This window comes from Bhargavaea beijingensis, assembly GCF_900101985.1.
In the GTDB taxonomy this organism is placed as follows: domain Bacteria; phylum Bacillota; class Bacilli; order Bacillales_A; family Planococcaceae; genus Bhargavaea; species Bhargavaea beijingensis.
In genome coordinates, this window is record NZ_FNAR01000008.1 from 55963 (window position 1) to 113180 (window position 57218).

Here is a 57218-nt window from a genome sequence, read left to right on the forward strand (position 1 = left end):
TATTGATTGAGGCGGGATTTGACGTCTGTTCGGTCACTGCTGACTGGACCGGCAATCCGCCTGCAGAAAACAGTGAACGGATCTTTTTCTCCGCTGAAAAATGAAGCTTTCCAAATAGTCGGATATCATGTATAGTAAAAGTGTCTCCATGATCCGCCATCCGGGAGGGAACGCTTTCTTGGAATGGCTGAAGATGAACTGGAGGAAGCTGATCCCCCCGATCGCAGCTTCCGTCCTGATCCTGACGTTTATCCTGTATACGAAGAGCCATACCGCGGGTGTGCCCGCGGATTCATTCATACCAGTTTCTGACGGGTTGGACCCGATCAGTGCCGATGACCGTGCGGATCCGTCCGCAGCGGTCATTTTTGTAGATGTAAAGGGAGCTGTGGAAAAGCCGGGTGTGTATAAGGCGGAGGAAGGGGACCGTGTGATCGATGCTGTCGCCAGGGCCGGCGGTTTTCTTCGGGATGCGATGCCGGATGCGATCAACCATGCGGAACGCGTTCGGGATGAGATGGTCATCTACGTGCCGTACATCACAAACGAGGACGGCGGGGAGGACGGCGTCATCCCTCCGCCTGTCTACGGAGCGGATGAAGGCAAAGTGAATCTCAATACCGCCGAGGCGGAAGAACTCATGACCCTTCCGGGAATCGGCCCTGCAAAAGCCGAAGCAATCATCGCCCACCGGACCGAGCACGGGCCGTTCGCCGAGCCGGCTGGCATGATGGAAGTGAGCGGGATCGGCGAAAAGACCTTCGCGGCACTTGAAGAGCTGGTCACCGCAAAATGACATTGAATCCAGGCGCGCACACCGATAAACTGATGATAGTGATTTGCAAAGTTACAGGAGGCGGACTTCATGGAGCGGATTAGTTGGGATCAATTTTTCATGGCGCAAAGCCATTTGCTGGCACTTCGGAGTACCTGCACGAGACTGTCTGTCGGTGCGACGATTGTCCGCGACAACCGGATTGTCGCCGGCGGCTACAACGGGTCGATATCCGGAGGTGACCACTGCATCGACAAAGGGTGCTATGTCGTCGACGGTCATTGCATCAGGACTATCCATGCCGAGATGAACGCGCTTTTGCAGTGCGCAAAATACGGGGCACCGGTTGCGGGTGCCGAAATTTATGTCACCCATTTCCCGTGTCTTCAGTGTACGAAAGCCATCATTCAGGGCGGGATCTCCAAGATTGTCTATGCGTCGGATTATAAAAATAACGAGTATGCCCAGGAACTTCTCCGGCAGGCCGGTGTCCAGGTGCTTAAAGTTCCATTCGAGGAGCGTGAAGTCGATTTTCTCGCAGAAGAGAAGCTCGGGCTCTACGAAGAATTGCTGGTCAGGCTAAAGGAAGCCGGAGCACCCCAGGATGAACTTGAGGAATACGGCAGGAAGGTGAGCGCGTTATTCGGCTGAGGCTGATTGAGAATCCTATTATGTATCTGGCGTTACCTGTACTTGCGGCAGCTGCCGCAAGTACAGTCTCCACTCTGTTTATGGCCCTGCTGCTTCCTTCCGTTGCGGCTGCAGCCGTGAAGAGGGAACCTCCGCCGGTCTGGATGGCAGTGATTGGCATTGCTGCTGCGTCATTTGCCTGGTTCAGCTCAGGTGAAAACCCGGATCCTTTTCTGTCCGTGCCCGAAGAAATTATCTGGACGGACAAGGTATCTGCATCCGGTGGCCTGCTGAGGGGATTTGCAGAAGATCCGTCAGGCAACAGATGGTATGTCAATTACCGGTTCCGCTCTGTAACAGAACGGGACCGGTTTTTTCGGGAGGGCATTGCCGGCCACCGGTTCCTCATCCGGGCAGAGAGGGAAGAACCGGATCCTGCCGCCCATTCTTATGCTTTCGACATGGCTAAGTGGCTGCGATCGGAAGGGGCAGCAGGCATTTTGAAACTCCGGGATGCCGAGCCGGCGGGGGAGGCCCCCGGAATGGCCGCTGCGCTCAGAAGGTGGAGAGCGGCTCTCGGCAGCCATATCCGGGCGCACTTCCCGGAATCGGTCGCCGCGGAGGCGGAAGCGCTCGTCATCGGCGAGCGCTCAGCCACCGCGCCGGATGATGAGCGGGCCTACAAAAGACTCGGGATCACCCATCTGTTTGCCATTTCAGGGCTCCATGTCGGCATCCTGATTTATCTTCTTCGCGAGGTCCTGCTCAGAGTCGGTGTCAGGACCCATATCGTTAGGACGGGACTGATGCTTTTCCTGCCCGTCTATGCCATGCTTGCCGGCGGCGCACCGCCCGTCTGGCGGGCTGTCCTCATTTCGGTTATGCTGCTCGTTCCGGAATCCAAATCCGGGAAACGGAGGCTGGATCTCCTTCTTGCCGCCGGCATGATTTTGTTTTTGCTCGTCCACCCCCAATCCGTTTCTAAGCCCGGATTCCAGATGAGCTACCTTGCAGCGTTTGCGCTGATCCATTCTTCTGCCATTCTTTCAACAGCACGCAGCGGGCTTCATCAGGCATGGCTGGTCACGGTCATCTGCCAGGTGGCAGTCACCCCGGTGCTCCTCTTTCATTTCTTCGAGACATCCCTTTCTTCTTTTGTTGCCAATTTGCTGTTCGTCCCGCTTTTTTCGGTTCTCATCCTTCCTGCCAACCTGGTTTTGCTTGCGCTGTCTTTTATCCTGCCTCAAGCAGCCGGTTTATTGTTTACCGTATATGTGCCGCTCCGCGAAGCTCTGGCACGGTTTATTCTGGTGTGCGGGGAACTGCCGCTCAGTGTCTGGACACCGGGGAGGCCTGATTTGCCTTTACTTTTGTTGCTGATCACTGCTGTTTTCCTGTTCTTTTTGCTTTTGGAAAGACGAAAAGGACTGGCAGCTGGTACTGTTCTCGGTGTTGTATGCTGCATTGTCCATGCCGTCCCCTATACCGAACCATCGGTTCGTGTCACATTCATCGATGTTGGACAAGGCGATTCGGCATTGGTGGAACTTCCGTACAGGCGTGGCATTATCCTCATTGATACCGGCGGCAGGCTCTTGTTTGATGGGACGAAAGAGGAAGGAAGAGGCGGGTACGGAGTCGGAGAACGGGTGGTCGTGCCATTTTTGAAAGGACGGGGAATCACAAAGGTGGACAAACTGATTTTGTCGCATCCGGATGCCGATCACGCAGAAGCGGCGGACGAGGTATTAAGGGAGATCCGGGCAGGAGAAATTCATATCGGTCCCGGGACTATCGGAAATGCGGGATATGCGGATGTAATGGAAACGGCCAAGGTAAAAGGCATCCCGGTAAAAGAGAGGGTTTCGGGGATGGGTTGGCAGGAGGGCGAGACGCTTTTCAGGTACTTAAGCCCGGCTGACACAGAATACCGGGGAAACAACGATTCGCTTGTGCTCCATATGGAACACGGAGAGCTGCGCGCGCTATTCACCGGTGACCTGGAGGAAGAAGGGGAAAAACGGGTCATCCGGGAATACGGAAACCTCTTTCCGGTGACGATTCTCAAGGCGGGCCACCATGGCAGCAAGACTTCCAGCAGTGCACCTTTCTTGGATGCGGCCAGCCCTTCGATTACGATCTTCTCCGCCGGCCGGAATAACCGGTATGGCCATCCCCATCCGGACGTCACCGGGCGGCTCATGGAAGCGGGTCTGCCCGCCGTTTCCACTGCAGACTACGGGACGATGACGTATTCGTTCCGCATAGGGCAAAGCATGATGATCACCCATAGCCGGACAAATGGAGAATAAAAAACGGAGGCTCCGGTTACCGGAAGCCTCCGCCCTGATCAGCGTGCAACGAGTTCAATAACTGTCGCAATGACGAAGATCAGTGAAAAGAATACAAAGGATACGATGAAGCCCACGCCCGAGTCGATGACGTCGTTGCGCTTCGTCTGCGGGTTCTGTTCAAATTCGTTCATTGCTACCCCTCCTATGGTTCCCCCATATTATAAGGGATGATGCAGAAAAAAGCTATAACGCATGGGCCGAACCGTTTGCGAACCCAAGAGGTTCATGAAACGTTCACAAACGGCGGCACGGCCGGGCTTCATGTATAATGGATGAACAGGCTCAAGTGAAACGGAGTGTTCAAGATGTTTACGGATAGTTGGAGAAACATGGCCAAAGGGAATATCGCCCCGGTTTACCTGGTCAGCGGCCCAGAAATGTATTTTTTCGATGAAACAGAAAAGAGGCTGAAGGACGCCATGCCCGATGCGGCGGCATCGGAACTGACCACGTTCGACTTGGATGAAACTCCGGTAGAAGCGGTGATTGAGGAAGCGGATACGTTCCCTTTTTTCTGTGACCGGAAGCTGATCATCGCAAGAAATGCATCGTTTCTGAAAGCTGCCGACAAGGGAAAGGATAAAGTGGAGCATGACTTGGACAAGCTGATGGACTGGCTTGCCCATCCGCCGGAAAGCGCGGTCGTCCTGTTTCTCGCACCATACGAAAAGCTGGATGCCCGGAAAAAGGTGGTCAAGGCATTCCGCAAGCATGCGGTCTGCCTGGAAGCGGAATCCCTCAAAACCCATGATGTCGAAACGTGGATCAAGCAGGAAGCGGCCCGTCTTGGGAGCAGCGTATCGGACAGCGCCGCGCGTCTGCTGATTGAAACAGCAGGGGAGGACCTGGTCCGTCTCCGGTCGGAGCTGGAGAAGCTGTCGCTTTATACCGGGGAAGGCAAAGAAGTCGGCGAAGACGCCGTCAGCCTGCTCGTGGCTAAAACGCCTGAAGACGATGCCTTTAAGTTGCTTGACGCCTATATGCAGGGAGACTCAGCCAGGGCACTTCAGATCTACAGGGATCTCCTGCACAACAAAGAAGAGCCGATCCGCCTGAATGCCCTTCTGGCAAACCAGGTCAGGCTCATCATACAAGTAAACGCCCTGAAGAAGAAAGGGTACCAGCAGCACCAGATCGCCAAGCAGCTTAGAGTCCACCCGTACCGGATCAAGCTGATTATGGAAAACCGGAAACTGGCAGACGACGCCCGTCTGCTCGGAACCCTGGCGCGTCTTGCGGATGCCGATCTCCGGCTCAAAACCGTGTCCGGCAACAGGGAACGCGTCCTCGAGCTGGTCCTGATGCAAAAAGTAAGTGGGATAAAATGAATCAAACTGCAGCACTGTGCTTAAAGCTTAAGACATGGTGCCGCAGTTTTTTGTGGTTAAGTCACGGTTGAACCAAAACCACTTCCAAGCTTCCCCGACAACTTCACATGAGGTGATCGAAGGATGGATGACGGATTCACGGCTTGCTCAGGAGAGAATACAAATGTCCAGTCACGCCACCGTTGCTGTTTGCACGGACGAACCCGAAAAAGTCAGCTATTGTCGTGAACTCTTTCAAACAGAAAAAATCAGATGCCATTCAACCGGGTTCTGTAAATCTTATATTCAAGTCAGAAAAGGACCGGAGTGCAAAACTGAAGGATGAAGAGAAAACTTTGAAATGCAAAAAAACCGCCCTTTGTCCGGATGGCCGGATTGGGGCGGTCGGAAAGCCGAGTAGGATTACTGGGCTTTTTTCGTGAGGCGGGATTTCTGGCGGGCAGCCGTGTTCTTGTGGATCAGCCCTTTGTTCGCCGCTTTGTCGAGTTTTTGGATCGCGTCTTTCAGAAGCGCGTTTGCATTCTCGTCGTTGTTGGCAATCGCCGTTTCTGCTTTTTTCATCGCCGTACGCATCGCAGATTTCTGCGTGACGTTTTGTGCGCTGACTGCTTCATTCTGGCGGATTCGTTTAATCGCTTGTTTGCTGTTTGCCAATGGATTCACCTCCATTCAGGGTCGGATCAGGAAGCGGCCCGCTTGCCGGACCTGCCTTTATGCAACAGACAATATTCTATCAAAACTGAAGGTTGATTGCAATCATGAAACGCAAAGAATATTCCCTTGACACCCGGGCATACTGATCTGGAGGTGAGCGACATGATGCAATTCGGCAGAACGGACCTGCTTGATGAAACGGAAGAGATGGTCAGGCACCGGAGCGAAAAGGACAAAGAAACGTTAAAAGAATCCAGCGGCATCGATTTTCGTGAAAAGCGAAAAGGACGCTTTATCGTGACGGAAATCCGGGTGGACGAAAAAGGCGCCGAGAACATCGGCAGAAAACCCGGGACATACATCACCCTTACCGCGCCGGGCCTGACTGCAGATGATTCGCAGGGCTTCGTGGAACTGGAACAGCTCCTTGCCGACAAACTTAGAGAAATGCATGCACCGCTCGGACTGCCGGAAACCCCGAAAGTCCTTGTCGTCGGACTCGGCAACCGCTCGGTCACGCCGGACGCTGTCGGCCCGTATGCCATCGACCGCCTTCAGGAAGCCGTCCCGGCATTTTACTCGGAGGACCCCGGACTCATCGCCTATGCAGCAGGTGTGACCGGCCAGACAGGTTTCGAGACCAGTGATTTTGTGCATGCGCTGGCGGACAAAGTCAGTCCGGACCTGATCATTGTCATCGACGCCCTGGCTGCAAGGGACAGTACGAGGCTGTGCCGGACCATCCAGCTGACGGATACGGGCATCCATCCGGGGTCGGGCGTCGGCAACGAACGGAAAGAAATCTCCAAGGAAGTGCTCGGAATCCCGGTGACCGCTATCGGCATTCCGACAGTTGTCGACGGGCCGGTCATGGTATCGGATGCCATTGAATCCGTGTTCAACTATATCGCAGCAAAGATTGAAGAGAAAAATTCACCTTCGTCGGCGCTGGCCGTCACGCCCTGGCTTCATGACAAAACAAAAGGAACCGACAAAAAGGTGTTAAAACCGATTTTCGGCGAATGGTCACAGTGGTCAAAGGAAGACAAGCAGCGGTTGTTCGAGGAGGTTCTTTCGTCCGACGAGCAAAGCATGTTCGTCACACCAAAGGAGACCGATACGTGGATTCTGCAGTATGCAACGCTCGTATCATCAGGCGTGGTGAAGTGGCTGTCACCCGCAACGCCCGGTTCTGAATCCCCTGCTTCCGCCATATAGTGCGGGAGGGGGGATTCTTTTTATGAAGAAAAAGTGGCAGTTCTATACATGGCTGATCCTATTCTTGTTCTTGATGCCGTTCATCACGGTCAAGATCCCCGGCCTGAACCCGGAAGTGCGGGAGGCCGTCCCTGAATCGGGCAGGCTCGTCTATGCCGCCAACCTGTTCGACTTCGAGGTGGAAGAGGACGGGGAGCCTGCTGAACCGGGCGGGACCGGACGGGCTCTGATGTACTTTACCCATTCCCACGAAGCGTTTGCGCCGATTCTGCAGGCAAAGGGAGGCAAGGCCGCCGTCTCGCACAGCAAGGAGAATATCATGAACCTCGGTGAGGCGTTTAATTCCCACTTTGGCATGAATGGGATTGAGCTTGACGTCCTGAACTATGACAATGCGGGCCAGATGAGCCAAAAAGGCGTCCCGCACAGCCGTGCCTATAAGGCGATCCGGCCCCAAGTGGCAAAGCAGATGGAGGCAGAAAAGTATGACCTTGTCCTGGATGTCCACCGGGATTCTCTCGGCAGAAACAAAACCACCCTGGATTATAAAGGCGGGCCGTATGCCAAAGTATATTTTGTCATAGGCGAGGATCATCGGGGCCACAAGGCCAATCGGCAGCTGGCAGAGAAGATCTCAGCGAGGATGAACGAACTGGTGCCCGGGATTTCCAAGGGGATCTTCAGAAAAAGCGGCCATGGCGTCGACGGCATTTATAACCAGGATCTCGGCCCGCATGTGTTGCTGATCGAGATGGGCGGGACGGAAAATACGGAAGAAGAGCTTAACCGAACTGCGGCGATTGTCGCAAAAGCTTCGGCAGAAGTGCTTGCAGGAAGATAACGGTCCGCAAAAACAATGATTTTCCCATAGGGCCCTAATTGAATCATGTTTTGTCCACTGTTATAATTCAAACTAGTTTACAGAGGAGTGGACAACATGAATCGCGAAGAACGACTTGCACGTCGGGACCACATCCGGAATTTCTCGATCATCGCCCATATCGATCACGGAAAATCCACGCTGGCCGACCGGATATTGGAGAAAACGGAAACCCTGACATCACGGGAAATGAAAGAACAGCTCCTTGACTCGATGGATCTCGAGCGTGAGCGGGGCATTACGATCAAACTGAATGCCATCCAGCTGAAATACAAGGCAAAAGACGGTGAAGAATATATCCTTCACCTGATCGATACACCCGGACACGTCGATTTCACTTACGAAGTTTCACGGAGCCTTGCTGCGTGTGAGGGAGCCATCCTCGTCGTGGACGCGGCGCAGGGGATCGAAGCACAGACACTTGCGAACGTATACCTGGCACTCGACAATGACCTGGAGATTCTTCCTGTCATCAACAAAATCGACCTTCCGGCTGCCGACCCTGACCGGGTCAAACAGGAAATCGAGGATGTCATCGGACTGGACGCTTCCGAAGCTGTCCACGCTTCGGCCAAGGCCGGAATCGGAATCGAGGATATTCTCGAGCAGGTCGTGGAAAAAGTGCCTGCGCCGACCGGCGATCCGGATGCACCCCTGAAGGCCCTCATTTTCGACTCGCTTTATGACCAGTATCGCGGTGTCGTGACTTACATCAGGATCGTTGAAGGGACAGTCAGGCCCGGAGACAAGATCCGCATGATGGCGACCGGGAAGGAATTTGAAGTGGTCGAGGCTGGTGTGTTCACACCGGCTGCCACAAAACGCAATGAACTGACTGTCGGCGATGTCGGCTACCTCACTGCGTCTATTAAGAATGTAGCGGATACACGAGTGGGCGACACCATTACCAGCGCCGCCAATCCGACGGATACGCCGCTATCCGGATACCGGAAACTCAACCCGATGGTATTTTGCGGTCTCTACCCGATTGATACAGCCAAGTACAACGACTTGCGCGAAGCACTTGAAAAGCTGGAACTGAATGACTCCGCTCTGACTTATGAGGCTGAAACGTCCCAGGCGCTCGGCTTCGGTTTCCGCTGCGGATTCCTCGGACTGCTTCATATGGAGATTATCCAGGAGCGGATTGAGCGCGAGTTCAAAATCGATCTCATCACCACTGCGCCAAGCGTGATTTATGATGTCATCCTGACCGATGGGACCGTTCTGAAGGTGGACAACCCATCCCTGATGCCGGACCCACAGAAAATCGAAGAAGTTCAGGAGCCGTATGTCAAGGCATCGATCATGGTGCCGAACGACTATGTCGGGGCTGTCATGGAACTTTGCCAGCGGAAGCGCGGCCACTTTATCACGATGGATTATCTGGATTCCACAAGAGTCAACATCATCTATGAGATCCCGCTGTCCGAAATTGTCTATGACTTCTTTGATCAGCTCAAGTCCCATACGAAAGGGTATGCTTCGTTTGACTACGAACTGATCGGATACCGCACGAGCAAACTCGTGAAAATGGATATTCTTCTGAACGCAGAGAAAGTGGATGCGCTCAGCTTTATCGTCCACCGCGATTTTTCATACGAGCGGGGCAAAGCGATTGTCGAAAAGCTGAAGGAACTCATCCCGAGACAACAGTTTGAAGTGCCTGTCCAGGCGGCTATCGGAAACAAAATCGTCGCCCGCTCCACAATCAAGTCCATGGGCAAGAACGTACTTGCCAAATGTTACGGCGGCGACATCTCCCGGAAACGAAAGCTTTTGGAAAAGCAGAAAGCCGGGAAAAAGCGGATGAAGCAGGTCGGCTCCGTCGAAGTGCCGCAGGAAGCATTCATGGCCGTCCTCAGCATGGACGAGGACAAATCCTAACACCGGAAAAGGAGGCGGCCGCCTCCTTTTTTCGCATGAAAGAAGGAAACACACAATGACAGACGGTCTTTATATCCATATTCCCTTCTGCCACCAGATCTGCTTTTACTGTGACTTCAATAAAGTGTTTTTTAAAAACCAGCCGGTTGATGAATACATCGACTGCCTGGGAGAAGAACTAAGGATGATGCGCGGGGAAGGGCTGTTCGATGGCGGCGGGCCGCTTACGATCTTTATCGGCGGCGGAACACCGACCGCCCTTGAAGACAGGCAACTGGAAAAGTTATTCGCCCATATCCGCACTGCCGTGCCGACCGACCGCCTGATTGAGTTCTCCACCGAGGCCAATCCGGACGAGCTCACCCCGGACAAGCTGGCCATTCTTTGGGGAAATGGAGTCCGGCGGCTGAGCATCGGGGTCCAGTCCTTTGACGCCGGGCTCCTGGAACGGCTTGGCCGCACTCACAGCCCGGATGACGCGGAACGGGTCGTGCGCCAAGCCCGTGATACAGGATTTGAAAATATCAGCATCGATCTGATGTACGGACTTCCCGAACAGACGATGCACCAATGGGAAACCACGCTCGACCGGGCACTATCATTCAGGCTTCCGCACTATTCCGCCTATTCTCTGATTGTCGAGCCGAAAACCATCTTCTATAACCTGATGAACAAAAATCAGTTGCCGCTCCCGGGAGAAGATCTGGAAGCGGGCATGTTCAACCGTCTGATGGAACGGATGGAGGAATCGGGGCTATGGCAATACGAGATCAGCAATTTTGCCACAGAAGGCTTTGAATCGGTCCATAACAAGCTCTATTGGCAAAATCGTTCTTACGCGGGTGCAGGTGCTGGAGCGCATGGTTATACAAGAGGCATCCGCTACTCCAATCATGGACCGCTGAAAAAATACATGAGTGCGGTCAGCGAGGGACGCCGGCCGATTTTCGAGGAACACCGCGTGACTGCCGGTGAAGAGATGGAAGAGGAAATGTTTCTCGGGCTGCGAATGACGGAAGGAGTCCGTTTCGACAGATTCAGGAAGCGGTTCGGCCTGGAGCTGAAAGAAGTCTATGGCACCCGGATCAGGGAGCTTTCAGAGAAGGGTTTGCTGGCATCGGACGGGGAATCGGTACGTCTTACCCAAAAAGGCATTTTCCTCGGCAATGAAGTATTTCAGGAGTTCCTGGTATAGCGGACAGTTTGATTGACGGGCGGAACGGCTTTTGATAAATTGGGTATAGATATTAGCACTCATTCTAAAGGAGTGCTAACAGAGGTGATGATCATGCTGACAGAGCGTCAATTGCATATATTGCAAGCGATCGTCGACGGGTTTATCCGGTCGGCCCAGCCTGTCGGATCGCGCCAACTATCCAAACATGAAGCGGTTCCGTTTAGCGCGGCAACCATCCGGAACGACATGGCGGACCTGGAAGAAATGGGTCTTCTTGAAAAGACACATACTTCTTCGGGGAGGGTGCCTTCCGAAAAAGGCTACCGTTTTTATGTGGACCATCTGCTGAGGACCAAAAGCCTGGAAAGAAATGATCTTGAAAGGATTCGGTCAATATTCGGGGATCGGCTTCTGGAGACCGAACTGATCATCCGGAAAACAGCGGATATTCTGTCCGAGTTGACCAGCTATACATCGATCCTGTTAGGACCGGATGTCGGCCAGCATAAGGTGAAGAGGTTCCAGATTATCCCGCTGAGCGACGATTATGCGGTTGCCATCATTGTCACCGACGGTGGCCATGTCGAACACCGGAACTTCCATATTCCGGAGGATATCCATCCGTCCGACATCGAACGGATGGTGAACATCCTCAATGAGCATCTGGTCGGCGTTTCGCTCCACGAAATCGACAGGCGGATGCAGACCGAAATCTCAGGCATCCTCAGCCGCCATGTCGGCCGTTACGGTGACTTGTTCAGGTCATTCCGTGAGTCGCTCAGTGCCGGCAATGAGGAAGATCGCCTGTTTTTCGGCGGTCGCATGAATATGCTGACTCAGCCGGAATTCAACGACCCGGAAAAAGCGCGCCAGGTCATGCACTACATGGAGGACGCGCCGCTCGCGGCGCTTCTCTTCGGTCTTGGCGATGACGGGATCCATATCCGGATCGGATCGGAAAACGGCCACTTTGCCATGGAAGATTGCAGTGTGATCACTGCTTCTTATACAGCGGGAGAGGGAAGAAAGGGTGCGATCGCCATCGTCGGTCCGACCCGGATGGACTATGCGAGGGTCGTGTCCGTGCTTGACTACATGAGCCGCGGCCTCTCCCGTGAACTGGGCCGGCATCTCAAGTGATGCCTGCCCGGTCAAAATCACAACGGATAGTTAGTATGAAAGTTTGGAGGAGAATGACTCGTGTCCAAGGATGAAAACAAAGAGTTGAATGAGGAAACCGTCAAGACGGCGGCGGTCGAAGGGGACAACCAGACCGAAGAAGCGAGCACTTCGGCGTCCGCTGCTGATGAAGCAGCAGAAAACACGGACAGCGGGGAAGCCGAGACCGATTCCTGCGGCACCCGCATTGCCGAATTGGAAGAGGAACTGGAGCGTAAAGAAGACAAGTATCTTCGCCTGCTATCGGATTTCGAGAATTTCAAACGCCGGTCGGCTGCGGATATGCAGGCTGCCGAGAAGTACCGTTCGCAGCGGCTGATGCTCGAACTGCTTCCTGTCCTGGACAACTTCGGACGCGCGTTTGATGCGGAAGTAACCTCCGAAGATGCGCTTGCCCTCAAAAAAGGCATGGAGATGATCTACCAGTCATTCCGTTCCGCCATGGAAAAGGAAGGGCTCGAAGAAATCGGGGCGGAGGGCAAGGAGTTCGACCCGAACTACCACCATGCCGTCATGCAGGGCCAGGACGACTCCAAGCCGTCCAATACCGTTTTGGAGGAGCTCCAGAAGGGGTATATGCTGAAGGATCGGATTCTGCGTCCTTCAATGGTGAAAGTCAACGAATAAACAACTTGCATAATGCTTCATGATGCATTGATTTTAGGAGGAATGGACAATGAGCAAAATTATCGGGATCGACCTTGGAACAACCAACTCTGTAGTAGCGGTACTGGAAGGCGGCGAGCCGAAAGTCGTGCCGAACCCGGAAGGCAACCGGACGACTCCTTCCGTCGTATCGTTCAAGAACGGCGAACGCCAGGTCGGTGAAGTGGCGAAACGCCAGTCGATCACCAATCCGAATACAATCATGTCGGTCAAGCGCCTGATGGGCACGAATGAAAAAGTTTCCGCCGAAGACCGTGACTACTCTCCGCAAGAAGTTTCTGCGATGATTCTCCAGTATCTGAAAGGATATGCGGAAGATTATCTCGGGGAAAAGGTAAGCAAAGCGGTCATCACGGTGCCGGCTTACTTCAATGATGCCGCGCGCCAGGCAACGAAAGATGCCGGCCGAATCGCCGGACTTGAAGTTGAGCGGATCATCAACGAGCCGACGGCTGCTGCACTCGCATACGGACTTGATAAAACGGACAGCGAGCAGACCATCCTCGTTTATGACCTTGGCGGCGGTACATTCGATGTTTCGATTCTCGAACTCGGTGACGGTGTATTCGAAGTTCGTGCGACTGCAGGGGACAACCAGCTGGGCGGCGACGACTTCGACCAGGCGGTCATGGATTGGCTCGTGGAAGAGTTCAGGAAAGAAAACGGCATCGATCTGTCAAAGGACAAAATGGCGATGCAGCGCCTGAAAGATGCTGCTGAAAAAGCGAAGAAAGATCTGTCGGGCGTCACGTCGGCACAGATTTCCCTGCCGTTCATCACAGCCGGGGAAGCAGGCCCGCTGCACCTCGAGACCACGCTTACCCGCGCGAAATTCGACGAGCTCACAGCAACCCTTGTTGAGCGGACGATGGTACCTACACGCCAGGCACTCAAAGACGCAGGCCTTTCTGCAAGCGAGCTTGACCAGGTCATTCTCGTTGGCGGTTCCACCCGGATTCCGGCCGTGCAGGAAGCGATCAAGAAAGCGACCGGCAAAGAGCCTCACCGCGGCGTCAATCCGGACGAAGTGGTTGCGATGGGTGCGGCCATCCAGGGCGGCGTCCTCTCCGGCGATGTCCAGGATGTCGTTCTTCTTGATGTAACACCTCTTTCGCTCGGAATCGAAACAATGGGCGGCGTGATGACAAAACTGATCGACCGCAACACGACGATCCCGACGTCCAAGTCACAGGTGTTCTCTACCGCCGCTGACAACCAGCCGGCCGTTGACATCCATGTTCTCCAAGGGGAGCGCCCGATGGCTGCCGACAACAAGACGCTCGGACGCTTCCAGCTGACCGATATTCCTCCGGCACCGCGCGGCATCCCTCAGATCGAAGTCACTTTCGACATCGACAAAAACGGGATTGTCAACGTCAAGGCGAAGGATCTGGGCACGAACAAGGAACAGCGCATCACGATCCAGTCCGACAATACCTTGTCTGACGAGGAGATCGAGCGCATGATCAAGGACGCCGAAGCGAACGCCGAAGCCGACAAGAAGCGCCAGGAAGAAGCTGAACTCCGAAATGAAGCGGACCAGGCTGTATTCATGACTGAGAAGACCATTTCCGATCTCGGCGACAACGTCTCCGAAGAAGAAAAGAAGCAGGCTGAAGAAGCGAAGGAAGAGCTGAAAGCCGCACTTGAAAAAGACGACATTGAAGACATCCGCACCAAGAAGGACAAGCTCATGGAGATTGTCCAGCAAATGTCGGTGAAGATGTATGAACAGGCTGCCCAGCAGGCCCAGGCCGAGCAGGCACAGCAAGACGGCGGATCTTCCGATGACGGCGTCGTCGACGCAGACTTCGAAGAAGTCGACGATGACAAGAATAATAAATAATCCGCCCTCGGAAAAGCCAAAGTCGGTGTTTCGGCTTTGGCTTTTCTACTGTTTAAAAGCGGGCAGCCGATTCTTGCGTGGCATGAATGCAAGCTCCCGCCGTGTTTTTGAAAGACCTTTTACCGCATGGTACAATGATTCTCATGCAAGCGAGTCAGGAGTCGGGCTTCTCCTGAACTTGCGACTGCGGAGAGCGCCGACAACCTATGCAGGGGTTCTGCGAATCAGGAATAATCCAGCGTAGACATCTATTTCTACGTTTGTCTATGTTTAAAGGCTATGTTTAAAGGAGCAGTGAGACTATGAGCAAGCGTGATTACTATGACGTACTTGGTGTCACGAAATCTGCAAGCAAAGATGAAATCAAGAAAGCGTACAGGAAACTGTCGAAGCAATATCACCCGGACCTGAACAAAGAGGAAGGGTCTGACGAGAAATTCAAAGAAATCGCTGAAGCTTATGAAATTCTGAGTGACGATGCCAAGCGGGCCCGCTATGACCAGTTCGGCCATGCCGATGCGGCAGGCGGATTTGGCGGGGGAGGATTCGGCGGCGGTGCTGCAGGATTCGACTTTGACGATATTCTGAACACCTTCTTTGGAGGAGGCGGCAGGCGGCGCGATCCGAATGCGCCTCGCCAGGGGGCGGACCTTTCGTATACGATGACCATTGATTTTATGGATGCCGTTTTCGGCAAAGAAACAGAAATTGATGTCAACAAAGAAGAAACCTGCGATACATGCGGCGGTGATGGAGCCAAGCCGGGAACGAGCGTAAACACCTGCGCGGAGTGCGGAGGATCGGGACAGGTAAGCGTTGCTCAGACCACGCCGTTCGGTCAGATGGTCAACCGCCGCCCTTGTCCGACCTGCCAGGGAACAGGCAAGATCATTCCGGAGAAATGTTCCGAATGCCACGGGGCGGGACGCGTCACCAAACGCAAACGTATCAAAATCACCATTCCTGCAGGCGTTGAGGACGGACAGCAGCTCCGTGTTGCCGGACAAGGCGAACCCGGTGCAAACGGCGGTCCTCCGGGAGACCTGTATGTGGAATTCCGTGTACGGCCGCATGAGCGCTTTATCCGTGAAGAGGACGATATCATCCTGGAGCTGCGTGTCAACTTTGCACAGGCGGCCCTTGGAGACGAAGTGGAGGTCCCGACTGTTCACGGAAAGGTCAAGCTGAAGATACCGGCGGGAACACAGACGGGTACAACATTCCGCCTGAAGGGCAAAGGGGTGCCGAACGTACATGGTTACGGCACGGGCGACCAGCACGTCGTCATCAAGCTCGTCACACCGACGAAGATGACAGAAAAGCAGAAGCAGCTGATGCGGGACTTTGCCGCTGTCAGCGGAGACGTTCCGGACGAATACCAGAGTTCGCTGTTTGATCGTCTGAAGCGGACATTCAAGGGCGACTGAAAGGGCTGATTGTTACATGAAATGGGCGGAAATCGCGGTGCACACTTCGAACGAGGCAGTTGATGCCGTATCGAATCTCCTTTATGAGGCAGGTGCGAGCGGAGTCGTGATCGAAGACTCCCGTGAACCTGATCTCGAGCATGACACACGGTTCGGAGAACTGTATGAACTGGATAGGGCAGACTATCCGTCTGAAGGGGCCATCGTAAAGGCGTACCTGCCGGTGAACAGCTTCCTCCCCGAAACGGTGAACGAGCTGAAAAACGAAATTTCCAATCTGGTGTCTTTCGGTCTCGATATCGGACCCAACTCCGTTACCCAGTCAGAAGTGGATGAAGAGGACTGGTCGACCGCCTGGAAGGACTACTACCACCCGGTCAAAATCTCAAAACGGTTCACGATCGTGCCGACTTGGGAAGACTATGAGCGGCTGAGCACCGATGAGCTGATCATCGAACTGGACCCGGGCATGGCATTCGGCACAGGCACACACCCCACGACGGTCATGTGCCTGCAGGCGCTTGAAAAGACGGTTAATAATGGGGATGAAGTCGTTGATATCGGCACCGGTTCTGGCGTCCTGTCGATCGGAGCTGCGCTGCTCGGAGCCGGCCGGGTCACAGCGCTTGACTTGGACGAAGTGGCCGTAGAGTCAGCCCGCCAGAATGCTGAGCTTAACGGGCTGGCCGGACAGATCAATGTCCGTCAGGGAAATCTGCTGGATGTTTATGACGGTATACCTGATGTGGCGGTTGCGAATATCCTTGCGGAAGTGATTGTCACTTTCACGGATGAAGCGTACCGTGTGCTGAAACCGGGAGGCCTGTTCATCACCTCCGGTATCATCGCCCAGAAAAAGGACGAAGTGAAGGATGCGCTGGCAGCTTCCGGCTTCCGTATTGAGGAAGTGATGGTGATGGAAGACTGGACCGCCATCATCGCACGCAAACCGGAAGCGGGTGGGACGGATGCAGAGATACTTTCTAAATGATCCGTTCGATGGGGACAGCCTGGCGATCATCTCCGGTGAAGACGCCAGGCACATTATGAAAGTGATGCGGATGTCCGAAGGCGCAAAAATCATCGCGGTTTCAGGCGGAGAGGCTTTCGAGTCAGAAATCACTGCACTGGCTGATGGTGAGGTCGAGATCCGCAGGCTCGGTGATGCACTGCCTTCCAATGAGATGCCGGTACATGTGACGGTCGCGGCGGGTCTTCCGAAAGGGGATAAGCTGGACCTCGTCGTCCAGAAAGGCACCGAGCTGGGGATGTCCGGACTGGTTCCTTTTGAAGCGGAGCGGTCAATCGTGAAGTGGGACAACAAAAAAAGCGGCAAGAAAATCGAGCGGCTAAGGAAAATTGCAAAGGAAGCAGCGGAGCAGTCGCACCGGAACATCATTCCCGGAATTTCGGAAGTGACAGGCCTGGATGGCCTGGTCCGGCTTGCGGAGTCGTTTGATCTGCTGCTTATCGCCGATGAGGAAGCCGCCAAAGACCGGAGCGGAGGCTCGATTGCCGCCCATCTTGAAAACGTGTATCATGGACAGAAGGTGCTGGCCGTCTTCGGTCCGGAAGGCGGCATCAGCCGCAAGGAAGCGGATCGGTTCCGTGAAGCAGGATTCAGTCCCATTGCACTCGGGCCGCGAATCCTCAGGGCCGAGACGGCACCGCTATATGCGCTGTCCGCCATTTCAAGCGAAATAGAAGGAAAGAGGTGAGCCCATGTCGACAGTTGCCTTTCATACATTGGGCTGTAAAGTGAACCATTATGAGACGGAGGCCATCTGGCAGCTCTTCAAAGACGCAGGCTATGAGCGTGCGGAGTTTGATGGCCGTGCGGATGTCTACGTCATCAATACATGCACCGTCACGAATACCAGTGACAAAAAAAGCCGGCAGGTGATCCGGCGTGCCATCCGGACGAACCCGGATGCCGTCGTCTGTGTAACGGGCTGCTATGCCCAGACATCTTCGGCCGAAATCATGGAGATTCCCGGCGTCGACATCGTGGTCGGCACCCAGGACCGGACGAAGCTGCTCGGCTACATCGAACAGTACCGCAGCGAACGCCAGCCGATCAACGCGGTCGGAAACATCATGAAAAACCGGGTTTATGAAGAGCTGGATGTCCCTTCGTTCACCGACAGGACACGGGCATCCCTGAAAATCCAGGAAGGATGCAATAATTTCTGCACGTTCTGCATCATCCCGTGGGCCCGCGGCCTGATGCGTTCCCGTGACCCGGAAGAAGTCATTGCACAGGCCCGCCAGCTTGTCGAGGCCGGCTACAAGGAGATTGTGCTGACCGGCATCCACACAGGCGGTTACGGCGAGGACCTGAAGGACTACAACCTCGCGCAGCTGCTGCGTGACATCGAGGCGAAGGTCCCGGGGCTCAAGCGGCTCAGGATTTCTTCGATCGAAGCAAGCCAACTGACGGATGAAGTGATCGGCGTGCTGAAGGAGTCCAATATCGTCGTGCGCCATCTCCATATTCCAATCCAGTCCGGTTCGGACACCGTTCTGAAACGGATGCGCAGGAAGTATACGATGGCCTTTTTCGCGGACCGGCTGGAGCGGCTTCGTGAAGCGTTGCCGGACTTCGCACTCACATCGGACGTCATTGTCGGTTTCCCGGGCGAGACAGAAGAAGAGTTTATGGAGACCTACACATTCATCCGTGATCACCGCTTTGCAGAGCTGCACGTATTCCCGTATTCCATGAGGATCGGCACGCCTGCAGCCCGGATGGATAACCAGATCGATGAAGAAGTGAAGAACGAACGCGTTCACCGTCTTCTTGAACTGAACGATCAGTTGGCGAAGGAATATGCCTCCGCCTATGAGGGCCAAGTGCTTGAAATGATTCCTGAAGAGCCTTTCAAGGAAGATCCGGGCAGCGGGCTTTACGAAGGTTATACAGACAATTACATGAAAGTCGTCATACCTGCCGACGAATCGATGGTCGGCAAAATCGTCCGCGTCAAAATTACAAAGGCCGGCTATCCTTACAACGAAGGCGCCTTTGTCCGCGTGATCGAGGACAGGCCGGAACCGGTCGCCTGATTCGGCGCATCGCCCGGAGCCGCACCACGGCTTCCGGGCATCTTGCGTCGGAGCAGAAAGATCCGGGACATTTCAGTTAACAGACCCGAGGGTCATTTTAGGAGGATTTGACATGAGCATCTACGTTGCATCAATGATCGACCATACGCTTCTGAAACCGGAAGTGACCAAAGAGCAAATTGAAGAACTGTGCAAAGAGGCAAAAGAGTACAAGTTCGCTTCGGTTTGCGTCAATCCGTACTGGGTGGAAACAGCTGCATCCGAACTGTCGGGCACTGAAGTGAAAGTCTGCACAGTCATCGGCTTCCCGCTCGGCGCCAGCACCAAAGAAACAAAAGCGTTCGAAACAAAGGATGCCATCGGAAAAGGCGCGCAGGAAATCGACATGGTGCTCAACATCGGTGCCCTAAAAAGCGGTGATGAAGAAGCGGTTGAAGCGGACATCCGCGCGGTTGTCGAAGCGGCCGCCGGAAAGGCCATCGTCAAAGTAATCATCGAGGCCTGCCTCCTCACCGATGATGAAAAAATCATCGCATGCCGCCTGTCCAAACAGGCAGGCGCAGATTTCGTAAAAACATCGACCGGGTTCTCGACGGGAGGCGCGACGATTGAAGATGTCGCACTGATGCGCCTGACAGTCGGCGATGAAATGGGCGTGAAGGCTTCCGGCGGCGTCCGCAGCCTGGAGGACCTGCAGGCGATGGTCGAGGCTGGCGCAACAAGGATCGGTGCCAGCTCCGGTGTCAAGATCATGCAGGGTCTTACGTCGTCCGAAGATTACTGATCATCAATAAAATGATGCGTTCCGAAATAGAAGATATATATTGACGGGCACGAGTATGTAGGCTATAATTTTTGAGTACATGACATCGGTTCATGTATGGAAGTGCGTACGGAGGGAGGGGAAAAGACATGACAAAAACTGTCGTTCGTAAAAACGAATCGCTTGAAGATGCTCTTCGCCGCTTCAAACGTACTGTTTCCAAATCGGGCACGATCCAAGAGGTCCGTAAGCGTGAGTACTATGAGAAGCCAAGCATCAAACGGAAGAAAAAGTCCGAAGCTGCCCGCAAGCGCAAATACTGATCCCCCTCACCATCCCTGCGTCCATAACAGGAATGGCACGAATCAGATAATGTATGTAAAACCGGAAAGTCCCTCGGGATTTTCCGGTTTATTTCATTTAAATGAAACTTATTGCTTTGTTCATCCGTAGAATCACCTATAATGGACAGAGAGATGAATGGGGGTGAAGAATTGAAAGGAATCCGCTTGATCCGCGGCCTCCTTCTGTTTGCTGCCCTGTTCCTCTTGGCGATACCTCATGCCGGAGCGGATGGCGGAAAAGTTTACCACGTGCCATTGGAAAACGAAGTCGAGCGGGGACTGTATGAGTTTTTGAACCGTTCGTTCAGTGAAGCAGAAAAGGCGGGTGCGGAAACGATCATCCTGGAGATCAACACACCGGGAGGATTTGTGGATGCCGCCGGCCGGATCGCCAAACTGATGGACGAAACGAAGCTCGATACAATTGCGTATATCAATCGTGATGCCCTGTCTGCGGGAGCATTCCTCGCGCTGCACGCAGACGAAATCTATATGCACCCGAACGGCCGGATCGGCGCGGCGCAGGTGATCGACCAGTCGGGAAATGCCGCTGACGACAAAGCCAACAGTGCCTGGCTCGCTTCGATGAAGGCGGCGGCAGAATCGTCCGACCGGAATCCTGAGTATGCATTGGCCATGGCTGATGCGGACATCGACTTGCCGCAGTACCGGGCGAAAAAAGGAAAACTTCTGACGCTTTCCGCCGATGAGGCACTGAAAGTCGGGTACAGCGAAGGAACCGTGGCGTCATTTGGCGAACTGCTTGAAACCGCAGGGCTCGAAGGTACCGAAGTCATCAAGATAAACGAGACTTTCAGTGAAAAACTGGCTCGCTTCATCACAAATCCGGTCGTCGTGCCGATCCTTCTGTCCATCGCGGGACTCGGACTGGTGGTGGAATTGTATTCCCCCGGCTTCGGGATTCCGGGTTCTATGGGCGCCGGGGCATTGTTGCTGTTTTTCTACGGACATCTCGTAGCGGGGCTTGCCGGCTATGAATCTTTGCTGCTGTTCCTCGCGGGAGTCGGATTGCTCATTGCCGAACTGTTCGTACCGGGGGGCATCCTTGGCATCCTCGGCGGTGTGGCGATGGTGGCGGGAATCATCCTGGCGGGGGCCGACCCGGCCTGGATGGCCGTTTCTGTCATCACGGCGCTGGTCATCACGATATTGGGGATGGTGATCATGATGAAATTCTTTGGCAAACGTCTCCATCTGCTTAACCGTATCGTCCTGAGGGACGCCACCGACAGCGAAAGCGGCTATGTTTCCAGTCCAAGCCGTCTTGAACTGATCGGGCGGACGGCAAGGACGGTGACACCGCTGCGGCCTTCCGGCACGGCGGAACTGGACGGTGAGTATCTCGATGTCGTCTCGGAAGGCAGGTTCATCGGGAAAGACCAGAACGTCAAGATTACGAAAGTGGAAGGCTCCAGGATTGTTGTCCGGGAAGCCTCCGACAAATAGGAGGAAACAGAATGCTTGGATTAGGAACAATCGGGCTGATTATCGTCGCTTTTCTGGTGATAGTCGCCCTGTCCGTCTTCTTTACATTCGTGCCGGTCACGCTGTGGATTTCCGCATTGGCAGCCGGCGTGAAGGTCAGCATCTTCACATTGATCGGGATGCGTCTGCGCCGGGTGATCCCGAGCCGGATCGTCAACCCGCTCATCAAGTCCCATAAGGCCGGACTTGATGTGGCCATTAACCAGCTGGAGAGCCACTATCTCGCCGGCGGTAACGTTGACCGTGTCGTCAACGCCCTGATTGCGGCGCACCGGGCGAATATCCCGCTGACTTTCGAACGTGCGGCCGCGATCGACCTGGCAGGCCGTGACGTGCTGGAAGCCGTCAGCATGTCCGTCAACCCGAAAGTCATCGAAACGCCGTTTATTGCCGGTGTCGCCATGAACGGGATCGAGGTCAAGGCAAAATCCCGCATCACGGTCCGCGCCAATATCGACCGCCTCGTCGGGGGAGCCGGTGAAGAGACGATTATCGCCCGTGTCGGCGAAGGGATCGTTTCGACGATCGGTTCCGCAAAACATCACACTGTCGTTCTCGAAAACCCGGATAAGATTTCACAGACGGTTCTCTCGAAGGGTCTGGACTCCGGAACCGCGTTTGAAATTCTGTCAATCGATATCGCGGATGTTGATATCGGCAAAAACATCGGAGCCGAGCTCCAGACCGAACAGGCAGAAGCAGACAAAAATATTGCCCAGGCAAAAGCGGAAGAGCGCCGTGCAATGGCTGTTGCGAGCGAACAGGAAATGCGCGCGAAAGTCGGCGAAATGCGCGCCAAAGTCGTCGAGGCGGAGGCGGAAGTTCCGCTCGCCATGGCAGAAGCGCTCCGTTCCGGCAACATCGGCATCATGGATTACGTGAACTACAAAAACATCCAGGCAGACACCTCCATGCGTGAAACCCTCGGCAAAATGGGCAAGGAGCAGGATAAGCGCTCCGACGGCCAAAAATGATCCGCGGTCTGACGGAAAGGGGATGAGCTGATGGAACCGATCATCCTGCTGATCATCTCACTGATAGTCGGCTCCCTGTTCAAGGGAAAGGACAACCAGAAACCGCCGGCGCAAAAGCCGAACCAGCACCCGCGTCCCGAATCGCCCAAGCCGCCCGCCCAACATGGCGGAAATCTCAAGAATCTGACCAGGCAGCTGTATGAAGATCTCCAGAAAGAGATCCAGAATGAATCCGGTGAATTCCGGACGGATCCCCGCACTGGGGGAACAGCGCCCAGGCCAAATCGTGAGCGGCCGGGTGCGGACCGGGCAAAGCCGGCTGCCGATCGTACGACGGGAAGAATGGGAGACACGGTTGCCCAAACGGCGATTGACGCTCCTCCGGCGCCGAGCCGGCCCGAGCGGAAAGAGCGGATCCGGAAAACGGCACAGGATCCCGGAAAAGCGGACTATGCAGACCCGGAATCCTTATTTCCGGAAAACGAAGAAGATCTGGCACGTGCCATCGTGTTTGCTGAAATTCTTGGCCCGCCAAAAGCAAAGAGAAGATAAGCCGGTTGAACCCGGTGTGAATGCCCCTCCTCGGCTTGTCATAAACTGAAGGCCAAGGGGGGTTTTTGTATGCGCAGATTTTTCAGGATGGTCCCTTTTCTTGAAATCGAGGATCATCAGACGCTGCGGCTCAACGGGAAATTCACTATCGGAAAGATCGGGGAGCGTGCAGTCAGTCTCCGCCTTGCACCCTATGCGATGACACTTGAAGGGGAAGCGGTGAAAGTGGAGGAAATCGGAGACGAAGCGGCACTCATCACTTTTGAACGGCTGGACCGGCTGACGCTGATCCGGACAAGAGACCATGCGGACAGGTAAGCGGATCGGCGGACGGGATACCGTCCGGCTCGCGGTGACGGGAAGCCGGACCGATGCCTTTTTCTCGGCATGTGCCGCTTCCGGCATCCGCATGAGGGATGTCGTGAGGGACGGAGAACGGCTCCGGTTTTCCGTGAGGCGCAAGGACATGCCCGCGCTGCGGAAGCTCAGGAGAACATACCGGGTGCGGATCGCACTGCAGGCTGGACGATACGGAGTGATCTTGGATCTTACCCCTGTCCGCATCATAGCCGTTTTACTTTTCCTGTTCGCACCCCTTGCCTGTTCAGGAATGATCTGGTCGGTTGGTGTGGAAGGCGGCAAGCCGGAACGCCAAGAGCGGATCAGTGCTTATCTTGAGAAAAATGGAATCAGGCCGTTTATCCCGATCGGATCCGTTCCGGACGAGTCCGAAATCAGGAATGACCTGATGGTCGCTGACCCGGGCCTCAGCTGGGTGCGCGTGAGCCGTCAGGGCGGCCGCCTGACCATCCATCCGATCGAGGCTCCGGAAACAGGCGAGAGTGCAGAGGAAAAGTTGCCTCCTGCCCATCTGGCGGCTTCAAAGCGGGCAGTCATCACCCGGTTTGAACTGTCAAGCGGAGTCCGGAATGTTCTGCCGAACACGACAGTGGAAAAAGGGGATATTGTCGCTTCCGGAATTGTTACGCAGCGGGAAGACAGCCATGTGACCGGCGCGGCAGGCAAAGTATACGGGAATTACTACGTCGAGACCCGATTCGAGATGCCCGCAGTTATCCGTTACTCCGCACCGGGTGAACGGGCGTACCGGCTATCGGTCGGCAGTGATGCCGCTGGTGGGGATTCCTGGCGCGAGATTCCGCTTCCCTCTTTCCTCGCCCCTTTCCTGTCGGTGTCAGAAAGCCGTGACGGCTCGGCGAGAGAGGTGAAAATCACGGAGGAAAACGGAGAGCGGATCATCCTTTCCGTCTTGAAGGAAAAGCTGCTGGGGACACTTGATCCTGACGCGACTGTAAAGGATGAAAAAGTTTTGCGAGTGCATTATGATAATGATAAAGTAAAGGGGACCGTATTATTTCTCATAAATGAAAATATTGCCGTAAGAAAACAGATTCCCCAAGGAGATTGATCGATTGGAAGAAAACAACACGGTACAACTGCATGTAGAAGATCCAAATGAAGCGGTGATGCTTCTCGGCATCTCCGACCAGAACATGAAGCTGATCGAGGAAGAGATCGGCGTACGGGTGCTGACCCGGGGAGGCGTCATCGCGATAAAAGGTGAAGAAGAGCCCCGTGGAACCGCTCAGGAGCTTCTCAGCCAACTTCTGCGGGTCATTCGCAAAGGCATCAATATCAACCTCCGTGACGTGTCCACCGCGCTAGAGATGGCGAAGAACGGGACGATCGAGTACTTTGCGGAACTTTACGACGAAGAAATCGCCAGAAACTCCAAAGGCAAGGCAATCCGCGCAAAGACAATCGGGCAGCGTGAATATGTCCATGCCATCCGCGCGGAGGACATGGTGTTCGGCATAGGGCCTGCCGGAACCGGCAAAACCTATCTGGCTGTCGTAATGGCCGTCCAAGCATTGAAAAACGGACAGGTTAAACGGATTATTCTGACACGTCCTGCCGTAGAAGCGGGAGAAAATCTCGGCTTTCTTCCGGGTGACCTGAAGGAAAAGGTCGATCCCTACCTCCGGCCGTTGTATGATTCCCTTCATGATGTGCTCGGACCTGAACAGACAGAACGGCTGATCGAGCGGGGAACGATTGAAATTGCGCCGCTCGCGTATATGCGCGGACGGACTCTGGATGATGCGTTTGTCATCCTGGACGAGGCGCAGAATACAACGAAGGCTCAGATGAAAATGTTCATGACCCGGCTTGGCTTCGGTTCCAAGATGGTCATCACAGGCGACCAGACACAGATTGACCTGCCGCGGGGAACGGAATCAGGGCTCATTGTCGCCCAGCGGATCTTGAAAGAGGTTCAAGGAATCCGTTTTCAGCACTTTGAGCAGGCAGATGTCGTCCGCCATCCACTCGTGGCGAGAATCATTGAAGCATACGAAGCGAGCAGTCACCGGGAGTGAGCGAAACGGTTCACCGGCCGAGTACTCCTGCCTCAGCTGGAGTCCGGCCGGTTTTGTCGTCCTTCGGGCTGGAATCGTCCGGCTGAAGAAGGGGAAATACTGCGGTCATGAACCGTTGGTTACAGTTGCGAAAATGCGTGATGCGGTCCCAAAATCGGGGGTTGCGTTCGCGAAATCACGTTTTGGCCCGTCGCTAGGGGGAAGCTGTTATGTTCAAGGCGTTGCAAACGTTCATTGAAAAAATTTCGTTTTCCATTTTCTCCATCATTCTTCTCGGACTTTCCGCCATCCTGGCATTTACGATTATGCTGGGAAGCGTTAAGGACGAAACGTTTGATATCCGGATGTTCCATCTTGCCAATGAAACCATCCGGGCGACCAAGACGGTGGAAGATCCGGTCAAGACGGAGCAGGAAAGACAGCGCGCCGCGTCCGAGGTCACGCCGGTTTATGATTATGATGAAGAGGCTCCGGCAAACAGTGCGGCCATCGTGCGGTCTGTTTTCGACTATGCCTTGGATGCCAAAGCGGAAGCAGCGGAAGGCGATCAGAAAGAACCTCCGGATACAGAGCGTCAGATAGGGGATCTTCGAAAAAAGCTTGAAGATCTCGAGGAGTCGGGGGGCGGTTTCCGACTGAGCGACGACTTGCTCGGGATGCTTGTGCGCTCGGGCAATGACGAACTGGAAAAAGCCCGCGATACCGTCAGTTCGATAGTTTCCGGGGCCATGGAGCAGCCAATCCGGGATACGGAACTTGCGGACGCAAGGAATGACACGGAAGACCGGATCCGCACTGCTGCCATCCCGCATGGACTGATGCCGGCAGCGGTGGAGATCGGCCGCTCGAGCATCAAAATCAACGAGAAAGTGGATGAACAGCAGACCGAAGCAAGAATGGAACAGGCAAGGGCAGAGGTAGAACCTACACGGATCCTTCAAGGTCAGGTGATTGTCCAGGAAGGACAGATCATCGATAGGGAAGTTCACCGCCAGCTTGAGCTTGCGGGGCTTCTGAACGAAAACACTTCGCTCAGGCCGGTGCTGGCTCTGGGACTTTTCACGCTGTTGACTTTCTGGTTCATCTATCGCCATTTCAGGCAGCTGGAGCACCCGGGATACTTGAAAAAGAAATGGCTTTCTATCACACTGGTTGTCTATTTCCTCGCCATTGTCGCGATGAAGCTGCTTGCCGCGACGGAAATCGATTTTAATATGGCGCTGGCCTATGTTTATCCGACCGCGCTTGTGCCGTTTCTTCTCCGGCTTCTGACGGACGGAAGGGTGGCGCTTCTCCTGACTGTGCTGACCGCTGCAACCGGCGGGCTTTTGCTGCAGGAAGGGTATTCGCCGGTCGCCAATATGGAGATTGTGCTGTATCTTCTGTTCGGCGGTTTTGCCGGGCATTACCTGATCCAGGGTGATGGCCGCAGATCGTCGATCCTGACGGCCAGCTTTGGCGTTGCGCTTGTGAATGCGCTTTTTATCACATTCTATCTGCTCATGAACCAATCCCACTTTGGTTTGCAGGAGTGGTCGCTATTCATGATGGCGGCACTTGGTTCCGGCCTGTTGTCAGGCGCGCTCACTATTGGCCTGATGCCGTTTTTTGAAACAGTGTTCGGCATCTTGTCCGATCTGAAACTGGTCGAGCTGTCCAATCCGAATCATCCTCTTCTGAAGAGGATCCTCACAGAGACGCCGGGTACATACCACCACAGTGTCATGGTCGCCAATCTGTCCGATGCGGCATGCGAGGCGATTGGCGCAAATGGGCTCCTTGCCCGGGTAGGAAGCTATTATCATGATATCGGAAAGACCCGGAGACCGGCATTTTTCATAGAAAACCAGATGGCCGGCCCCAACCCGCATGATTCGCTGCCGCCCGACAAAAGCAGGGACATCATCATCGCCCATGCCACCGAGGGGGCAGAAATCCTGAAAAAGCACGGGATACCGAGAGAGCTTGTGGATATTGCACAGCAGCACCACGGAACGTCACTGCTCAAGTTCTTCTTCGTAAAAGCCGGGGAGTCCGGGGAAGTGGCGGACGAGGAGGCATTCCGTTATCCGGGTCCCAAGCCGCAGACAAAGGAAATCGCGGTCATCTCGATTGCAGACAGTTGTGAGGCGGCCGTACGATCGATGAAAGAGCCGACTCCCGAGAAGATCGAGCAGCTTGTCCGTTCCATCATCAAAGAAAAGATGAATGACGGTCAATTTTCGGAATGTGACCTCAGTTTCAGGGAACTGACTATTGTGGGGGAAGTGATCTGTACAACACTTAACGGGGTATTCCACAACCGGATCGAATATCCGAAGTGACCGACTGGAGGGCTTGAAATGAAATTGACAATCGATATGAGGGACGAAACCGGCACAGTCGGAGCAAAGGATCAGCAACTGGTCCTGCGGCTTCTGGAACACGCGGCCGAGATGGAGAACGTCGGCAATGCGGAAGTGTCCCTCACATTCATGGATGATGAATCCATCAGGGCAATCAACAGGGATTACCGGGAAAAGGACCGGGCGACCGATGTGATCTCATTCGCTCTTGAAGAAACGGTCGAAGGAGAGATGGCCCTGAGCACACCGGACGGCATGCCCCGTCTTCTCGGCGATATCCTCATTTCCTCGGAGACCGCTGACCGGCAGGCCGGAGAATATGGCCACAGCAGGGAACGGGAAATCGGTTTTCTGGCGCTGCATGGCTTTCTCCATCTGCTCGGCTACGACCATATGAATGAAGAAGACGAAAAAAAGATGTTCGGCCGACAGGAAGAAATTTTGGAGTCGTTCGGCCTGGGACGGGACACGGATGAACGTCCGTAAACTTTTCCGTTCCTTCCGGTATGCTTGGCGGGGAGTTGCAGAAGGGCTTCAAACTGAGCAGAATTTCAGGTTCCATCTCTTTGCGGCACTGCTCGTGACAATCCTTGGATGGCTGAGCGGATTATCCGGCTCTGAATGGCTGATCGTCATCCTGCTGTTCGGTGGGATGTTTGCATTGGAACTGGTGAACACAGCCATTGAGCGGGTTGTAGACCTCGTGTCTCCCGAACATCATCCGCTCGCCGGACAGGCAAAAGACGTCGCCGCGGGCGCTGTTCTTGTCTTTGCTGCAGCGAGTGCTGTGATCGGATGCATAATCTTCATCCCTAAATGGCTCAATCTCTTTTAATGAAGGTGGTTAATTAATGGAAAAACTACAACTGATGGATCGGGCAAAAGCTGTCCGCGAACTTGCTTATGTGCCTTATTCGAAATTCCAGGTAGGCGCCGCTCTTCTTACAGTGGACGGTGAAATGTTCGGCGGATGCAATATCGAGAACTCTGCATACAGCATGGCAAACTGTGCCGAGCGAACGGCTTTTTTCAAAGCGATCTCCGAAGGGCATCGTGACTTCAAGGCGCTTGCGGTGGTCGCGGATACGCCGGGGCCCGTTTCTCCTTGCGGCGCCTGCAGGCAGGTAATCGCGGAATTCTGTGATGGTGACATGCCCGTGTACCTGACAAATCTGAATGGGGACGTTCTGGAGACAACCGTAAGCGAACTCCTGCCGGGAGCCTTCAAGGCGGAGGACATGGAAAATGTTGAATAATCGTGAAGGTTACAAGTCAGGATTCATCTCGATCATCGGGCGCCCGAATGTCGGAAAATCGACTTTCCTCAACCGGGTGGTCGGGCAAAAAATCGCCATCATGAGCGACAAGCCCCAAACCACGCGGAACAAGGTCCAGGGCGTTGTCACTACGGAAGATAGCCAAATGATTTTCATCGATACGCCCGGCATTCACAAGCCGAAGCATAAACTCGGCGACTTCATGATGAAGGTGGCCAGAAACACGCTCAAAGAAGTGGACCTGGTCCTCTTTATGGCAAACGCCGATGAATCGCTCGGCAAGGGCGACGAATTCATTATGGAGATGCTTGGCGACAGCGGAACACCGGTCATTCTCGTCTTGAACAAAATTGACCTGATCCATCCCGACGAGCTGATCGGCGTCATCGATTCGTACCGGGAGCGGATGGACTTTGCTGAGATTGTGCCGATTTCTGCCCTTCAGGGGAACAACGTGGACAGGCTGATGGACGTGATCAAGGGCTATTTGCCTGAAGGACCTCAATACTATCCTGCTGACCAAGTGACAGACCACCCCGAGCGTTTTATCATCTCAGAACTGATTCGTGAGAAAGTTCTTCATCTCACTCGTGAAGAGATTCCGCACTCGGTGGCCGTCGTCATCGAACGGATCGCAAAACGGGAAGGACAGGAAACCGTTGATGTCAGTGCCACCATCATCGTGGAGCGGGATTCCCAGAAAGGAATTGTCATCGGCAAGCGCGGTGCGCTTCTTAAAGAAATCGGCACACGCGCCCGACAGGACATTGAGATGCTGCTTGGCAGCAAAGTGTACCTCGAGCTGTGGGTGAAGGTCCAGAAAGATTGGCGGAACCGGGCCAACCAGCTTAGGGAGTACGGTTTCCGGGAAGATGAATACTGACAGGACGCGGGCCGGGTGCCCGCGCTTTTATTCTCATCAGGGTTCGTAGAAGCCAGAATCATTTTGCATAGATAAATGCCTTTTTATAGTAAGGAGCAGTGGAACGAATGCTGAACAAATGGGAAGGTATCGTCCTCCGCACAGGGCCGTATGGCGAAACGAATAAAGTGGTGACGCTCCTGACCAGGGAAGCCGGAAAAGTGACCGCGATGGCCCGCGGCGCAAAAAAGCCAGCCAGCCGCCTAGCTGCAGTCACACAGCCATTTATTCACGGCATCTTCATGATTTACAAAGGGAGAGGGATGGGGACACTCCAATCAGGAGATCCGCTTAACCAGATGCGTCATCTGCATCAGGACATCACAGCAACTGCCTATGCAAGTTATATCGCCGAACTGATGGACCGTCTGATTGAAGATAACCAGCCGTCTCCTGCCCAGTTTGAACTCCTCAGGCAGGCGTTCCATGCCATTGACGAGGAATACGATCCGGAGGCGATTACTTTGTTTGTGGAATGGAAAATGCTCCCTGTAGCAGGAATCCATCCGGTCCTGCATCAGTGCGCAAACTGCGGGGCGATAGAGGGGGAGTTTGCATTTTCCTTCCAGGAAATCGGCTTTCTCTGCCATCGCTGCTTCCATGTCGACCCTTACCTGATCCGCCTGTCGCCTGCCCATCTCCGCCTGGTCCGGACGTTTTACACCGTCCCGATCGAGCAGGTGGGAAAGCTTACGCTCAAACCTGCGACAAAAAAATTTATGCGGAAAATTGTGCGGACCATTTATGATGAACAGGTTGGCCTCCGGCTTAAATCCGCCGCATTCCTCGATCAGCTCGACCGCATGCCGACTTTTGTCAGGGAAGAGCCGAAGGCTGCAGAAGGCCGGAATGAGGAAACAGCGCCGGATGAAGATGCATGACGTTGTTTCCCGGGAAATGCCGGCGACAGAATCATCCGGAAATTTCATGATCGGCTTTATGCGGATGCCGGTGTTCGGCGACGGGCACTTTTTGCAGATCTGAACAGCACAGACTAGCCCGATCAGACGATTTCCAAAGCTCTATCCAAAAAAAGAAAACTGCAGCCGAAAAGAGCTTCAAGCTCACTTCGACTGCAGTCTGGGGCAGCCCGCCGTTGCGGACTGCCTTTTTCATGTAAAAATCAGAATTCAAGGCGCTGTTCAATGAACGCGCGGACTTCGCTGATCGGCATGCGCACCTGCTCCATTGTATCCCGGTCGCGGACCGTGACCTGGCCGTCTTCCTTGGAATCAAAGTCATAGGTGATGCAGAACGGCGTACCGATTTCGTCCTGGCGGCGATAGCGTTTCCCGATCGACTGGGATTCATCGTAATCCACCGGGAACGCTTTGCGCAGGTCCGCCCAGACATCCTGTGCTTCATCCGAAAGCTTCTTGGAAAGCGGGAGGACCGCTGCCTTGAACGGCGCAAGTGCAGGGTGGAAGCGCAGGACCGTGCGCTGGTCATCTTCGCCGATTTTCTCTTCTTCGTAAGCATCGCACAAGAATGCGAGCGTAACGCGGTCCGCTCCGAGTGAAGGCTCGATGCAGTAAGGAACATACTTTTCGCCGGTATCCGGATCTGTCATTGTGAAGTCTTCACCGGAATGTTCCATGTGGCGCTTCAGATCAAAGTCGGTCCGGTCCGCAATGCCCCAGAGCTCGCCCCAGCCGAACGGGAATTTGTATTCGATGTCGACCGTTGCGTTCGAGTAGTGGGAAAGTTCTTCTTTTTCATGTTCGCGAAGGCGGACATTTTCATCCGTCATATTCAGCTGATCAAGCCAGTTTTTGCAGAAGTCGCGCCAATACGCATACCACTCGAGATCCTCGCCAGGCTTGCAGAAAAACTCCAGCTCCATCTGCTCAAATTCGCGTGTCCGGAACGTGAAGTTGCCCGGCGTGATTTCGTTTCTGAAGCTTTTTCCGACCTGTGCGATCCCGAACGGCAATTTTTTGCGCATGGATCTTTGGACGTTTTTGTAGTTGACGAAAATGCCCTGCGCAGTCTCCGGACGGAGATAGATGTCGTTCGAGGAAGAATCCGTTACACCCTGTGAAGTTTTGAACATCAGGTTGAACTGGCGGATTTCGGTGAAATCCTGTGCGCCGCAGTCCGGGCAGGAAATTTCGTGTTCGCGGATCAGTTCCTGCATTTTTTCGAACGGCATGCCGTCGACGACCATTTCGTTTCCTTCGGCTTCGAGTTTATTTTCGATCAGCTTATCCGCACGGTGGCGCGCTTTACAGCTTTTGCAGTCGATCATCGGGTCGTTGAAGTTGCCGACATGGCCGGATGCCTGCCAAACCTTCGGATTCATGAGGATGGCGGCGTCGAGGCCTACGTTGTACGGGGATTCCTGCACAAATTTCTTCCACCAGGCTTTTTTGATGTTGTTTTTGAGTTCCACGCCGAGTGGGCCGTAGTCCCAAGTGTTGGCCAGGCCGCCGTAGATATCGGAGCCCGGGAAGACGAACCCCCGGTGCTTGGCCAGATTGACGATTGTTTCCATTGAAGTCATGTCTGTTTCCTCCTTGAATTCTTTTCAGGCGATGTCAGAGGGCGTGCCGGACTGAACTGTGTTGACAGGCGGAATCATTGCGCACCAACACAAAAAACACCCGCCCCCGGACATATTCGTCCGGGGACGGGTGCCTGATGACCCGCGGTTCCACCCCGATTGGCCGGAAAACCGGCCCACTTTAAGAAGATCGGCTCGGGGGTGCCGCTTCATATCCATGCAGGCTTTCACCATCCCTGCTCGCTATTGCCGGATATTACTTGATTGTCCCTTCATCGCCGTATGGACTTTGACAACATTGTAGCATGGGATGAATCGTTTCGCAATCGGCGGGAGATTCGGATATAATGAACTAGGCTATTACCCATCAAGTACAGGATGTGAGTCGTATGGAACTCAATAAGCGTCAGGATGAGATCCTGGAGATTGTGAAGGCCGACGGGCCGATCACTGGCGAACAGATCGCGGAACGGCTCAGCCTGACCCGCGCCACAATCCGGCCCGACCTCGCCATCCTGACGATGGCAGGTTTTCTGGACGCCCGTCCTCGTGTCGGTTACTTTTATTCGGGCAAGAAAAAGGATCAGCATCTGACAGAGAATATGTTGAATATGAAAGTGCGGGACTTTCAGTCCATCCCGGTCGTCGTCCAGGAATCCCTTTCCGTCTATGATGCAATTACACAGATGTTCCTCGAAGACGTCGGCACACTGATTGTCGTGGATGACCAATCCAAGCTGAGCGGAATCCTTTCCAGAAAAGACCTTCTGAGAACAGCAATCGGCGGCACTGACTTGGAGAAAATTCCGGTGCATATGATTATGACGAGGATGCCGAACATCGCTTACTGCCGGAGAAACGAGGCACTTGTCCATGTGGCGAAGGTACTGATCGAACGGCAGATTGATGCGCTTCCGGTCGTCGAAGAGACGGATGAAGGGCTATCAGTCATCGGACGCATCACCAAGACAAACATCACCTCGGCGTTCCTGTCGCTGGCGGAAAATCACGATTTGTGAGAGGTGCCCTATGAATCAACTGAAAATGTATATCGTGTCCGATTCGCTCGGAGAAACCGGAGACCTGGTGGCGAAGGCGGCCATCAGCCAATTCCGGAAAGACTTCGAATCGACCGCGGTCAAACGGATCCCTCATGTGGAATCCACAGACCAGCTTAAAGAAATCACAGAGATCGCAGCAGAGCAGCATGCCATCATCTTGTATACGCTCGTCAAAGAAGAGATGAGAAACTGCCTCAAGCTTGAGTGCGAGCGGAGGAACATTCCCTCGATTGATCTGCTCGGCCCGATCATTGAAGTGATCGGCAGCACGCTGAACGAGCGCGCGTCGGAGGAGCCGGGCCGCGTCCGGTTGCTGGATGAAGACTATTTCCAGAAAATCGAGGCGATTGAATTCGCGGTCAAGTACGATGACGGCAGAGACCCAAGAGGCCTTCTGCTGGCGGATATTGTCCTTATCGGCGTGTCGCGCACCTCCAAAACCCCTCTGTCCCAATACCTTGCACATAAGCGTTATAAAGTCGCGAACGTGCCGCTCGTTCCGGAAGTGGAACCGCCCGAAGAACTGTTTAAGATCGATCCGGAAAAATGTTTTGGCCTTGTGATCTCACCGGAAAAACTGAATTCAATCCGAAAAGAGCGGCTTAAGGCGCTTGGATTGAAAGATGACGCGAATTATGCGAAAATCGAGAGGATCAAAGCAGAAATCGATCATTTCTACTCAGTGGCGGACAGGATCGGATGCAGGGTCATTGACGTAACCGACCGGGCAGTCGAGGAGACCGCGAACATCATCTTAAATATCAAACAGAAACGTGAACGATGAACGGCAGAACCGCCTCTTCGGAAGGCCGGTTCTTTTTTGCGGTGCTGCGCAGGATTGCAACCCGGAAGTTTAAAAAAACTTCTTTAATGCTGGAAATGCACTGTGAAGCGTATTATAATTGGATATTGTGAATAAAATGCGCGTAGTGGGCAGTTTTCTTCCCTCCTGCGCACTTTTTTGTCGAAGAATGAAGGATTCTTTTCTTGAATCTCGAATTCGAGAGTACGACCGAAAGTGTGGTGTGAAGGATGAAGCGGATTCCTGAGGAGAAGATCGAAGCGATCCGCTCCCAGACGGATATAGTCGGACTGATCGGTGAATATGTCCAACTGACAAAGAGGGGAAGGAACTGGTTCGGGCTGTGCCCGTTCCACGATGAGAACTCTCCATCCTTCTCGGTCTCTGAAGACAAGCAGATGTTCCACTGTTTCGGATGCGGGGCAGGCGGTAATGCCATCACATTTCTCATGGATGTCGAGAACCTGTCGTTCGTCGAGGCTGTAGCCAAACTGGGCGCTCGCACAGGGGTCGAGGTGGAGACCGGCGAAACGTCCGGAGAAAGGCAGATGCCGTCCGGCCAACGGAGGCTTCTGGAAGCTCACCGGTATGCAGCCGAGTTTTATCATCACCTGCTTTTGAACACGGTGGAAGGGGAGGACGCGCTCAACTATCTGTACGGACGCGGCTTCACGAAAGAGACCATCAATAAGTTTGGCATCGGATGGTCTCTGGGCAGCCGGGAGTCGCTTGTCACCCTGCTGAGACGTCAGGGCTTCACCGATGAGGAAATTGCGGAAGCCGGATTGGCGATTCTCCCCGAAAACGGAAATGGCGCATTTGACCGGTTCAGGAACCGGGTCATGTTTCCTCTCCACGATATGAACGGGAAAACGGTGGGTTTCTCCGGACGGATCATTGAAAAGACCGGAGACGAGCCGAAGTACCTGAACAGCCCCGAGTCACCGATCTTCAACAAAAGCGAAATTCTCTATAATTACCACAATGCACGTCTCGCAGCCCGCAAATCGGGTAATGTAATATTATTCGAAGGATTCATGGACGTCATTTCAGCAGATGCGGCAGGCATCCAGTCCGGTGTCGCCCTCATGGGCACATCGATGTCGGACAAGCACCTGTCGATGCTGGGGCGTGTGACAAATGAGGTCATCATTTGTACCGATGGAGACAATGCGGGATGGGAAGCGGCCAGGAGATTCAGTCGGATGTTCCCATCGAACCGCCTGGGTGCCAAAGTAGCCATCGTGCCCGAAGGCCTGGATCCGGATGATTACTTGAAAAAGTATGGGGGAGAAGCTTTCAGGGAAAACATCATCGGCCAGCCGCATACGCTTCTGTCCTTTTCAATGATGTATGCCAGACGTGACAAGAACCTGAAAAATGAAAATGACCTCCTTCAGTATATCCACGAAGTTTTGGAGGAACTGGCCGGTAAGACGACACCAGTCGAGCGCGACCTCTATCTGAAACAGCTGGCGGAGGAGACGGGCGTCTCTGTGGAGGCGCTCACGGCGCAGTTCAGGAAGTCGGAAGCCCGGCATACGCGGAGAGAAAGGAATGCACCGCCGCCTGAAAGCCGGCCTGCCGAGCCGGCACCCCATCGCGGGAAAACAAGGAAATCCCCGGTGGCAAGGGCGGAGCGGATCATTTTATCGCACATTCTCCGTGACGGTGCCCTCTTTGCCCAATTCAGGGACTCGGACGAGGGCAGCCCGTTCTTCCATGATGAATATACGGCGATTTTCGTCAGACTTGCAGGATTTTATGAGGAATATGGCGAACCGGATGTACATCGCTTCTGTGAAACACTTGACGATTCAGAACTGAGGAGAATCGTGATGGAAACGGCGATGAACGAGCTTTCCGGAGATTACGCCGAAGAAGAGATCCGGGACAGCTTGAGACATATCAGAAAATACAGGATCGAAATGGAAATCAGCGAAAAGCTGCAGCAATCGAAGGAAGCGGAAAAGATGAGCAATCTGAGCCGCGCGCTTGAACTATCCAGAGAAATCATCGCATTGAGGAAGTCCTTGTCGGCCATCTGAGTGTGCCGGCTTTTGCAGGAGGAGGAGTAAAATGGCAGACCTTTCAGGGCAGTCCAATGAGCATGAACACGAAATGACTATTGAGGAAATGAAAACACAACTGCTAGAGCAGGGCAAAAAGGCCGGCGAGTTGGCGTTTGATTATGTAACGGAGAAACTATCCGCTTTTGATATGGAGCCGGATCACTTCGAGGAATTCCTTGATCAACTCGAGGAACAGGGAATTGAAATCGAGCGCAAAGGAAAGGGCCAGAAAGGCGAGGATGGCGAGGAAGAAGAATTCGATCTCAACGATCTGAGCGTGCCGCCCGGAGTCAAAATCAATGACCCTGTCAGAATGTATCTGAAAGAAATCGGCCGTGTCGACCTCCTTTCTGCGGATGAGGAAATCGCGCTTGCCAAACGTATCGAGGACGGCGATGAGGAAGCGAAAAAACGGCTTGCGGAAGCCAACCTGCGGCTCGTCGTGTCGATTGCCAAGCGCTACGTGGGGCGGGGCATGCTTTTCCTCGACCTGATTCAGGAAGGGAATATGGGCCTGATCAAAGCGGTTGAGAAATTCGATTACCGTAAAGGTTTCAAATTCAGTACGTACGCAACGTGGTGGATACGCCAGGCCATCACACGCGCAATTGCCGACCAGGCGAGGACCATCCGGATTCCTGTCCATATGGTCGAGACGATCAACAAACTGATCCGCGTCCAGCGTCAGCTTCTCCAGGATCTAGGACGCGAACCGACTCCTGAGGAAATCGGTGAAGAGATGGACCTTCCGGCGGAAAAAGTCCGGGAGATCCTGAAAATTGCCCAGGAGCCGGTCTCCCTTGAGACCCCGATCGGGGAAGAAGACGATTCTCACCTCGGGGACTTTATCGAAGATTCAGAGGCGCAGTCACCGTCTGACCATGCTGCCTATGAATTGCTTAAAGAGCAGCTTGAAGACGTCCTGGATACCCTGACTGACCGTGAGGAGAATGTGCTTCGTCTTCGCTTCGGATTGGATGACGGCAGGACCAGAACGTTGGAAGAAGTCGGAAAAGTGTTTGGCGTCACCCGTGAACGGATCCGTCAAATCGAGGCCAAGGCACTTCGTAAGCTTCGTCACCCTTCCCGTTCCAAGCGCCTGAAGGATTTTCTTGAATAATGAATCAGCTATCCGCGGTTCCTCTTGGGACCGCGTTTTTTATATTCCCGAAACGGTATCGCCTGCAGGCGTAAAATGTGATAAGCGGGGATACACGAAACCCTTTGAATCTTTCATTCGAGGTTGTTAAGCGAGCGCTCGTTCAGTTATACTGTTTTTGAAAGCGTATTCACAAAAGGGGGATGCAATATGAACTTTGATCTGACTGATGAGCAGCAGATGATCCGAAAGACGATCAGGGAATTTGCCGACGAGGTCGTAGCTCCGGGGGCGATTGGGCGCGACAGGACTAAGGAATTCCCAAGAGATATTTTCCGGCAGCTTGGGGAAATGGGGATGATGGGCCTTCCGTTTGAGGAAAAGTACGGCGGAGCCGGTGCCGATACAATCAGCTTTGCCATCGTGACGGAGGAGCTCAGCCGGGCATGCGCATCCACGGGAATCACTTACTCTGCACATATTTCACTTGGGGGAGCTCCATTGAACCTGTTCGGGACGGAGGAGCAAAAGCAACAGTATCTTGTGCCGATCTGTACGGGCGAATCGCTCGGTGCATTTGGCCTGACCGAGCCGAATGCAGGCTCCGATGCAGGGGGCACGCAAACGACGGCGAAGCCGGAGGGGGACGACTTCGTCATCAATGGCAGCAAGGTTTTCATCACCAATGCCAGCTATGCCAAGCACCTTGCACTTACCGCCATCACCGGAACGGAAGACGGAAAAAAGGAGATTTCCGCAGTCATTGTCCCGACCGATGCGGATGGATTCCAGGTAATCGACAATTATGAAAAGATGGGACTGAACGCTTCGAATACAACGGAGCTCGTTCTTGAAAATGTCCGGGTACCGCAGGAAAACCTGCTTGGGAAGCGGGGCAATGGCTTCCGCCAGTTTCTGGTCACGCTGGATGGCGGCCGGATCGGAATCGGCGCGATGGCGGTCGGAATCGCACAAGCAGCGTTTGACAGGTCTCTCCAATATGCTAAGGAACGCAAACAGTTTGGGCGAGCCATTGCAGATTTCCAGGTTAATCAGTTTAAATTGGCGGATATGGCCCTGAAGATCGAACTGGCGAGAAACATGGTATATAAAGCTGCTTGGCTTAAAGACGAGGGACGCCCGTTTTCTAAGGAAGCTGCGATGTGCAAGCTTTATGCATCTGAAATCGCCATGGAAGTGGCTGATGAGGCCATCCAGCTTCATGGTGGTTATGGTTACATGAAGGAGTATGAGGTCGAGCGCTATATGCGTGACGCGAAGCTTCTGGAAATCGGTGAGGGAACGTCCGAAGTCCAGCATCTCGTGATTGCGCGCCAGATCGGTGTGTAAGTCACCGGACTTCCATCGGACTTTTGCCGAATTTGTCACAAAGTCGCAAAACTTTCCCGGCTAATGCTTTCAGTTTTCAGGGGAATGCAGTACAATATGTATTGTTCACTGTATATAACTGTACAGCTATCTCACGGAAAAGGGGGTTTTAGTCGATGAACAGAAATCCTGTCGTACCTTATATCCTGATCATGGCCCTCGGGATCGGCCTTATTTTCTTCATGTCTCTGTACGGGCTGGATAACCAGAAGGAAATCGCAGCCGACCAAGAGCAATCCGAGGATAGCGGTGGCGATACCGCTACAGGCGAGGCCGGTGGAGAAGGCGGAGACGAAGCTTCCTCCGGTGACTTCGATCCAGAGGCACTTGCACAAGGTAAGTGTGTTTCTTGCCACGGCCAGAACTACGAAGGCGGAGTGGGTCCAAGCCTGGTTGGCGTTGATTTGAGCGCTGACGAAGTCAAAGACGTTCTGAAGAACGGTAAAGGCGCGATGCCTGGCGGTCTCGTCCCGGACGAGAACCTCGATGCGATGGCTGAATGGGTGCTATCGCTTCAATAATGAACTCGCTCTAGGAGCCCTTATCCTGATTTCCGGATAAGGGCTTTAACATTTTGCTCATAGTCGTTTACAATTTCACAAGGAGGTGTCGCTAAATGAATGTCAACAAGCTGTCCAAGCGGCTGCAGACAGTCGCTTCTTACATCGGACAGGATGCCGTCCTGGCGGATATCGGAAGCGACCACGCCTACCTGCCGGCCCACCTGGCACTTAGGGGCCGGATTCGCAGGGGCATTGCCGGGGAAGTGGCCAAGGGACCTTATGACTCCGCGGTAACGACAATCCGGGAGACGGGCCTTGACGGAAAAGTCGAAGCGAGACTGGCAGACGGACTTGAGGCCATCCGTGAAGAAGACGGTGTGGACACGATTTCCATAGCAGGAATGGGTGGGCCGCTGATCGCCTCGATATTGGAAAAACGAAAAAACCGGCTGAAGGGTGTCCGCCGCCTGGTTCTTCAGCCGAACATCCATGCTGTGGCAATCCGCTCATGGGCGATGACGAACGGCTGGCATATCACAGAAGAAGACATCTTCGAAGAAGACGGAAAGATCTATGAAGTGCTTGTGCTTGAACGGGGAACGTCCGTTTATGATGACTCCGAGCTGAGGTTCGGGCCGATCCTGTCCAAGAGGCAGCCGCCCGCATTCAGGAAAAAGTGGGCGCATGAAGCAGCTTCACTCCAGAAAATTTTGGAGCAGATGAAGGTAGCAACCCCTTCAGCGGAGCGTGAGGCAAAAGAAAGAGAACTGAAGCGCTCACTTGATCAAATCATGGAGGTGCTCGCGAATGGAGAAAAAAGCGACCGTCAATGACATCATTCGCCTGATGGAAAATTGGGCGCCGAAAAAATTCGCGTATGACTGGGATCCCGTAGGTCTTCAGATCGGAAGGCCGGATGCCTCTGCCGGAAAGGTCCTTGTTACTTTGGACGTGACAGAAGAGGTGGTCATCGAGGCGGCTGAAGCGGGCGCCGGGTTGATCATCGCCCATCATCCGCCGCTTTTCCGCCCGTTGAAGTCGGTCAGGACCGACACACCGAACGGCCGGATCGTGGAACTGTGCCTGCGCCATGGAATCTCTGTGTATGTATCCCATACCAATCTTGATGTTGCACCGGGCGGCGTGAACGACATGCTTGCGCAAAAACTCGGGCTTTCCGGAATCTCGATCATGGAAGAGACCTATAGGGAGCCGCTGTTCAAGCTGGCTGTTTTCACGCCGCATGACAGCGTTGAGAAGGTCCGTAAGGCCCTCGGCGATGCAGGCGCCGGTGCAATCGGAGAGTACACACACTGTAGCTATGAGCTGGAGGGGACGGGACGCTTCACCCCGTCGGAAGGGGCCGACCCTTACATCGGGAGCGTGGGCAAAGAGGAGGCGGTCTCCGAAACGAAGATCGAGGTGGTGCTCACCGGTTCGATCCGCACGCGGGTCGAGCAGGCCATGATCGAAGCCCATCCTTATGAAGAGCCGGCCTATGACTTTTTCGTGCTCGACCAGAGACTCGAGGAATACGGAATCGGGCGTGTCGGACATCTTCCAGAAGCGATGTCCCTGGAATCGTTCGCAGAGCATGTCAAAGAACGCCTTGGCGTTCCGGCTCTCCGTGCAGTGGATGGAGGAAACGAAAAAATCCGGACCGTGGCGGTGCTGGGAGGATCCGGTGCCAAGTACGTCGGTGCCGCTATCGGTAAAAAGGCGGATGTGCTCGTGACGGGAGACATCGATTTCCATTCGGCACAGGACGCCGCAAATCTCGGACTCTCCATTGTCGATCCCGGACACCACATCGAACGGATCATGGTCGGAGGAGTCAGGGAGCGCCTGGAAAAGGACGCGGAAAAAGCCGGCATCAGCTGCGGATTCATCGAATCGGCAATTGTCACAGAACCATTCAAGTTCATGTAAACAAAAAACGGGACTGCCCAATTGGACAGTCCCGTTTTTTCTGTTCTCAAACCGGATAAGGGTCGATCCGTTTAACCGGTTTCGGCTTCCTGATGCGCGGCAGAATTTTTTCAAGTTGTACTTTGGATGTGTTGTCATGCGTTGAAGAATCATTCACATCGTACTGCTCGAGGAAATTGATGACTTCCTTGACAATCGGGGTCGGTGTGGATGCGCCCGCCGTAACGGCGACAGTCTCAACGCCTTCCAGCCAGGCAAGGTCGATGCCCGAAACATCTTCGACCCGGTAGGAAGGGGTGCCGGCAATTTCAATCGAGACTTGGGTAAGCCGGTTGGAGTTGTTGCTCATCGGATCGCCGACAACAATCAGCAGATCGGCATCACCGGCCTGCTCGGCGACGGCTTCCTGCCGGACTTGTGTTGCCATGCAGATTTCGCGGTGCACCTCCAGATGCGGATAGCGCCCCTTCAGGTGTTCCATGATATCGGCGACGTCCCATTGGCTCATCGTCGTCTGATTGGTGACCAGAAGTTTTTCAGCATCAATATCCAGCGATTCTGCATCCGCCATCGTCTGGACAAGATGAACTTTGTCCGGCGCGACTCCGATGGCTCCTTCCGGTTCAGGGTGGCCTTTCTTGCCGATGTAGATAATATCGTAGCCTTCTGCGGTTTTCTCTTCAATCAGGTCGTGAGTACTCGTCACATCGGGGCATGTTGCGTCAATGGAAACGAGTCCTTTGCGGCGGGCAATCTCGCGGACTTCAGGCGAGACGCCATGCGCAGTGAAAATGACCGTTCCTTCTTCGACCTGTTCAAGGATCTCCTTGCGGTTCGGCCCGTCAAGCGTGATGATGCCGTCTTGCTCGAAAGCATCGGTTACATGCTTGTTATGGACAATCATCCCCAAAATATATATCGGCCTCGGCAGCGACTTGTCCATGGCGGCGTTCTGGGCGATGACCATCGCGTCCACGACTCCATAGCAGTAGCCCCTCGGCGAAATCTTGATTACATTCATGGATTTCACTCCTTCAGGTCACTGCCCCTATTATAGCCGAGCGTGGCCGCGGATTCAAAGATTCAAATGGGCGGCTGGAAAATCCGGGGTACGGAACTGCCGTCAGAGCGTGGAGCAGGGGCTTCAGGAGACTGTTGGGCAGTATTCGGTGCTGTTCTGTTTCCGGCGCCGGCCGAAGGTGTTCCTGAAAATCCGCGGTAGATCTGAAGCAGTGCAGGGATATTCTGCATCATCGGGCTGAGCTGGTTGATCAGCGGCGAAAGCTGCTGGGCAGTGGAGAGGAACCTGTCGGCCGTCCTCATATAAGATTCGATCCGTGACATTCCCTGTCCCTGGCCACCGGGATTTCCGGTGATTCCTAACGACCCGCCCGGGGCTCCGCGGCCTCCTGCAGCTCCGACCCCTCCTCTGCCGAACCCGCCCGGACCAAAGCCGGGATTTCTACCGAAGCCGGCAGCCGGACCGTTGAACATTCCGCGCTGTGGGGGAGGTCCGAACGGCATCCGCGGGGGGCTTCCGCCGCCTGAAAACGGGTAAAATGACTGATATCGCATCCGGCGGACTCCTTTCATCAAAATACTCTCTCCCTAAATCATATGCAGAGCCTTCCGCATTGCCACTGATTCCGGATTTCGGCCTATCCGCAACAAACGGGAGAATCCGGCCCGCCTGTGTTAAAATAAAGGACAGTTGAGGAGGAAAACGTATGCTGAAATTCACAGAAATGAAACTCCAGCCTTTTCTGCAGGATGCCATCCGCAGAATCGGTTTTGAAGCGCCGACCCCGGTGCAGGAATCGATCATCCCGCTCATGCTGGCCGGAAAAAGCGCCATCGGACAGGCTCATACCGGTACGGGGAAGACGCACAGCTTCCTGATCCCGATTGTCGAGCGCATCAATCCGGATGCCGATGCAGTACAGGCAGTGATTGCTGCGCCGACAAGGGAACTGGCAGAACAGATCCACTCGGAACTTTTGAAGCTGACTGAAGGGACAAGCATCCGCTCCGGGCTTTTCATGGGCGGCACGGACAAACAGCGTTCCATCGATAAGCTGAAGACACAGCCGCAAGTCGCTGTCGGCACACCCGGAAGGCTGCGGGACCTTGTCCAGGAGGATGCCCTCCTGGCCCACACGGCCAACGTTCTGGTCATCGATGAAGCCGACCTGGCGTTTGATATGGGGTATATCGAGGATATCGACCAAGTGGCCTCGCGGATGCCGAAAGATCTCGAGATGTATGTGTTCTCGGCGACCATTCCGGAAAAGCTCAAGCCATTCCTGAACAAGTATATGGAATCGCCCGAGCATGTGCGGATCGGCGAGCGCCGTCCTGTTGCGGAAGGGATCGAGTTTCCGCTGGTCCCGGTAAGGAGCATGGACCGCAAAAAGAAACTGCTCCTAGTCATGGAAGGGCTGAATCCCTACCTGGCCATCATTTTCACGAACACCCGGAAAGAAGCGGAAGAGGTCGGGGAATATCTGTCTTCGAACGGAATCAAGACAGGGCGCATCCACGGGGACCTGACTCCCCGTGAGCGCCGGAAGATGATGAACCGGGTCCGCGACCTGGAATTCGAGTACATCGTCGCGACCGACCTGGCTTCCCGGGGAATCGATATCCCTGGTGTCAGCCATGTCATCAACTACAACCTGCCTGAGGACCTGGAATTCTTCATCCACCGCTCCGGTCGGACAGCAAGGGCCGGCTTGCAGGGAACTGTCATTACGCTCTATGAGCCTTCGGACGATGACGCAATCGTGCGCATTGAAAAGATGGGCGTGCCATTTGTCCACCGCGACGTCAAAAACGGGGAATGGATCGAGCTGAAGGAACGGCATGCGCGCTCCACCCGGCAAAAGACCGACCGGGAACTGGACGAAAAAATACGGCGACAGGTCAGGAAGCCATCGAAAGTCAAGCCCGGCTATAAGAAAAAGATTGAAAAGCAAGTGGCCGATATCCGGCGCAAAGAAAAGCGCAAGGAACTCCGGCAGGGAAGGAGAAAGTAACGTGCTGATTGGTTCACATGTATCCATGAGCGGCAAAAAGATGCTGCTCGGGGCCAGCGAGGAAGCGGCCTCCTACGGTGCATCGACGTTCATGATTTACACCGGGGCTCCCCAGAATACAAGGCGCAAGCCGGTTGAGGAGCTGAATATTGCAGCCGGCCGCCTTCATATGGAAGAACACGGTCTTTCGAACATTGTTGTCCATGCTCCATACATCATCAATATCGGGAATACGGTCAAGCCGGAAACATTCGAACTCGGCGTGAACTTCCTGCAAAGCGAAATCGAACGGACGGCTGCCCTCGGTGCCGACCAGATTGTCCTGCACCCGGGGGCCCATGTAGGAGAGGGAACCGATAAAGGAATTGCAAAAATCATCGAAGGCCTCAATCAAGTGCTTCAGGCGGAAGCCCCGGTCAGGATCGCTCTTGAGACGATGGCGGGCAAGGGCTCGGAATGCGGATGTTCATTCGATGAATTGGCAAGGATCATCGACGGTGTGGAACGGAACGATCGGCTGACTGTCTGCTTTGACACCTGCCACGTCCACGATTCGGGGTATGACATCGTTAACGACCTTGATCAGGTGCTGACAGAATTCGATCAGACAATCGGTCTGGACCGGATTTCGGTCATCCACGTCAACGACAGCAAAAACGAGCGGGGAGCGAGAAAAGACCGGCACGAGAACATCGGCTTTGGGCATATCGGCTTCGAGGCATTGGCAAGGATCGTACACCTTCCCGAATTTGCGGAACTTCCAAAAATCCTTGAGACCCCTTGGGTCGGGCCGGATAAGACCAGCCGCAAGGCCCCTTACCGGGATGAAATTGCCATGTTGCTCGAACGATCGTTCAGCCGCGAGCCGATCGAAGCCCTCATGGTGTAAACAGAATCAGGCTGCCTGCGCGTCCCGTACGGACGCAACGGCAGCCTGATTTTCTGGTTTCCGATGGATTACAGATACTGGTCCATGATCCATCGTGTCCGTTCCGGTCCGATAATCGATTCCACTTTCCTGATAAACGGCTCAGGCACTCCTGTCCAGAGAAAGGAAAATGAAATTTCATCAAGAAGCGGGCGGAGCTTACGGACTTCTCCCGAAGACAGCTGAATCCCGTACTCCAATGCCAGTTCCCTGAGCTCCCGGTCAGACTTTCTTTTCAAATCCGCAATCATTCCATTCAAATTCATCCTGGGCCTCCATTCTAAAATCATTTACAACAAGAAGGAACTGTACTATACTTCATTGAGTAAATCGTAGTCATTCCGAATTGGAAAAGAGGACGGCAACATGGCAGAACCATTGATAGAGCTTGAAGACGTGTCATACCGCTATGGAGACACGTCCGCGCTCGAACAAATTTTCCTAACCGTTGAAAAGGGAGAATTCTGGGCGGTTATCGGACCGAACGGTTCGGGTAAATCAACCCTGATCAAACTGATCCTCGGTCTGATCAGGCCGTTGTCGGGACAGATCCGCCTGTTCGGCCAAGATTCATCCGATTTCAGGGAAAAGGAGAAAATCGGATATGTCTCGCAAAAATCCAATGCGTTTAACCGCGCCTTTCCCGCAACAGTCAGAGAAGTGGTCCGCAGCGGACTGGTCAAGAAGACCGGTCTGTTCAGACGCTATCCGGCCGATGCCAACGAGAAAGTGGACAGCGCCCTTGCCGCCGTGGGGATGGAAGACTTCACGGAACGGAGCATCGGAGACCTCTCCGGGGGGCAACAGCAGCGTGTGTTTATCGCCCGGGCGCTCATCAGTGATCCGGAACTTCTTGTTCTGGATGAGCCGACTGTCGGCATCGACCGCAAACATATGCAGTCGTTTTATAATATGCTGGGCCGTCTGAACCGTGAGAAAGGGATCGCCATTGTCCTGGTCACACACGATGTGGACACGGTATCCGAACTGGTGACGCATGTGGCCTGTGTAAACCGGTCGATCCACTTCCATGGTCCCCACGAAGAATATAGCCGGCAGGAAGACAGAATCCGCAGCGAATGGTACGGGCATGCGGTCCGGCGAGTGCATCACGGCAGAAAGGCGGCAGACGCATGATTTCTGCCATCGTTGATTATGAATTTCTCCAGAATGCTTTTGCATCCGGTCTGATCATCGGCCTTGTCGCACCGGCGCTTGGTCTGTTCATCGTAGTCAGAAGGCTGGCGCTGATCGCTGATGCGCTGAGTCATGTGGCGCTTGCCGGGATAGCGGGGAGCCTGTTCCTGAGTCAGAATGTTACCGCATTTGCTGCCCTGAACCCGCTTTATCTGGGCATCGGTTCCTCCGTTGCAGGGTCACTTTTGATCGACCGTCTGAGGGAGTTGTACAAAAGCTACGAGGAGCTGGCCATCCCGATCATCATGTCTGGCGGGATTGCGCTCGGCGCCATTTTTATTTCTCTGGCTCAGGGTTTCAGCACCGATCTGGTCGGTTATCTGTTCGGATCGGTCTCGGCCGTGGGCCGGGAAGATCTCTATACGATTTTGGCAGTTGCCGTAATCACGATTCTGTTCATCGTGCTGACTTACAAGGAGCTTTTCTCGATGTCGTTCGACCCCAAGTATTCCAGGGCTCAGGGAATCTCCTCAAGGGCATTGAACATCGGGTTCATGGTCGTTACGGCTCTGGTGGTCGCCGGCTCGATGAGGATTGTGGGCATTCTGCTTGTCTCTTCACTGATGACCATCCCGGTGGCGGCCGCGATGCAGATTGCCAAGGGTTTCCGGCAGGCCATGCTGTACGCAGCCGTCTTCGGGGAACTGTCGGTACTCGGCGGCCTGTTCGCTGCCTTTTATCTCGATCTTGCACCAGGAGGCACCATCGTCGTCATCTCGATCACGATTCTGCTCCTCGTGCTGGGGGGCAAAAAACTGGCCGCATCCCGAAGTGCGGCACGCAATGAGGAGGTGGAAACCGGTGAACTTTAATCTTGCCATGGAGAAGCTGAAGTCGGAAGGTTTCAAGCGGACGCCCAGCAGAGAGGCGATTCTCAGGCTTCTTGAGAGGGAGGACCGGTATCTGTCTGCCGGAGATGTCAGGAAAGCATTGGCCGAAAAACATCCGAAAATGAGCCAGGACACTGTATACCGTAATCTATCGTCATTCTCGGAAATGAAGATTCTTGAAGAGACCGAACTTGGCGGAGAGCGGAAATTCCGCATGCATTGTGACCGGCATGGCCATCACCATCATTTCATCTGCATGGAATGCGGCAGGACCGAAAAATTGGACATCTGTCCGATGGAACAGGTTACTCTTGCGCTTCCGTCATTCATCATCGATGACCACAAATTCGAGGTCTACGGCCAGTGCCCGGACTGCTGCACGGCGGGCTGACGGATGGTCGGATAAAAGAAAAAAGCGTGAGGATTTTGCATCCTCACGCTTTTTGTGTGCCGAATTCTTTTTTGATCCAGTTGTCCGCCTCGCGCCAGTCCTGTACGCGGATCACTCCGGGAGGGGCGGGCAGGCGGTTGTATGGGGCGTCGAACAGCAGGACGGGAATGCCGACTTCTTCATGGATATCGACGGCATTGTCATGCTTGTCTTCGAAAAAGATTTCGATTTCGTGCTTTTTGGCCGCTTCGATTTTCCGGTGGCTGCCTGTCAGTTCGATGTGGCGGTAGGGGATTCCGTGTTCCCTGAACCAGCTGAACGTAACATCCCTGACTTCCAGCCCGCGTGCCGAAATATAGTAAAGTTCATGCAGGCGGTTCCATTTGTTCAGGATCTCCTTGGCATAGTCATGAGCAGGAGAGGTCCTGTAAATTTCAGGTTCCGCTTCCTTGAACCAAGAAGCAAACTCTTTGGGATCCAGCATTGGAAACGAGGCAGTCAGGCTGTAGTCGGTAATGTCGTCCAGCTTGAACTCTCTTCCGAACCGTCTGTTGATGTGCGGCAGGAGGGCAGCAGGGCTGGTCACCGTTCCGTCAATGTCGATTCCGAGGCGGAGCGGTGTCACTCTGCGCCTTCTCCCTGAAGTGACAGTTCTTCTTCGCGGCGCTGTTTCTCGAAGTACTCTTCGGCGAGCTTGTCGATTTCCTTCTTGAGTTCATCAACCATCGTTTCTTCCGGAACTTTACGGACGGTTTCCCCTTTCATGAAGAGAAGGCCCTCACCGCGCGCTCCGGCAATGCCGATATCCGCCTCGCGTGCCTCTCCCGGCCCGTTGACTGCGCATCCGAGAACAGCGACTTTGATCGGCGCCTTGATGTGGGAAATGTATTCTTCCACTTCGTTTGCGATGGAAATCAGGTCGATTTCGATCCGGCCGCATGTCGGGCAGGAAATCAGCGTCGCCGCGTTGGAGGACAGCCCGAAGACTTTCAGCAGTTCGCGTGCCACCTTGATTTCTTCGACAGGATCCGCACTGAGCGATACGCGCAGCGTGTTCCCGATTCCCATGCTGAGGAGGGTGCCGAGACCGGCAGCGCTCTTGATCGAACCGGCGAATTGTGTGCCGGACTCAGTGATGCCAAGGTGGAGAGGATAGTCAAATGCCTGGGACGCTTTGCGATAGGCCTCGATTGCCAGTTGGACATCGGAAGCCTTCAGCGACACGATAATATCATGGAAGTCGAGATCTTCAAGAATCTTGATATGATGAAGCGCACTTTCAACCATTCCATCTGCAGTCGGGTATCCGTACTTCTGAAGAATATGGCGCTCGAGTGAACCGGCGTTGACGCCGATCCGGATCGGGATGCCTTTCTCTTTTGCTGCTTTTACGACTTCTTCGACGCGCTCCCGCTTTCCGATGTTGCCGGGGTTGATGCGGATCTTGTCTGCGCCCTGTTCGATTGCGATCAGGGCAAGGCGGTAGTCGAAATGGATGTCAACTACAAGAGGGATGTCGATCTGTTTCTTGATTTCGCCGATGGCACGCGCAGCGCGTTCGTCTGGGCAAGCCACCCGGACAACCTGGCAGCCAGCTTCCGTCAATCGCTTGATCTGGGCGACAGTCGCCTCCACATCATGCGTCTTGGTTGTGGTCATACTCTGTATAAAGAGTTCATTACTGCCGCCGATCGTCAGATTGCCGACTCGGACCGGACGGGTTTTTGAACGGTGTGTAATTTCACCCATGGTTCATTCTCTCCTTTTCAGGCCGGTGCCTTCACTTGGATTATTCTATCAATGCATGCGGGCTTAGACAAGTAATCCGGATGCAGCCCGCCATGAATTCCCGGTCATCTGCATGTATCACCGCTGCCGGAAGACAGGGGCAAAAAGACCGTCTCTCCGGCAGCCGGCTGCTGGTTTTTCAGGTGGGGGTTCAACTTGTAAAACTCACTCAGCCGGGTGAGGAGGTCCATATCATCCGGGTAAAGCGCGAATAAAGAACGGACTGTATCATCTTTGACGACAGTCACGGGAATTACATCCGGTTCAAGTGTATCCGCACAATCGGAGATGCCGGTTCCTTCCGAGTAAAAGGCGGCTTTCGGAATGGTTCCTTCCTGCAAATCGGTTCTGATGAAATAGGAAATGATGAGAATCACGATTGCCGTCAGGAAAATCCTCATGGAAAAACCCCCTTTTCCACATTCTATGAACGTGCCGGGGGTTTATGCGCGACGGGTCTCTTAGACGGGCCATTTTTGGGATAATAGCCGACCGCCAGCCAGATATAAACAAAGGCCGCAGCCCAGGATAAGACCGTGGCAAGCGGAATGATTCCGCCGAGCAGATCATCGGACAGAAGAATCAGCGTCGGCACGGTGAGCGCGACTGCCGATGTCCGCCAAAGGTGCCGGTATTCGCCGCGCCGTCCGCGAATCCGGACCATGCCCATTCCTGCAAGAGCAGCGATGCTCGCTTTGATGTAAAAATAAAATGTGGAAATCAGAAACTGGAGGACAAAGGCTGCGGGATACAGGAGCGGGCCGATGCCTTTCAGCTCTTCCGCCGGGATTTCTGTATCTGCCAGGATATCCCTGGAAGATATCGAAAAATTGACGAACGACAGGACAGCCGTGAAAAACACAAATATGAAAATATACTTCACGACTTTGCCGAATGGCAGAAGCCTGTATGCGGCCAGTTTCTTCGGCTCATAAAAAGCCGAAAGGAAGAGTTGCCGGAACTTCAGATTCAGATCAATCGCCTCCCTAACCTGTTTATTTTAACATGCGGAAGGGTAGTTCTGAATGAAGAATACGACAGTTCTATGACTCCGTGGCGTCCGATTGTTAACGTATTGTAAATTCTTTAAAGCCGCTCTTTACAATCAGCAGGCAGACTCTACATAATGGACAGGCATCAATATTTGTCGAATGGGGTTGAATGAACTCGTGGAAATCAACTGGACAGAAATGTTATTCCAGTTTATCGGAGGACTTGGGATTTTTCTTTTCTCCATTAACTTTATGGGGGACGCTCTCCAGAAAGCGGCCGGGGACCGGCTCAGAGATATATTGGACCGATTCACGACGAACCCGTTTATGGGCGTGCTGGTCGGGATTATTGTCACGGTCCTGATTCAGTCCAGTTCAGGTACGACCGTCATCGTCGTCGGCCTCGTCAGTGCAGGCTTCATGAAGCTGCGCCAGGCGATCGGCGTCATTATGGGGGCAAATATCGGGACAACCGTCACCGCCTTCATCATCGGTTTTGACGTCGGTGCCTATGCGCTGCCGATCATGGGTCTGGGCGCTTTCCTCTTGTTCTTCTTCAGAAAGGACAAAATCAAGAACCTGGGTGAAGTCATCTTCGGATTCGGCGGGCTTTTCCTCGGTCTTGAACTGATGAGCGGAGGGATGAAGCCGCTCCGTGAACTCCCTGCTTTTATCGACATGACAGTCGCGATGAGCGAGCATTCGGTGCTGGGTGTTGTCGTCGGAACGGTCTTCACACTGATTGTCCAAAGCTCCAGTGCCACAGTCGGAATCCTGCAGGGTCTGTATGCCGAGCAGCTGATTGATCTCAGAGCCGCACTGCCGGTCCTGTTCGGGGATAATATCGGGACGACCATTACGGCAATCCTTGCATCTCTCGGAGCTTCTGTAGCGGCACGCCGTGCGGCTGCCACCCATGTCCTGTTCAACGTGGCAGGAACCATTGTCTTTATGATTTTCCTTGTGCCGTTTACTGCATACGTCAGCTGGCTGTCGTCCGCACTCGGGCTTGAGCCGAAAATGCAGATCGCATTTGCCCACGGTTCCTTTAACGTGGCCAACACGATCCTCCAGTTCCCGCTGATCGGGGCTTGGGCATTTGTTGTGACGAAGCTTATTCCGGGAGACGATGTATCGATTGAATTCAAACCGAAACATCTGGATCCTTCATTCATATCCCAATCGCCGTCCATTGCGATCGGCCAGGCGAAAGAAGAAATTCTGCGGATGGGAGAATACGCCGTACGCGGGCTGAACGAGACTTACAGCTATCTGAAGTCGAGCAATAAGAAGCATTCAGAGACGGCTTACCAGCTGGAAGACGCAATCAATAACCTGGACCGCAATATCACGGATTACCTTGTTAAAGTCTCCGCAGAGCCGATCAGCGCGATTGAATCCGAGCGTCACGTCATCCTGATGGAGACCGTCCGTGACATCGAGCGGATTGGTGACCATTTTGAAAACATTATCGAACTGATTGATTACCGGGAAGCGAATCGTGTCGTCATGACGGAAGGCGCAATGGCAGACCTTGATGAAATGTTCAGCCTGACCATTGAGACGGTCGAACGTTCTCTCGAAGCGCTCAACCACCACGACGCAGAAATCGCACGCGAAGTCGCGGAAAAAGAAGACCTCATCGACAAAATGGAGCGGAAGTTCCGCAAAAAGCACATCCAGCGGCTGAACGACGGCCAATGCTCCGCACAGGCGGGAATCGTATTCGTTGATATCGTTAGCAACCTTGAACGGATCGGTGACCATGCCGTCAATATTGCGGAAGCCATCCTTGGCAGAAACATCTAATGTGCGAAAGGGAAGGAGGGGAACTGAATGGACATGATCGCATGGACGCTCATCATCTTATGTTTCACGGTTGCGTTCATCGGGCTAGTTTATCCGGTGATTCCCGCCTCCCTTTTTGTTTTTCTCGGTTTTGTTCTTTATGGGCTGTTTTACTCGTTCGCAAATCTTCCATGGTGGTTCTGGGTGGCTGAAGTTTTGTTTGTCATCCTGTTGTTCGGAGCGGATTTCCTGGCCAATGCTGTTGGCGTAAAAAGATACGGCGGTACAAAGGCCGGTATGTGGGGGAGTACGATAGGTATCCTTGTCGGACCATTCGTCATCCCTGTGTTCGGTATTCTTGCCGGACCGTTTATCGGAGCGGTTGCCGGCGAACTTCTGATAAACAGGAAAGGACTCAAGCAGGCTCTCCGGAGCGGGCTTGGCTCGCTGATTGGTTTCCTGACATCGGTTGCCGTCAAGGGCGCCATCCAAATTATCATGATTTTGCTGTTTGTCATTGTCGCCACTTAATATGTTTTCTGCACCGCCATATTCGGCGGTGCTTTTTGATTGAAGCTGTGCAACAAGTTTGATAATGTGGAGATGCAGTTAATCATCAGAAACCGGGAGGAATGTGAAATGGCTTTTAAATTGCCTGAACTTCCATACGCGTACGACGCGCTGGAGCCAAGCATCGACAAAGAAACAATGGAGATCCACCATACGAAACACCACAACACGTATGTAACAAACCTGAACGCAGCAGTTGAAGGAACGGATCTTGCTGAAAAATCGATTGAAGAGGTTCTCCGTAACTTCGATTCCGTACCGGAAGACAAGAAAACAGCAGTACGCAACAACGGCGGCGGACACGCCAACCACTCGCTCTTCTGGCAGATTCTTTCGCCTAACGGCGGCGGCCAGCCATCCGGAGCGCTTGCTGATGCAATTGACAAAAAGTTCGGCAGTTTTGACAAGTTCAAAGAAGAATTTGAAACAGCAGCAAAGGGCCGTTTCGGTTCCGGCTGGGCATGGCTCGTTGTAAACAACGGAGAGATTGAAATCACATCCACCGCAAACCAGGACTCTCCGCTCATGGAAGGCAAAACGCCTGTTCTCGGACTTGATGTCTGGGAGCACGCATACTACCTGAAGTATCAGAACCGCCGTCCTGAATACGCGTCGGCATTCTGGAATGTTGTAAACTGGGAAGAAGTTTCCAAGCGCTACGAAGCAGCGAAGTAATTTTTTCGTTCAGCAAAAAAACCGGCTGTGCCGGAAACCCCGCACACACCACGGGCGTCCCGTTGGTGTGTGCTTTTTTTGTTGGTTTGCGGTACAATTTTCATAGAAATTTGCAGGGAAAGGGGGAAGCCGCGTGAACCGCCGCAGGCGCTCCTCTAAACAGGAAACACCAAAACAGAGGTTTCGCAAGAACACTACTTTCAGGATGAACATCCTATTCTTCACCATCTTCCTCTTGTTCTCGTCGCTGGTCCTCCGCCTGGGCTATCTGCAGATTGTCAAAGGGGAAGACTACAAGCGCGAAATCGAACGGAAAGAGGAAATCTCGGTCAATACAAGTGTGCCACGGGGCAGGATCTACGACCGGAACGGAGAGATTTTGGTCGGCAACGAACCGAAGCGCGCGATCACTTATACGAAAAAGCAGTCCACGAAGCCGGAGGAAATGCTTGAGGTCGCCCGCAGCCTTGCAGAATTGATCGAAAAAGATGAGGAAGAAGTCACGACGCGCGACAAAAAGGACTTCTGGATTCTTCTCAACAAAGATGAGGCATACGACCGCGTGTCGGACAAAGAGAAAAAAGCGATCAATTCGGATGAAACCAAAACGAAAACCCAGCGCCAGAGGGAACTGGACAGCCTGGTGCGCGACAAGATCACCGAAGAAGATCTGAATGCCATGACGGACGAGGAGCTTGAGGTGCTTGCCATTTACAGGGAGATGTCATCGGGCTACAACTACTCGCCGCAGATCATCAAGAGCGGCGATGTGACGCCGGAGGAATATGCAAAAGTTTCCGAACGGCTCCACGAGCTTCCGGGTGTCAACACAACGACGGACTGGGAGCGGGTGAAAAACTCCGAGTTGGCCATACTCGGTAATACAACAACGCCAAAAACAGGCCTTCCGAGTGAAAAGCTGGAATACTATCTTTCCCGCGGGTATTCGCGCAACGACCGGGTCGGCACAAGCTTCATTGAGGAGCAGTACGAATCCGTCCTGCAGGGACAGAAGACAATCGCCAAAAACATCACGGACAAAGCGGGCAATGTCCTTGAGACCGTACCCGTACAAGAGGGCCAGCCGGGCAAGGACCTGGTCCTGTCCATTGACAATGAACTGCAGAAAAAAGCGGAGGAAGTCGTTTCCCGCCATGTTCTGGCCATCAAAAACGGACGGAACTCCCAGATGTTCGACCGGATCTTCTTTGTCATGATGGACCCCAACAACGGGGAAATCATATCGATGGTCGGCAAGCAAGCTTACTATGATCAAGAATCTGGCAGATACAAAGTCCGGGACAGGACATTTGGCACTTTCCAAGATGCATACGAAGCGGGATCCACCGTCAAGATGGCGACTGTCTTGGCCGGTTACGAGCACGGAGCGATCCATGCCGGACAGACGATGATCGATGAGCCGCTGCATTTCAGAGGAACGTCTCCGAAGCGGTCGCTGTTCAACCAGTATGGCCGTGTGGCCGTCACTGACCTGACCGCCATCACCCGGTCGTCCAACGTCTACATGTGGAAAATTGCTATCGCACTCGGTGGAGGTTCTTATGTGAGGAACGGCCCGCTTGCCATTGATACTCAGGCCATCGACCGGTTCCGTGATTCATTTGCCGGTTTCGGACTCGGCGTCCCAACCGGCATCGACCTTCCAAACGAAGCAGCGGGACAGAGTCCTGCCAAGCCGGACGCCAATAAAATCCTCGACTTTGCCATCGGACAATATGACACGTATACAACCATGCAACTTGCCCAATACGTCTCTACGATTGCAAACGGCGGATATCGGGTTGCCCCGCGCGTGGTCAAGGAAATCAGGGAGCCGTCTCCGGACGGCAAGACACTCGGCCCGATTGCGACGGAAGTTCCGGCAAGGTACCTCAACCGCATTGATAATTCTGACGGCCAGATCGATCGCATGAAGCAGGGGATGTACACGGTCTACTACAACCCGCGTGGTACTGCGTATTCCACATTCAAAGATACGAAAGGCTATAAAGCCGCCGGTAAGACAGGCACCGCCCAGCGAAATTACTACGAGGCGGACCGGAACGATCCGTGGTTCGGCAAGCCGACCATCAACGTATCACATGTCGGATTCGCCCCTTACGAAGACCCGGAAATCGCCTATGCGATCCTGGCCCCGAACGTTTCATCAAATACCGGCTATATTCCGCATCCGAACAATGAAATCGCACGCGAAATGACTGATTTCTATTTTGAACTCAAAAAGCAGCGGATCGAAGACGGAGAAGCCGGTCCCAACACCGAGGGCACACTTAAAGAATCCTCTGATGACACGGTTATCCGGGAAGGTGAATGATCAGCAGGGCCGGGACTGCCGCAAAGGCACCCGGCCCTTGCTTTCGGCGCTGAAAAAAATGCCGTTGATCGCATATTCTTTAGTGGACATCAGCACGCTGTGTGCTATAATGGAACAGTCGTATAAATCATGCTCACTTTACATGCTCAAACATTTCTATCCTGTATGAGTGGGAGGGGAACCGAATGCGCGTTAACGTAACTCTTGCTTGCACCGAATGCGGCGAGCGCAACTATATCACGACTAAAAACAAGCGGACCAATCCGGAACGCATTGAAATGAAAAAGTATTGCTCACGTGATAACAAACAGACTCTGCACCGCGAAACGAAGTAAGCGGATCCTGCCAAAACCGGTACCGGTTTTGGTTTTTTCATTGAAGGGGGCTCTGTAATGGATAAAAAAGAGATCCGGAAGACCATACTCGGTGCATTGGGCTCAATGGGACCGGAAGAATATGCTGCCCGAAGCCAGGAGGCCATTCGTCGCCTCAGAGCCGACCCAAGGTATAGTCAGGCCGGCACAATCGGCGTAACTATCTCAAGATTTCCCGAGCTTGATACCAGGCCGCTTGTGGAAGCAGCCTGGAAAGACGGCAAACGGGTGGCGGCGCCAAAATGCGTGCCGTCCGACCGCAGTATGCAATTCCGATATATCCGCTCCTACGAAGAACTGGAGACCGTCTACATGGACCTTCTCGAACCCGCGGAAAGCATGACAATGCCCGCCGGCAGTCAAGAGATCGGTCTTCTGATCGTCCCCGGTGTCGCTTATGCGGAGACCGGTCACCGCATCGGTTTCGGCGGCGGCTATTATGACCGCTATTTGCAGGAATTCAGCGGGCACAAGGTCTCTCTTGCTTTTGAGGAGCAGCTGTGCGGGGAAGTGCCGGTTGAGTCCCATGATATCCCTGTCGACAGTATTTTTACGGAACGCCGTGTGGTCCATTGCCGGGGAGGGTCGCCGGATGGAAACCGTCTATGATGTGATGCAGCTGTTAAAGCGCTTCGGGACGTTTGTCTATACCGGCGATCGGAATGCCGACCTGATCCTCTTGGAAATGGAAGTCCGCCAGCTGCACGCCGACGGCCTGATCACCCAGAAAGAATTCGCCCAATCCCTGCTTGTTTTAAGAAGAGGGAAATAAGCCCGGGACAGTTTTT

The 57218-nt window shown here is 53.9% G+C and carries 60 protein-coding genes (1 of these 60 running past the window's edge); 50 read left to right on the plus strand and 10 right to left on the minus strand.

The features are described 5' to 3' along the window. From BLT01_RS07815 to BLT01_RS07830, 4 genes are all read left to right on the plus strand, one after another. Positions 1 to 104: the 3' portion of a class I SAM-dependent DNA methyltransferase gene (locus tag BLT01_RS07815; protein ID WP_092096710.1), read on the plus strand. The gene continues 640 nt to the left of window position 1, outside the view; 104 of the gene's 744 nt are visible here — the last part of the coding sequence; its start codon lies off the left edge, out of view; the stop codon is at positions 102 to 104. Between the two features lie 74 nt (positions 105 to 178). Beyond that, the gene (locus BLT01_RS07820; protein WP_176765082.1) at positions 179 to 796 is read left to right on the plus strand and encodes a helix-hairpin-helix domain-containing protein; all 618 of its coding nucleotides are present in this window, start codon (positions 179 to 181) and stop codon (positions 794 to 796) included. Positions 797 to 865: 69 nt separating this feature from the next. Further along, positions 866 to 1426 carry a ComE operon protein 2 gene (locus tag BLT01_RS07825; protein ID WP_092096715.1) on the plus strand — a complete coding sequence of 187 codons (561 nt, stop codon included), beginning with the start codon at positions 866 to 868 and terminating at the stop codon, positions 1424 to 1426. A 20-nt stretch (positions 1427 to 1446) separates the two neighbouring features. Further along, on the plus strand, positions 1447 to 3717 hold the full coding sequence (locus tag BLT01_RS07830; RefSeq protein ID WP_092096718.1) for a DNA internalization-related competence protein ComEC/Rec2: 2271 nt from the start codon (positions 1447 to 1449) through the stop codon (positions 3715 to 3717). Positions 3718 to 3755: 38 nt separating this feature from the next. Here BLT01_RS07830 and BLT01_RS07835 read toward each other — a convergent pair whose 3' ends face one another. After that, positions 3756 to 3890 (minus strand): YqzM family protein, encoded by a 135-nt coding sequence (locus BLT01_RS07835; protein ID WP_092051279.1) that lies wholly within the window; start codon positions 3888 to 3890, stop codon positions 3756 to 3758. 174 nt (positions 3891 to 4064) lie between these two features. Here BLT01_RS07835 and holA point away from each other — a divergent pair, with 174 nt between their 5' ends. Beyond that, a complete protein-coding gene (holA, locus tag BLT01_RS07840) occupies positions 4065 to 5087 on the plus strand; it encodes a DNA polymerase III subunit delta (RefSeq protein ID WP_092096721.1) in 1023 nt (340 codons plus the stop codon). 402 nt (positions 5088 to 5489) lie between these two features. Here the strand turns inward: holA and rpsT are convergent, their stop codons facing one another. Next, complete coding sequence (gene rpsT, locus BLT01_RS07850) at positions 5490 to 5741, minus strand: 30S ribosomal protein S20 (protein ID WP_092096726.1); 252 nt, start codon at positions 5739 to 5741, stop codon at positions 5490 to 5492. Between the two features lie 162 nt (positions 5742 to 5903). Here rpsT and gpr point away from each other — a divergent pair, with 162 nt between their 5' ends. The 25 genes from gpr (at position 5904) to recO (ending at position 31050) form a co-directional block, all read left to right on the plus strand. Then, the gene (gpr, locus tag BLT01_RS07855) at positions 5904 to 6959 is read left to right on the plus strand and encodes a GPR endopeptidase (RefSeq protein WP_092096729.1); all 1056 of its coding nucleotides are present in this window, start codon (positions 5904 to 5906) and stop codon (positions 6957 to 6959) included. A 22-nt stretch (positions 6960 to 6981) separates the two neighbouring features. After that, positions 6982 to 7800 (plus strand): stage II sporulation protein P, encoded by an 819-nt coding sequence (gene spoIIP, locus BLT01_RS07860; protein ID WP_092096731.1) that lies wholly within the window; start codon positions 6982 to 6984, stop codon positions 7798 to 7800. Positions 7801 to 7896: 96 nt separating this feature from the next. Further along, positions 7897 to 9726 carry a translation elongation factor 4 gene (gene lepA, locus BLT01_RS07865; protein ID WP_092096734.1) on the plus strand — a complete coding sequence of 610 codons (1830 nt, stop codon included), beginning with the start codon at positions 7897 to 7899 and terminating at the stop codon, positions 9724 to 9726. A gap of 55 nt (positions 9727 to 9781) precedes the next feature. After that, positions 9782 to 10921, plus strand: a complete 1140-nt coding sequence (gene hemW / locus BLT01_RS07870) for a radical SAM family heme chaperone HemW (protein ID WP_092096737.1) — start codon at positions 9782 to 9784, stop codon at positions 10919 to 10921. A 93-nt stretch (positions 10922 to 11014) separates the two neighbouring features. After that, the gene (hrcA, locus tag BLT01_RS07875; RefSeq protein ID WP_092096740.1) at positions 11015 to 12043 is read left to right on the plus strand and encodes a heat-inducible transcriptional repressor HrcA; all 1029 of its coding nucleotides are present in this window, start codon (positions 11015 to 11017) and stop codon (positions 12041 to 12043) included. 60 nt (positions 12044 to 12103) lie between these two features. After that, complete coding sequence (gene grpE / locus BLT01_RS07880; RefSeq protein ID WP_092096742.1) at positions 12104 to 12709, plus strand: nucleotide exchange factor GrpE; 606 nt, start codon at positions 12104 to 12106, stop codon at positions 12707 to 12709. Between the two features lie 49 nt (positions 12710 to 12758). After that, complete coding sequence (dnaK, locus tag BLT01_RS07885) at positions 12759 to 14594, plus strand: molecular chaperone DnaK (protein ID WP_092096745.1); 1836 nt, start codon at positions 12759 to 12761, stop codon at positions 14592 to 14594. A 302-nt stretch (positions 14595 to 14896) separates the two neighbouring features. After that, the gene (gene dnaJ, locus BLT01_RS07890) at positions 14897 to 16021 is read left to right on the plus strand and encodes a molecular chaperone DnaJ (RefSeq protein ID WP_092096748.1); all 1125 of its coding nucleotides are present in this window, start codon (positions 14897 to 14899) and stop codon (positions 16019 to 16021) included. Between the two features lie 16 nt (positions 16022 to 16037). Next, positions 16038 to 17012 (plus strand): 50S ribosomal protein L11 methyltransferase, encoded by a 975-nt coding sequence (gene prmA, locus BLT01_RS07895; protein ID WP_092096751.1) that lies wholly within the window; start codon positions 16038 to 16040, stop codon positions 17010 to 17012. Further along, a complete protein-coding gene (locus tag BLT01_RS07900; protein WP_092096753.1) occupies positions 16990 to 17739 on the plus strand; it encodes a 16S rRNA (uracil(1498)-N(3))-methyltransferase in 750 nt (249 codons plus the stop codon). Before prmA ends, BLT01_RS07900 begins: the two co-directional genes overlap by 23 nt. A gap of 4 nt (positions 17740 to 17743) precedes the next feature. Beyond that, a complete protein-coding gene (gene mtaB / locus BLT01_RS07905) occupies positions 17744 to 19087 on the plus strand; it encodes a tRNA (N(6)-L-threonylcarbamoyladenosine(37)-C(2))-methylthiotransferase MtaB (protein ID WP_092096756.1) in 1344 nt (447 codons plus the stop codon). 112 nt (positions 19088 to 19199) lie between these two features. Then, positions 19200 to 19871, plus strand: coding sequence for a deoxyribose-phosphate aldolase (deoC, locus tag BLT01_RS07910; RefSeq protein ID WP_092096759.1), 672 nt, complete (start codon positions 19200 to 19202; stop codon positions 19869 to 19871). 128 nt (positions 19872 to 19999) lie between these two features. Beyond that, positions 20000 to 20173, plus strand: a complete 174-nt coding sequence (gene rpsU, locus BLT01_RS07915; protein WP_092096762.1) for a 30S ribosomal protein S21 — start codon at positions 20000 to 20002, stop codon at positions 20171 to 20173. Between the two features lie 171 nt (positions 20174 to 20344). Next, a complete protein-coding gene (locus BLT01_RS07920; RefSeq protein ID WP_092096765.1) occupies positions 20345 to 21661 on the plus strand; it encodes an NfeD family protein in 1317 nt (438 codons plus the stop codon). A gap of 11 nt (positions 21662 to 21672) precedes the next feature. Beyond that, complete coding sequence (floA, locus tag BLT01_RS07925) at positions 21673 to 22674, plus strand: flotillin-like protein FloA (protein WP_092096767.1); 1002 nt, start codon at positions 21673 to 21675, stop codon at positions 22672 to 22674. A gap of 30 nt (positions 22675 to 22704) precedes the next feature. Then, the gene (locus tag BLT01_RS07930; protein ID WP_092096770.1) at positions 22705 to 23226 is read left to right on the plus strand and encodes a hypothetical protein; all 522 of its coding nucleotides are present in this window, start codon (positions 22705 to 22707) and stop codon (positions 23224 to 23226) included. Between the two features lie 69 nt (positions 23227 to 23295). After that, positions 23296 to 23544, plus strand: a complete 249-nt coding sequence (locus BLT01_RS07935; RefSeq protein WP_092096772.1) for a hypothetical protein — start codon at positions 23296 to 23298, stop codon at positions 23542 to 23544. Continuing rightward, positions 23531 to 24655 (plus strand): sporulation protein YqfD, encoded by a 1125-nt coding sequence (locus BLT01_RS07940; protein WP_092096774.1) that lies wholly within the window; start codon positions 23531 to 23533, stop codon positions 24653 to 24655. The genes BLT01_RS07935 and BLT01_RS07940 overlap by 14 nt, the downstream gene beginning before the upstream one ends. A gap of 4 nt (positions 24656 to 24659) precedes the next feature. Beyond that, positions 24660 to 25625 (plus strand): PhoH family protein, encoded by a 966-nt coding sequence (locus BLT01_RS07945; RefSeq protein WP_092096777.1) that lies wholly within the window; start codon positions 24660 to 24662, stop codon positions 25623 to 25625. Between the two features lie 209 nt (positions 25626 to 25834). After that, the gene (locus BLT01_RS07950; protein ID WP_092096780.1) at positions 25835 to 27949 is read left to right on the plus strand and encodes an HD family phosphohydrolase; all 2115 of its coding nucleotides are present in this window, start codon (positions 25835 to 25837) and stop codon (positions 27947 to 27949) included. Positions 27950 to 27967: 18 nt separating this feature from the next. After that, positions 27968 to 28456 (plus strand): rRNA maturation RNase YbeY, encoded by a 489-nt coding sequence (ybeY, locus tag BLT01_RS07955; RefSeq protein WP_092096783.1) that lies wholly within the window; start codon positions 27968 to 27970, stop codon positions 28454 to 28456. After that, entirely contained in the window at positions 28443 to 28805 is a 363-nt protein-coding gene (locus tag BLT01_RS07960; RefSeq protein WP_092096786.1) for a diacylglycerol kinase family protein, read from the plus strand. Before ybeY ends, BLT01_RS07960 begins: the two co-directional genes overlap by 14 nt. A 16-nt stretch (positions 28806 to 28821) precedes the next feature. Beyond that, complete coding sequence (locus tag BLT01_RS07965) at positions 28822 to 29226, plus strand: cytidine deaminase (protein ID WP_092096789.1); 405 nt, start codon at positions 28822 to 28824, stop codon at positions 29224 to 29226. Then, positions 29216 to 30130 carry a GTPase Era gene (gene era, locus BLT01_RS07970; protein WP_176765083.1) on the plus strand — a complete coding sequence of 305 codons (915 nt, stop codon included), beginning with the start codon at positions 29216 to 29218 and terminating at the stop codon, positions 30128 to 30130. The genes BLT01_RS07965 and era overlap by 11 nt, the downstream gene beginning before the upstream one ends. A 107-nt stretch (positions 30131 to 30237) precedes the next feature. Next, complete coding sequence (gene recO, locus BLT01_RS07975; protein WP_092096791.1) at positions 30238 to 31050, plus strand: DNA repair protein RecO; 813 nt, start codon at positions 30238 to 30240, stop codon at positions 31048 to 31050. A gap of 242 nt (positions 31051 to 31292) precedes the next feature. Here the strand turns inward: recO and BLT01_RS07980 are convergent, their stop codons facing one another. Further along, positions 31293 to 32672 carry a glycine--tRNA ligase gene (locus BLT01_RS07980; RefSeq protein ID WP_092096794.1) on the minus strand — a complete coding sequence of 460 codons (1380 nt, stop codon included), beginning with the start codon at positions 32670 to 32672 and terminating at the stop codon, positions 31293 to 31295. Between the two features lie 380 nt (positions 32673 to 33052). Between BLT01_RS07980 and BLT01_RS07985 the strand changes: the two genes are divergently transcribed. The 8 genes from BLT01_RS07985 to BLT01_RS08020 all read left to right on the plus strand — a co-directional run bounded on the left by BLT01_RS07985 (position 33053) and on the right by BLT01_RS08020 (position 41527). Continuing rightward, on the plus strand, positions 33053 to 33691 hold the full coding sequence (locus tag BLT01_RS07985) for a helix-turn-helix transcriptional regulator (RefSeq protein ID WP_176765084.1): 639 nt from the start codon (positions 33053 to 33055) through the stop codon (positions 33689 to 33691). A gap of 10 nt (positions 33692 to 33701) precedes the next feature. After that, entirely contained in the window at positions 33702 to 34517 is an 816-nt protein-coding gene (locus tag BLT01_RS07990; RefSeq protein ID WP_092096797.1) for a pyruvate, water dikinase regulatory protein, read from the plus strand. Between the two features lie 248 nt (positions 34518 to 34765). Further along, the gene (dnaG, locus tag BLT01_RS07995; RefSeq protein WP_092096800.1) at positions 34766 to 36583 is read left to right on the plus strand and encodes a DNA primase; all 1818 of its coding nucleotides are present in this window, start codon (positions 34766 to 34768) and stop codon (positions 36581 to 36583) included. A gap of 31 nt (positions 36584 to 36614) precedes the next feature. After that, positions 36615 to 37727, plus strand: a complete 1113-nt coding sequence (rpoD, locus tag BLT01_RS08000) for an RNA polymerase sigma factor RpoD (protein WP_092096803.1) — start codon at positions 36615 to 36617, stop codon at positions 37725 to 37727. Between the two features lie 189 nt (positions 37728 to 37916). Beyond that, positions 37917 to 39056, plus strand: coding sequence for an acyl-CoA dehydrogenase family protein (locus BLT01_RS08005; RefSeq protein WP_092096805.1), 1140 nt, complete (start codon positions 37917 to 37919; stop codon positions 39054 to 39056). Positions 39057 to 39211: 155 nt separating this feature from the next. Continuing rightward, positions 39212 to 39616, plus strand: coding sequence for a c-type cytochrome (locus BLT01_RS08010; RefSeq protein WP_092096807.1), 405 nt, complete (start codon positions 39212 to 39214; stop codon positions 39614 to 39616). A 95-nt stretch (positions 39617 to 39711) separates the two neighbouring features. Continuing rightward, a complete protein-coding gene (locus BLT01_RS08015) occupies positions 39712 to 40431 on the plus strand; it encodes a tRNA (adenine(22)-N(1))-methyltransferase (protein ID WP_092096810.1) in 720 nt (239 codons plus the stop codon). After that, entirely contained in the window at positions 40406 to 41527 is a 1122-nt protein-coding gene (locus BLT01_RS08020; protein WP_092096813.1) for a Nif3-like dinuclear metal center hexameric protein, read from the plus strand. Before BLT01_RS08015 ends, BLT01_RS08020 begins: the two co-directional genes overlap by 26 nt. A gap of 46 nt (positions 41528 to 41573) precedes the next feature. Here the strand turns inward: BLT01_RS08020 and BLT01_RS08025 are convergent, their stop codons facing one another. Next, positions 41574 to 42548: a 4-hydroxy-3-methylbut-2-enyl diphosphate reductase gene (locus BLT01_RS08025; protein ID WP_092096816.1), complete on the minus strand. Its 975-nt coding sequence runs from the start codon at positions 42546 to 42548 to the stop codon at positions 41574 to 41576. Between the two features lie 62 nt (positions 42549 to 42610). Next, the gene (locus tag BLT01_RS15570; RefSeq protein WP_264556999.1) at positions 42611 to 43120 is read right to left on the minus strand and encodes a YqfQ family protein; all 510 of its coding nucleotides are present in this window, start codon (positions 43118 to 43120) and stop codon (positions 42611 to 42613) included. A gap of 134 nt (positions 43121 to 43254) precedes the next feature. On the opposite strand from BLT01_RS15570, the gene BLT01_RS08035 reads away from it, so the two are divergent. Both BLT01_RS08035 and BLT01_RS08040 read left to right on the plus strand, forming a co-directional pair. Further along, a complete protein-coding gene (locus tag BLT01_RS08035) occupies positions 43255 to 44562 on the plus strand; it encodes a DEAD/DEAH box helicase (protein ID WP_092096822.1) in 1308 nt (435 codons plus the stop codon). 1 nt (position 44563) lies between these two features. Further along, the gene (locus tag BLT01_RS08040; protein WP_092096825.1) at positions 44564 to 45451 is read left to right on the plus strand and encodes a deoxyribonuclease IV; all 888 of its coding nucleotides are present in this window, start codon (positions 44564 to 44566) and stop codon (positions 45449 to 45451) included. 68 nt (positions 45452 to 45519) lie between these two features. On the opposite strand, the gene BLT01_RS08045 is transcribed toward BLT01_RS08040, so the two are convergent. Beyond that, on the minus strand, positions 45520 to 45756 hold the full coding sequence (locus BLT01_RS08045) for a hypothetical protein (protein WP_092096828.1): 237 nt from the start codon (positions 45754 to 45756) through the stop codon (positions 45520 to 45522). Positions 45757 to 45856: 100 nt separating this feature from the next. Here BLT01_RS08045 and BLT01_RS08050 point away from each other — a divergent pair, with 100 nt between their 5' ends. The 3 genes from BLT01_RS08050 to BLT01_RS08060 are packed head-to-tail and all read left to right on the plus strand — an operon-like array spanning position 45857 to position 47908. Further along, a complete protein-coding gene (locus BLT01_RS08050) occupies positions 45857 to 46627 on the plus strand; it encodes a metal ABC transporter ATP-binding protein (RefSeq protein WP_092096831.1) in 771 nt (256 codons plus the stop codon). Then, positions 46624 to 47499 (plus strand): metal ABC transporter permease, encoded by an 876-nt coding sequence (locus BLT01_RS08055; RefSeq protein ID WP_092096834.1) that lies wholly within the window; start codon positions 46624 to 46626, stop codon positions 47497 to 47499. Before BLT01_RS08050 ends, BLT01_RS08055 begins: the two co-directional genes overlap by 4 nt. Then, entirely contained in the window at positions 47489 to 47908 is a 420-nt protein-coding gene (locus tag BLT01_RS08060; RefSeq protein WP_092096837.1) for a Fur family transcriptional regulator, read from the plus strand. The genes BLT01_RS08055 and BLT01_RS08060 overlap by 11 nt, the downstream gene beginning before the upstream one ends. 43 nt (positions 47909 to 47951) lie before the next feature. Here BLT01_RS08060 and BLT01_RS08065 read toward each other — a convergent pair whose 3' ends face one another. The 4 genes from BLT01_RS08065 to BLT01_RS08080 form a co-directional block, all read right to left on the minus strand. Further along, a complete protein-coding gene (locus BLT01_RS08065) occupies positions 47952 to 48533 on the minus strand; it encodes a hypothetical protein (protein WP_092096840.1) in 582 nt (193 codons plus the stop codon). Further along, positions 48530 to 49657, minus strand: coding sequence for a flavodoxin-dependent (E)-4-hydroxy-3-methylbut-2-enyl-diphosphate synthase (ispG, locus tag BLT01_RS08070; protein WP_092096843.1), 1128 nt, complete (start codon positions 49655 to 49657; stop codon positions 48530 to 48532). The genes BLT01_RS08065 and ispG overlap by 4 nt, the downstream gene beginning before the upstream one ends. Positions 49658 to 49761: 104 nt before the next feature. Beyond that, the gene (locus tag BLT01_RS08075; protein ID WP_092096846.1) at positions 49762 to 50097 is read right to left on the minus strand and encodes a hypothetical protein; all 336 of its coding nucleotides are present in this window, start codon (positions 50095 to 50097) and stop codon (positions 49762 to 49764) included. Between the two features lie 23 nt (positions 50098 to 50120). Continuing rightward, a complete protein-coding gene (locus tag BLT01_RS08080) occupies positions 50121 to 50579 on the minus strand; it encodes a DUF1189 family protein (RefSeq protein WP_185790771.1) in 459 nt (152 codons plus the stop codon). Positions 50580 to 50847: 268 nt separating this feature from the next. Between BLT01_RS08080 and BLT01_RS08085 the strand changes: the two genes are divergently transcribed. The 7 genes from BLT01_RS08085 (at position 50848) to BLT01_RS08115 (ending at position 57202) form a co-directional block, all read left to right on the plus strand. After that, positions 50848 to 52497, plus strand: coding sequence for a Na/Pi cotransporter family protein (locus BLT01_RS08085; RefSeq protein ID WP_176765087.1), 1650 nt, complete (start codon positions 50848 to 50850; stop codon positions 52495 to 52497). 27 nt (positions 52498 to 52524) lie between these two features. Beyond that, positions 52525 to 53007: a DUF456 domain-containing protein gene (locus tag BLT01_RS08090; protein WP_092096852.1), complete on the plus strand. Its 483-nt coding sequence runs from the start codon at positions 52525 to 52527 to the stop codon at positions 53005 to 53007. A gap of 108 nt (positions 53008 to 53115) precedes the next feature. Continuing rightward, on the plus strand, positions 53116 to 53721 hold the full coding sequence (locus BLT01_RS08095; protein ID WP_092096855.1) for a superoxide dismutase: 606 nt from the start codon (positions 53116 to 53118) through the stop codon (positions 53719 to 53721). Between the two features lie 133 nt (positions 53722 to 53854). Then, positions 53855 to 56056, plus strand: a complete 2202-nt coding sequence (locus BLT01_RS08100; RefSeq protein WP_176765088.1) for a peptidoglycan D,D-transpeptidase FtsI family protein — start codon at positions 53855 to 53857, stop codon at positions 56054 to 56056. Positions 56057 to 56241: 185 nt separating this feature from the next. After that, the gene (rpmG, locus tag BLT01_RS08105; RefSeq protein ID WP_008299952.1) at positions 56242 to 56391 is read left to right on the plus strand and encodes a 50S ribosomal protein L33; all 150 of its coding nucleotides are present in this window, start codon (positions 56242 to 56244) and stop codon (positions 56389 to 56391) included. Positions 56392 to 56448: 57 nt separating this feature from the next. Further along, positions 56449 to 57039 carry a 5-formyltetrahydrofolate cyclo-ligase gene (locus tag BLT01_RS08110; protein ID WP_092096861.1) on the plus strand — a complete coding sequence of 197 codons (591 nt, stop codon included), beginning with the start codon at positions 56449 to 56451 and terminating at the stop codon, positions 57037 to 57039. Continuing rightward, positions 57023 to 57202, plus strand: a complete 180-nt coding sequence (locus BLT01_RS08115; RefSeq protein ID WP_092096864.1) for a YqgQ family protein — start codon at positions 57023 to 57025, stop codon at positions 57200 to 57202. Before BLT01_RS08110 ends, BLT01_RS08115 begins: the two co-directional genes overlap by 17 nt. Positions 57203 to 57218 lie beyond the last annotated feature (16 nt).

Bases quoted from the DNA above. Each gene is read 5' to 3' on its own strand.
- BLT01_RS07825 (WP_092096715.1), top strand. From the start codon at position 866: ATGGAGCGGATTAGTTGGGATCAATTTTTCATGGCGCAAAGCCATTTG.
- BLT01_RS07830 (WP_092096718.1), top strand. From the start codon at position 1,447: ATGTATCTGGCGTTACCTGTACTTGCGGCAGCTGCCGCAAGTACAGTC.
- BLT01_RS07835 (WP_092051279.1), bottom strand. From the start codon at position 3,890: ATGAACGAATTTGAACAGAACCCGCAGACGAAGCGCAACGACGTCATC.
- holA (WP_092096721.1), top strand. From the start codon at position 4,065: ATGTTTACGGATAGTTGGAGAAACATGGCCAAAGGGAATATCGCCCCG.
- gpr (WP_092096729.1), top strand. From the start codon at position 5,904: ATGATGCAATTCGGCAGAACGGACCTGCTTGATGAAACGGAAGAGATG.
- spoIIP (WP_092096731.1), top strand. From the start codon at position 6,982: ATGAAGAAAAAGTGGCAGTTCTATACATGGCTGATCCTATTCTTGTTC.
- lepA (WP_092096734.1), top strand. From the start codon at position 7,897: ATGAATCGCGAAGAACGACTTGCACGTCGGGACCACATCCGGAATTTC.
- hemW (WP_092096737.1), top strand. From the start codon at position 9,782: ATGACAGACGGTCTTTATATCCATATTCCCTTCTGCCACCAGATCTGC.
- hrcA (WP_092096740.1), top strand. From the start codon at position 11,015: ATGCTGACAGAGCGTCAATTGCATATATTGCAAGCGATCGTCGACGGG.
- dnaK (WP_092096745.1), top strand. From the start codon at position 12,759: ATGAGCAAAATTATCGGGATCGACCTTGGAACAACCAACTCTGTAGTA.
- dnaJ (WP_092096748.1), top strand. From the start codon at position 14,897: ATGAGCAAGCGTGATTACTATGACGTACTTGGTGTCACGAAATCTGCA.
- prmA (WP_092096751.1), top strand. From the start codon at position 16,038: ATGAAATGGGCGGAAATCGCGGTGCACACTTCGAACGAGGCAGTTGAT.
- BLT01_RS07900 (WP_092096753.1), top strand. From the start codon at position 16,990: ATGCAGAGATACTTTCTAAATGATCCGTTCGATGGGGACAGCCTGGCG.
- mtaB (WP_092096756.1), top strand. From the start codon at position 17,744: ATGTCGACAGTTGCCTTTCATACATTGGGCTGTAAAGTGAACCATTAT.
- deoC (WP_092096759.1), top strand. From the start codon at position 19,200: ATGAGCATCTACGTTGCATCAATGATCGACCATACGCTTCTGAAACCG.
- rpsU (WP_092096762.1), top strand. From the start codon at position 20,000: ATGACAAAAACTGTCGTTCGTAAAAACGAATCGCTTGAAGATGCTCTT.
- floA (WP_092096767.1), top strand. From the start codon at position 21,673: ATGCTTGGATTAGGAACAATCGGGCTGATTATCGTCGCTTTTCTGGTG.
- BLT01_RS07930 (WP_092096770.1), top strand. From the start codon at position 22,705: ATGGAACCGATCATCCTGCTGATCATCTCACTGATAGTCGGCTCCCTG.
- BLT01_RS07935 (WP_092096772.1), top strand. From the start codon at position 23,296: ATGCGCAGATTTTTCAGGATGGTCCCTTTTCTTGAAATCGAGGATCAT.
- BLT01_RS07940 (WP_092096774.1), top strand. From the start codon at position 23,531: ATGCGGACAGGTAAGCGGATCGGCGGACGGGATACCGTCCGGCTCGCG.
- BLT01_RS07950 (WP_092096780.1), top strand. From the start codon at position 25,835: ATGTTCAAGGCGTTGCAAACGTTCATTGAAAAAATTTCGTTTTCCATT.
- ybeY (WP_092096783.1), top strand. From the start codon at position 27,968: ATGAAATTGACAATCGATATGAGGGACGAAACCGGCACAGTCGGAGCA.
- BLT01_RS07960 (WP_092096786.1), top strand. From the start codon at position 28,443: ATGAACGTCCGTAAACTTTTCCGTTCCTTCCGGTATGCTTGGCGGGGA.
- BLT01_RS07965 (WP_092096789.1), top strand. From the start codon at position 28,822: ATGGAAAAACTACAACTGATGGATCGGGCAAAAGCTGTCCGCGAACTT.
- era (WP_176765083.1), top strand. From the start codon at position 29,216: ATGTTGAATAATCGTGAAGGTTACAAGTCAGGATTCATCTCGATCATC.
- recO (WP_092096791.1), top strand. From the start codon at position 30,238: ATGCTGAACAAATGGGAAGGTATCGTCCTCCGCACAGGGCCGTATGGC.
- BLT01_RS07980 (WP_092096794.1), bottom strand. From the start codon at position 32,672: ATGACTTCAATGGAAACAATCGTCAATCTGGCCAAGCACCGGGGGTTC.
- BLT01_RS07990 (WP_092096797.1), top strand. From the start codon at position 33,702: ATGAATCAACTGAAAATGTATATCGTGTCCGATTCGCTCGGAGAAACC.
- dnaG (WP_092096800.1), top strand. From the start codon at position 34,766: ATGAAGCGGATTCCTGAGGAGAAGATCGAAGCGATCCGCTCCCAGACG.
- rpoD (WP_092096803.1), top strand. From the start codon at position 36,615: ATGGCAGACCTTTCAGGGCAGTCCAATGAGCATGAACACGAAATGACT.
- BLT01_RS08005 (WP_092096805.1), top strand. From the start codon at position 37,917: ATGAACTTTGATCTGACTGATGAGCAGCAGATGATCCGAAAGACGATC.
- BLT01_RS08010 (WP_092096807.1), top strand. From the start codon at position 39,212: ATGAACAGAAATCCTGTCGTACCTTATATCCTGATCATGGCCCTCGGG.
- BLT01_RS08015 (WP_092096810.1), top strand. From the start codon at position 39,712: ATGAATGTCAACAAGCTGTCCAAGCGGCTGCAGACAGTCGCTTCTTAC.
- BLT01_RS08020 (WP_092096813.1), top strand. From the start codon at position 40,406: ATGGAGAAAAAAGCGACCGTCAATGACATCATTCGCCTGATGGAAAAT.
- BLT01_RS08025 (WP_092096816.1), bottom strand. From the start codon at position 42,548: ATGAATGTAATCAAGATTTCGCCGAGGGGCTACTGCTATGGAGTCGTG.
- BLT01_RS15570 (WP_264556999.1), bottom strand. From the start codon at position 43,120: ATGAAAGGAGTCCGCCGGATGCGATATCAGTCATTTTACCCGTTTTCA.
- BLT01_RS08035 (WP_092096822.1), top strand. From the start codon at position 43,255: ATGCTGAAATTCACAGAAATGAAACTCCAGCCTTTTCTGCAGGATGCC.
- BLT01_RS08045 (WP_092096828.1), bottom strand. From the start codon at position 45,756: ATGAATTTGAATGGAATGATTGCGGATTTGAAAAGAAAGTCTGACCGG.
- BLT01_RS08050 (WP_092096831.1), top strand. From the start codon at position 45,857: ATGGCAGAACCATTGATAGAGCTTGAAGACGTGTCATACCGCTATGGA.
- BLT01_RS08055 (WP_092096834.1), top strand. From the start codon at position 46,624: ATGATTTCTGCCATCGTTGATTATGAATTTCTCCAGAATGCTTTTGCA.
- ispG (WP_092096843.1), bottom strand. From the start codon at position 49,657: ATGGGTGAAATTACACACCGTTCAAAAACCCGTCCGGTCCGAGTCGGC.
- BLT01_RS08075 (WP_092096846.1), bottom strand. From the start codon at position 50,097: ATGAGGATTTTCCTGACGGCAATCGTGATTCTCATCATTTCCTATTTC.
- BLT01_RS08085 (WP_176765087.1), top strand. From the start codon at position 50,848: ATGGGGTTGAATGAACTCGTGGAAATCAACTGGACAGAAATGTTATTC.
- BLT01_RS08090 (WP_092096852.1), top strand. From the start codon at position 52,525: ATGGACATGATCGCATGGACGCTCATCATCTTATGTTTCACGGTTGCG.
- BLT01_RS08095 (WP_092096855.1), top strand. From the start codon at position 53,116: ATGGCTTTTAAATTGCCTGAACTTCCATACGCGTACGACGCGCTGGAG.
- rpmG (WP_008299952.1), top strand. From the start codon at position 56,242: ATGCGCGTTAACGTAACTCTTGCTTGCACCGAATGCGGCGAGCGCAAC.
- BLT01_RS08110 (WP_092096861.1), top strand. From the start codon at position 56,449: ATGGATAAAAAAGAGATCCGGAAGACCATACTCGGTGCATTGGGCTCA.
- BLT01_RS08115 (WP_092096864.1), top strand. From the start codon at position 57,023: ATGGAAACCGTCTATGATGTGATGCAGCTGTTAAAGCGCTTCGGGACG.